The following is a 56,299-nucleotide window of genomic DNA, read 5'->3' as shown; positions in this document are numbered from 1 at the left end:
GAAGATTTCAGACTCGTCCAGACCCAAAGACTCCACAATGTATTGGTAAGCATGGGTATGGATAGCCTCTTCAAAGGCTTGACGCAACAAGAACTGACGGCATTCAGGCGCTGTGATGTGGCGGTAGGTGCCCAGCACGATGTTGTTGGCGGCCAAGGAGTCGGCCGTCACAAAGAAACCCAAGTTGCGCATCACCAAGCGGCGTTCGTCGTCACTCAGACCATTGGGGTCTTTCCACAACGCGATGTCGCGCGTCATGTTCACTTCTTGTGGCATCCAATGGTTGGCACAGGTCGCCAGGTATTTTTCCCAAGCCCACTTGTACTTAAAGGGAACCAGTTGGTTCACATCGGTCTGACCATTGATGATGCGCTTGTCAGCTGCATTGACGCGTCGTTCGCTAGATGCAGCACTCGAAGGCGCAGGCGCCATCGGCGCGGTTGCACCGTCGTTCAAGGTGCGTACTGAAGCGACGGGTGCTGCAGAAAGAGGCGGGAGTTCCATCGAGCGGGCAGAGATGCCGCTGGCGAGTGGTGATGGCGATGAGGGCTTGACTTCTTCGTCCCAGGTCAACATAGAAAATTTTCCAATACGCTAATTATGAATGCAACGAAGAGAAACGCAAAGCGTTCCTTCACTTCGTTGCAGATTTGTGTTGCTCAATTGCAAAAAATCACTGGCACGATTCGCAGGTGGGATCGTCCACGCCACAGAATTTGATGTCGGTGGCAGGGATTGCATTCATCTGTGCTTGTGCCGCAGCCGCAGCTGCTTCGAGTGCACTCATGCCACTGTTGCTCACGCCGCTGGACGACACTGCATTGTGTGAACCCGCTTGCACGGTAGATTTCTCGACTTGTTGAGCACTGGATGTGCGCAGGTAGTAGGTGGTCTTCAAGCCACGCAGCCAGGCAAGTTTGTAGGTCTCGTCCAGCTTCTTGCCCGATGCACCCGCCATGTAGATGTTGAGGGACTGTGCTTGGTCAATCCACTTTTGGCGACGTGCCGCAGCTTCTACCAACCAGGTCGCCTCGACTTCAAATGCGGTGGCATACAAGGCTTTGATTTCTTGTGGCACGCGGTCAATGGGACGCAAGGAGCCGTCGAAGTGTTTCAAGTCCATCACCATCACATCGTCCCACAAGCCTAGGCGCTTCAAGTCGCGCACCAAGTAGCCATTGATCACGGTGAATTCGCCGGACAAGTTGGACTTGACCGAGAGGTTGCCAAAGCAAGGCTCAATCGAGGCGTCCACGCCAATGATGTTGGAGATGGTGGCCGTGGGGGCAATGGCCACGCAGTTGGAGTTGCGCATGCCGTCTTGAGCGATCTTTTTGCGCAGAGCATCCCAGTCCAAGGTCGCTGAGCGGTCGACTTCGACATAACCACCGCGCTCTTTGGCCAGCATGTCCAAAGTGTCCAGAGGCAACAGGCCACGGTCCCACAACGAACCTTTGTAGCTGGAGTACTTGCCACGCTCTTTGGCCAATTCGGTGGACGCCCAGTAGGCGTAGTAGCAAATGGCTTCCATCGATGTGTCGGCGAATTCCACGGCCGCTTGTGATGCATAAGGAATGCGCATCTCGTACAAGCTGTCTTGGAAAGACATCACGCCCAAACCCACAGGGCGGTGGCGCAGGTTGGAGTCACGCGCTTTTTTGACCGCGTAGTAGTTGATGTCGATCACGTTGTCGAGCATGCGCATGGCCACGTTGATGGTGCGCTTGAGTTTGTCGTGGTCGATTTCTTTGCCGTTGGGGCCGTCTTTCAAATGCTGCGAGAGGTTCACTGAACCCAGGTTACACACCGCGGTTTCGGTGTCGCTGGTGTTGAGCGTGATCTCGGTGCACAGGTTGGACGAGTGCACCACACCTGCGTGCTGTTGGGGTGAACGTACATTGCACGCATCTTTGAAGGTGATCCAAGGATGACCGGTTTCAAACAGCATGGAGAGCATCTTGCGCCACATATCGGTGGCTTGCACGGTTTTGCTGGGTTTGATTTCGCCGCGACGAGCCTTTTCTTCGTAAGCCACATAGGCTTTCTCGAACGCTGATCCGAACAGGTCATGCAGATCAGGCACATCGGAAGGGGAGAACAAGGTCCACTCGCCCTTTTCCATCACGCGACGCATGAACAAATCAGGAATCCAATTGGCCGTGTTCATGTCGTGGGTGCGTCGGCGGTCGTCGCCGGTGTTCTTGCGCAACTCCAAGAACTCTTCAATGTCCAAGTGCCATGTTTCCAAATAGGTACACACCGCACCCTTGCGTTTGCCACCTTGGTTCACAGCCACAGCCGTGTCGTTGACCACTTTCAGGAACGGCACCACGCCTTGCGATTCGCCGTTGGTGCCTTTGATGTGACTGCCCAAGGCGCGAACGCGCGTCCAGTCATTGCCCAATCCGCCGGCAAATTTGGACAGCAGGGCGTTTTCTTTGATCGATTCGTAAATGCCGTCCAAATGGTCAGGCACCGTAGTCAGGTAGCAGCTGGAGAGTTGTGAGCGCAAGGTGCCGCTGTTGAACAATGTCGGTGTGCTCGACATGAAGTCGAAAGACGACAGTACTTCATAGAACTCAATCGCGCGGGCTTCACGGTCAATTTCGTCCAGTGACAGGCCCATTGCCACGCGCATGAAGAAGGCTTGTGGCAGTTCGATGCGTTGTTTGCGCACGTGCAAAAAGTAACGGTCGTACAGGGTTTGCAGGCCCAGGTAATCAAACTTCAAATCACGATCGGCTTTGAGTGCTTGGCCCAAGCGCGCCAAGTCGAATTGCAGCAAACGCTCGTCGAGCAAGTCGTTGTCGACCCCTTTTCGGATGAATTGAGGGAAATACTCGGCGTAATGTTGACCCATGTCTGAATGGGCTACTTCTTGACCGAGCACTTCGCGCACGATGGTGTGCATCAGCAAACGGGCGGTGGCGTAGGTGTAGTCAGGGTCTTTTTCAATCAGGGTGCGCGTGGCCAAGATGGCGGCTTTGTACACCTCGTCCATGGGCACGCCGTCATACAGGTTGCGCATGGTCTCTGCCAAGATAGGGTCCGGTTTGACATCGGCGCCCAAGCCCATGCAGGCATCCTGAATCAAGCTTTGCAGATGATCCATGTCAAGGGGGACACGTTGTCCACCTTCCATCACATGAAGCGCTGGCACAGCTGGGCTGTGTTGTTCTTTGATGTGCGCGCGTTCTTGTGTACGGCGCTCACGGTACAGCACGTAAGCGCGGGCAATTTCATGGTGGCCTCCGCGCATCAAGCCCAACTCGACTTGGTCTTGCACGTCTTCAATGTGGAAGGTGCCACCACCTGGGCGTGAACGCATCAGCGCACGCACCACCGCTTGGGTGAGTGCATCCACCACTTCACGAACGCTGGCCGACGCCGCCCCTTGGGTGCCGTGCACAGCCAAAAACGCTTTCATCATCGCCACAGCAATTTTGGCTGGCTCAAACGGCACCACAGCACCATTGCGACGAATGATTTGGTAATGGGCCAGCATGGAGACACTGTCCAAAGCGACGCGATCTTGTGGCGCGGGCATGGGGCTTGTGCTGGCTGTCTGTGGCGCGTTTTCAGCGATTTGCATGACGGTGTTTATCCTTGTGATTGATTGACATTGTGTGGGGCGTGGCATGACGCGTGTCGGTCTGCCGTATTGCCTCTGGTGCGTGATGTGCTCAAACCACGTCACCAACAAGGCACACTATATCTGGTGTTGGGGTGGCCTTCAAGACGCTACGGGTAGTGTTTTCATGGACAAATGCGGCTCAGGGTGATTTTCCAAGCCAGCCCTTGGGTGCTTGATTTTTTGACATGCAATTGAAACCCAAGGCACATGCGGTTGTTCAAATAAAACCCAGAATCCATGCCACTTTTGAGCAAGTTTGGCGTGCCAAAGCCCGTCGTTTCAAGAGATGCAAAAAACCCAATCCAGTGATGCCCCGCTTGGGTGCATGCGAGACGGCCTAAGATTTTTTTTCTTCGATCGAAGAAAGAAAAGTATTTTGGGGAAAACACCGATCAGCCCAGCCCAAACGCTGTTGCAAAAAGCGCCAATCAAAGCCGGGTCCAGGGTCTTGTTTTCGTCCGGGTGCCACATGCTCGTGTCCCGCCAAATGGGCGATGGGGTAATGTTGTGCGATGGCCTGTATCAGTTTTCCCAGTGTTTCATACTGGGCAGGTTCAAAAATTTGACCATCCAGTCCTTCGAGCTCAATGCCAATCGAGTCGTTGTTGCAATCGTCGCGGCCCCGATAGTGGGATCGCCCCGCGTGCCAAGCGCGGTCATCGCAGCTCACGAACTGGATCAATTCACCATGGCGTCGAATGAAAAAATGTGCGGACACCTCCATTCCACGAATTTGCGCAAAGTAGGGGTGAGCCTCCCAATCCAGTGAGTTGGTAAACAGGGCGGGCACTTGGGGCCCCCCGTACTCACCTGGGGGGAGGCTGATGGCATGGATCACCACCAAATCCACCTCGCCGCCCATGGGGCGTGGCCCAAAGTTGGGGGAGTGCATGTGTTGCGCGTCTTGGAACCAGCCTTGGCGCCACAGCGAGACGGCGCTCATTCGCTGGCCCTCATGCTTCTCTCAGCTGGCGATGCGCCTCGCTGCAATACACCGCTTGTTGACCGGCCACCGCATCGTCGCTGGGCACATGGGCCCCACAGTGTGCACAAGTCACCATGGCTTGAGGCCCCGAGGGCTTGCTTTGTTGTGCGCTTTTATGGTCAGGTCGTTGTTTGCGAATCCACCAGATACCGGCCAACACCATCACCAGCAAGATCAGGTACTTCATAGGCTTCTGCCCAACACCACTTCCAGCACAAAGCGAGAACCGGCATAGCCCAGCAACAGCAAGCCTGAGCCGATGTAGAGCACGCGCACCGCGGTGCGGCCTCGCCAACCAAAACGGTTGCGTCCAATCAGCAACGCCGCAAAGGTCAACCAAGACAAGACAGAAAACACCGTTTTGTGGTTCCAGCGCCAAGCAGCTTGTTCGCCATACAGGCTGTCACCAAACAACCAACCTGCGGCCAAGGTGGCCGTTAGCAAGGCAAATCCGCCGGAAACAAAGCGAAACGTCAGGCGTTCCAGCGTCAACAAAGGCAGGCCGATGTGGGTATCGGCGCCAAGGCGCATGTTCTTTTCTGCCCGGGTCATCAACCACGCGTGGAACACAGCGGCGGCAAACAAACCGTAGGAGGCAATGCCCAGCGCCCAATGCATGGGCAACCAAGGCGATGCCGCGACGTGCAATGGAGCGCCCGGAAACAGGGCGGCCAACAGCACCACCACGGCACCCAAGCTGGCCAATGTCCAGCGGATGCGCAACTGTGGGAACCAATGCTGCTCCAACAAATAAAAAGTGAACATCAACCAAGCGGTCACCGACAAAGCGGGCGCAAAACCAAAGCGGGCAAAACCCTCTTGCGCACCAAACAAGGCAAACACCAAGCCTAAGCCGTGCAAGACCCAAGGCATCACCAACAAACGATGTCCCGTGGAAGGCGCAATGCGCGGGCCCATCAGCGCTGTCAAGGCATACGCTGCCGCTGTGGGCACTCCAAGCCACAGGGTGTGTGGGACGTCGCTGGCTAAAATCATGTCGCAAGTTTAGCGTTTTGCTCGACCCACAGACCCAACTCACTTTGGGGTTATCGATGGCTTCCACCCTCACCGACAAACTCTCACGCCTGGTCAAACACATCAGCGGACAGGCCCGCATCACCGAAAGCAACGTCGCCGACATGTTGCGCGAGGTGCGCATGGCCTTGCTCGAGGCCGACGTGGCCTTGCCCGTGGTGCGCGACTTCATTGCCCGCGTGAAAGAAAAGGCTTTGGGCCAAGAAGTCATTGGCTCACTGCAACCAGGCCAGGCCTTGGTGGCCATCGTCAACCAAGAGTTGGCCGCCACCATGGGCGAGGGGGTGAGCGACCTCAATTTGGCGGCACAACCACCCGCCGTCATCCTGATGGCGGGCTTGCAGGGCGCGGGTAAAACCACCACCACCGCCAAGCTGGCGCGCTGGCTGATCAACCAGCGCAAAAAGAAAGTGCTCACCGTCTCTGGTGACGTGTACCGTCCAGCCGCCATTGAGCAGTTGAAAACCGTGACGGCACAAGCTGGGGCCGAATGGTTCCCCAGCAGCCCCGATCAAAAACCCGAAGACATTGCGCGTGCGGCGCTCGACTATGCGCGCAAACATTACTTTGATGTGCTGCTGGTCGACACGGCGGGCCGCTTGGCCATTGACGAAGCGCTGATGCAAGAAATCAAAACCTTGCACAGTGTGCTCAACCCGGTGGAGACCTTGTTCGTGGTCGACGCCATGCAGGGTCAAGACGCCATCAACACGGCCAAAGCCTTCAAAGAAGCCTTGCCGCTCACCGGCATTGTGTTGACCAAACTCGACGGCGACTCACGCGGTGGTGCTGCGTTGTCGGTGCGCCAAATCACCGGCGCGCCCATCAAGTTTGCAGGTACCAGCGAAAAACTCGATGGCCTGGAACTCTTCGATGCCCAACGCCACGCCGGTCGCGTCTTGGGCATGGGTGACATCTTGGCCTTGGTCGAGCAAGTCACGGCCGGTGTCGACATGGAGGCCGCGCAAAAGCTGGCCGACAAAGTCAAACGCGGCGACGCTTTTGACTTGAACGACTTCTTGTCCCAAATTCAGCAGATGCGCTCCATGGGTGGCTTGTCGAGCCTGATGGACAAATTGCCCACTCAGATGGCGGCCAAAGCCAGCGAAGTCGACATGACCCGCGCCGAAAAAGACATCGGTCGCAAGCAGGGCATCATCCACAGCATGACCGCGCTGGAGCGCCGCAAACCCGACCTCATCAAAGCCACCCGCAAACGTCGCATCGCTGCTGGTGCTGGGGTTCAAGTGCAAGACGTCAACCGCCTGCTCAAAGAATTTGAGCAAATGCAAGACATGATGAAAAAAATGCGCGGTGGTGGCCTCATGAAAATGATGAAGCGCATGGGTGGCATGAAAGGCATGCCCGGCATGGGCGGGGGCGGCTTCCCCGGCATGCGCTGAGCACCACACCCCCAAGCGCTGGCCTGGTGACTGCTGATGTGACCAGCAGCACAGGCCCAAGAATCAGTACTGGCTGGCCGGTAAATCCACCTGCATCCCGTCCATCGCCTCGGTCAGCCTGATCTGACACGACAAACGGCTGTTGGCCTGGCGTGTGCAGGCAGCAAAGTCGAGCATGCCGTCTTCGTCGTCGCTCATGGCGGGCAACTGGCTCAGCTAGGGTTCGCGCACCATCACATGGCAGGTGGCGCAGGTCAGGGTGCCGCCGCAGTCGGCGGCCACGCCCTCGATATCGGCTGACACAGCCGCCTTCATCAAGCTGTGCCCGGGTTTGGCCTCGATGGTGGTGCCTTGCGTGTCTTGGGCATGGTTGAAGAGGGTGATGCGAATCATCAAAATGGTCCTTGTGCGTGTTGTCAGATGCGGCTGAAATATTCTCGGCGCTGAAACTCTAGCGTGTCTTCGGCGGCTTCAAAGCGCTGCTGCTCCGACTGTTTGATGCGGCTGTAGTAGCGCACAAACGCATCGCCAAACCCTTGCGCCATGGCCGCATCGGCTTGAAAGGCGTTCAAGGCCTCGCCCAAATGGCTCGGAATGCGTGTGCTGCCTGTGTCGTCGACGGGCAGGGTTTGATACGGCGCTTCGGTGGCCAGCGGCGGCATGCGCTGTTGCGCCATGCCTGCCAAGCCCGCGTGAATTTGCGAGGCCATGTACAGATAGGGGTTGGCAGCGGGTTCGCCCAAACGGTTTTCAATCCGTGTGGCAGGGTCGCCCGCCTGGCCCACCACGCGCAACATGGCGCCACGGTTGTCGCGTCCCCACACAATGGCCTGTGGGGCCAAGGCGTTGGGTTGAAAACGTCCGTAGCCATTGGCCGTGGGCGTGCACAGCAGCGTGCTGCCTTGGGCATGGTCGAGCAAGCCTGCCAAATAATGCGCCCCCAAGTCGGACAGCGTGTGCCGTGCGTCATGGGCCTGGGTGTGGGTTGCCGCCTCGTCGCGCATCAGCACATTACGCCCGTCGCTCAAGCGCACCAGCGACTGATGCAAATGCCAGCCGCTGGACATGATGTGTTGAAACGGGGGGCGGCACATGAAGGTTGCGTGGTAGCCCGCACGTCGCAGCGCTTGGCGCACCCCATTGCGAAACAGCACCATGTTGTCGGCAGCCGTCAGTGCGTCCGTGGCACTGAACACCGCTTCCACTTGGCTGGGCCCGAACTCAATTTCCAACGACAACAAAGGCAGCCCCAAGCCTTGCGCGGTGCGCTGCACGATGCGCAGCGGCTCCTCGCATTGGTCCATGTCGTGCTCGGACAGCAGGCGGTAGCCCGGGTGAATCATGCGCACCGCTGGCGCACGGCCTGGCCAAGCGGCCAAGTCGGGGTCAAGGTCTTTGCCCTGCGTGGCGTCTTGCAAGCGGTAAATGTGAAATTCAATTTCCAGGCCGCACTTGAGCCCTAAACCCTGCTCAGCCAAACGAGCGAGTGCGCTTTGCAATTGGTGGCGGCTGTCCAGCGCCACAGGCTGTGCGTTGGGAAACCAAGGCTGGCATTGCAGCCAAGCGGTGTTGTCCACCCACGGCAAGATGTGCAGGCTGTCCGGGTCGGGCATCAGCAGCAAGTTGCTGGCAAATTCAAAGCCCGGCAACTCATCGCTGATGCTGGCTTCAAACACCTTGAACGCGGTGCGGTCTGAGGTGTCTTTGAGCAGCAAGGTGCTCACCATGCCCACCCCGTGGTGCAGTGCTTCAATGGCGGCTTCGGTCACCAAGGTTTTGCAGCGTGTCACGCCGTGCACATCGCACCAGGCCAAGCGCACCAGCTCGATGTCGCTGGCGCGCAGCAGCTGTGTGGTGCGGGCCACCGCCGCTTGCCATGCTGGCGTGTCTAAGCCACAGCGTGTGGCAAAGCGGCTCATGCATTCACCTGGGGATGGAGGTTTTCGGCGTCGGTGGAGGCTGAGGTCAGTGCCGCAGGCCAAGGCGCGCCGGCACGCTTGGCCTCTACGGCGCGCTGCCACCAGGCTTGCCAGTCGTGCGCGGGGGCAATGCCGTCCACCGTGTCGGGGCCGATGCGTTGGCTCGCCACCTCGGCTTGCGCCAAGCCGGGTGGCAGCTTGCCCGCAGCCACATCGTCAATCGCTTGCAACAGCGTGCGGCGGTTGGCCATGATGGCTTTGTCACTGGTGCCCAGGTGCTCTCGCGTGCGGTCTTGAATTGGCCCCATGCTTTCGCAAGCCCATTGGTCATGCACATTGATGTCGTTCTCGCCCATGCCCAGGAAAGTGCGCGTCATTTGTTCTTGCGGGTCAAACCCCCACTGGTTGTGGCGGCCTGATTTGGGTGTGTAGTCGGGCAAATCAATCGCTTGCAAACGTTGGTTGCGCATGGCCTCTTTGTCCACCGGGCCCTCAAAACTGGTGAACACCGAATACCAATACGTGTGCGTGTCATCCACCGGCACATGCATCTGCGTGATGGTCATGGTCTCGGAGAGCGGAATCACAAAGGTGTGCGGAAAAATCGCATTCGTCACCCGCACATGGGTCAAGGCCTCGGTCATCGGGCGCAGGCTGGTCAAGCGCATGCCAAACGGCATGGCTTCCACACTGATCTGGGGTTGGTCAAACTCGCGCATCACCCGGGTCATGGGCCAGCGCTGTCCCTCAATCTCACCAGCGCTGGCACCGCGAAACTGTTTGCCATAGGTGTCGTCCAGTGATTCGTCGTTGAAAAACCGGTGCAAGAACGAGGCATGCGCGGGGTCCACCCCCACCTCAAAGGCCTGCAACCAGTTGCACTGCCACAAACCTTTGAAGGCAAAGGTGTGGCTGTTGGGGGCGGTGAAACAGTCGAGCGCTGGAAACGGCGGTGGCGTGACGTCTTGCGGTCCGAACCAGCCAAACAAAATCCCGCTGCGCTCCACCAACGGGTAGCTGCGTTGCTTCACATGCGTGCACAGCTTGCTGCCCGTGGGCTCGGCCGGGGTCTCGGTGCATTGGCCGGTCACATCAAATTTCCAGCCGTGAAACGGGCAGCGCAGGCCATCTCCTTCGTTGCGGCCAAACGCCAGGTCGGCACCCCGGTGCGGGCAGTCGCGGTCGAGCAGGCCAAACACGCCTTGCGCGTTTTTGAACAACACCAAGTCTTGTCCCAACACCCGCACCGCTTTGACTGGGCGCACGCCCATGCGTGCATCCAGCGTGGGGTTGAACTCGTCCACCAGCGCCACCGGTTGCCAGTAGTGGCGCATCACATCGCCACACGGTGTGCCCGGGCCAATGCGCGTGACGCGCTCGTTGAGTTCTGCTTTCATGGCTTGCCTCTGTGTCTTGGTATGCGCTCTTTATACAACGCAGGCGCTGATGCTTTTTTGACTTGGCACAGCCCGCGTGCACGTGGGCGACAGCACAATACGCCCATGACGCATCTGTTGTTTGTGTACGGCACCTTGTTGCCTGGCTTGTGTCGCCATGAGGTGATGCAAGGCGCACGCCCTGTGGGCGCTGCGCAGGTGCCAGGCAGTTTGTTTGACTTGGGCGCTTACCCCGCGCTGGTGGGCGGTGCAGGCCAAGTGCAAGGCCAAGTGTTTGAGGTGGACGACGCCATGCTGGTGCGCTTGGACGAGGTGGAGTCCTACCAGCCCGAACGCCCCGAGCGATGCGAATACCTGCGCGAACGCATGGCGGTTGACCTGAGCGATGGCCGCCGCTTGCAAGCGTGGACCTATGTGTACAACCGCAGCCTAGAAGGCTGTGTGCCGATCCCGCACGGCGACTACCTGCGGTATTTGAAAGACACGGGCTACACCCCGACGTGGTGAGCCCCACGTCGGCTGGCTTTCACACCGTTTCTTTGACCAACACCTGCCCACGCAGCGAATGCGGATAGGCTTCGCTGATCGTCACATCGATCATTTGACCGAGCAAGCGTTCCGAGTTGGGGCCGCCCGCAAAGTTGACGATGCGGTTGCACTCGGTGCGGCCCATCAGCTCGGTGGCATCTTTGCGCGACCAGCCTTCCACCATGATGCGTTGGGTCGAGCCCACGCGCTGCACGTTGATGGCGCGCACGTTGTCGTCGATGATTTTTTGCACTTCTTGCAAGCGACGCAGCTTCACGCTGTGCGGTGTGTCATCGTGCAAGTTGGCAGCCGGTGTGCCGGGGCGTGGGCTGAAGATGAAGCTGAACGAGTTGTCGTAATACACATCGTGCATGAGCTTGATGAGCTTTTGATGGTCTTCTTCGGTCTCACCGGGAAAGCCCACAATGAAGTCGCTGCTCATGGCCATGTCGGGGCGAATGGCGCGCAGTTTGCGCACCGTGCTCTTGTATTCCATCGCGGTGTAGCCGCGTTTCATGGCCATCAAAATGCGGTCGCTGCCGTGCTGCACGGGCAAATGCAAATGGCTCACCAGTTGGGGCACCTTGGCGTACACATCGATCAAGCGTTGTGTGAACTCATTGGGGTGGCTGGTCGTGTAGCGGATGCGCTCCACGCCTGGAATTTCAGCCACATACTCAATCAGCAAGGCAAAGTCGGCGATCTCTGCGGTGCCGCCCATCACACCCCGGTAGGCGTTGACGTTTTGTCCCAGCAGCGTGATCTCTTTCACGCCCTGCGCGGCCAGGCCCGCCACTTCCACCAGCACATCGTCAAACGGACGGCTCACTTCTTCGCCACGGGTGTAGGGCACCACGCAGTAGCTGCAATATTTGCTGCACCCTTCCATGATGCTCACATACGCGCTGCCACCTTCCACGCGGGCGGGGGGCAAGTGGTCGAATTTTTCAATCTCGGGAAAGCTGATGTCCACCTGAGGCCGCATCTGCGACTCACGTTGGTTCAGCAACTCGGGCAAGCGGTGCAGGGTTTGCGGGCCAAACACCACATCCACATAAGGCGCGCGCGCAATGATGGCGTCGCCCTCTTGGCTGGCCACACAGCCACCCACCGCAATCTTGACGCCTTTGGCCTTGAGGTGTTGCACCCGGCCCAGGTCAGAAAACACTTTCTCTTGCGCTTTCTCGCGCACCGAACAGGTGTTGAACACAATCAGGTCGGCCAGTTCGGGGTCATCGGTTTTTTCGTAGCCATCGGACTGCCCAAGCACATCGGCCATCTTGTCCGAGTCGTACTCGTTCATTTGGCAACCGAAGGTTTTGATAAAGACTTTGCGGCTCATGCGTGAGCCTCCCCGAGGGGGCAAGTGCAGCGTTTCATGGGGTTCATCCAGAGGCTGTTGAAGAAGACCGCCATTGTAGGTGCGGCCTGCTTGTGTGGGCTTTGCCATGGACCGCAAGCGGCCATGCCCCTTGGCAGGCGTTGCACACGCACTTGCGCACGCACCCACGGATTCACTCACTCAAGCTGGGCATCGCCTGGGGTGCGTGGATGCCCGCCAGTGTTCACGCCCCGCGTGCGCGTGCCACCGCGTGTTCAGCCGCCAAATAGCCAAAGGTCAAGCCCGGGCCGATGGTGATGCCAGGGCCCGGATAGGCCCCGCCCATGATCGAGTGCATGTCGTTGCCACAGGCGTACAAGCCCGCGATGGGCGTGCCTTGGGCGTCCAGCGCACGGGCATGCACATCGGTGCGCAAACCCGTGGCCGCACCAATGTCACCTGGGTACAAACGCAGGGCATAAAAAGGCGCTTGCGTGAGCGGGCCCAAACAGGGGTTGGGGCCGTCCCAGCTGGCGTCGCCGTTGGCGCGTTGGTAATCGGTGGTGCCACGCGCAAACGCGGTGTCTGTGCCTTGGGTTGCCATGGCATTGAATTCGCGCACCGTGGCTTCCAGCGTGCCGGGGTGCATGCCGAGTTTTTGTGCCAACTCGCTCAAGCTGTGGGCTTGCGTCAAGTAGCCATCGGCCAAGAACGGTGCCAGGCCACCACCACCTGGGCGCACCATGCCCATGCCATAGCGCTTCAAGGCTGCGGCGTCGGCCAGCAACCAGGCTGGCACGCTGGGCGCGTGGGGGTGGGCTTGCTGCATCGCCATGCCAAACAGGTGGTACGAGGTCGATTCGTTGACAAACCGTTCGCCCGCTTGGTTCACCGTCACCATGCCGGGCTTGCCGCGGTCCATCACAAAGTGGGGAAACACGGCAGTGCTGCCATCGGCACGCTGGCGGGTCGACACCGGGGCCCAGAAGGCATGGCTCATGCCGCCGGTGCCAAAGCACGCACCTGCCGCCAGCGCCAAGTCTTGCGCCGAGCCGGTGTGGCCCGGCGCACCGGGGCACCAACGCACATCGGCACCGGGCAACATTTCGCCGCGTTTTTGCGGGTGGCGGTTGAAGCCGCCACTGGCCATCACCACGCCGCCCTTCACGCGCACGGTGCGTTGCACATCGTCTTGGCGCAGCACCACCGCTTGTATGGCGTCGCCCTCTTTCACCAGTCGTTCCACCTGGGTGTGTGTGACGATGTTCACCCCGCGTTGCAGCAGCGAATACAACAGCCGTGCGATCAGGGCATTGCCCATCACCAAGCGTGTGCCCCGTCCCCACAACAGTTTGTCCAAAGCGTGGCGCACGATGATGCGGGTTGCATAGGCGAACGAGGTCCAAGACTGCGTGAGCTTGAGCAAGTGACCAATGTCGTCGCGGTCCACCATCATGCCGCCGAGCACGGTGAATTCAGGAATCGGCGGGCGAATCAGCTTCAACGCCGCACCCAACCGGCGGCCATCAAACGGCATGGGTTCAATCGCACGGCCGCGCAACACCGAGCCTTCCAGCTCCGACAGGTAGTCCGGGTGCAAGGTGCGCACTTGGTACTGCACTTCGGTGTGGGCTTCTAAGGTCGCCACGGCTTTCGCGCCATGGTCGACAAACGCGTGGCGCAAGGCAGCGTCTGCCTTGTCGCCCACCGCGTGGTTCAAAAAGGTTTTGGCGCGCTCGGGCGTGTCGCCAGGTTCCACCGCCAAGCCCTTGGCCGTGCCAGGGACCCAACTGGTGCCTGCCGATAAAGCGGTGGTGCCGCCCAGGTAGTCGGTGCTTTCCACCAACAGCACGCGTGCGCCTTGCAGCGCCGCAAACAAGGCCGATGACATGCCCGCCCCGCCAGCGCCGATGACCAGCACATCCACGCTGGCGTCCTCGCTGAATTGGTCGAGTTGGGTGTTCGGTGGGGTGCTGGGAGACCAGGTACTCATGGCGTGGGCGTGCTTTCCAACAAAAATTGCACCATCAAATCGCGCACTTGCGCAAACATGTCAGCACCCGTCAGGGTACGGCAGCCTTGCTGGCGTGCAGCGGCAATCCAAGGCGACACCGCTGGGGCGGTGATCACGCAGCCCGCGAACGCCGTGCTGCTGAGGCCTTGCACCTCCAGGGGCAAGGGGTCGGTGTCTTTCATGCCAATCGGCGTGGCGTTGATGGCGATGTCAAAGCCTGCGGGGTTGGGGCTACCCGCTGTCACATGGGCTGTCCCTAAGCTGGCCAGTCGCGCCACCAAGGTGTCGCGTCGTGTGGTGTCGGGGTCGTGGATGGCCAGCTCGCGCACACCCGCCATCACCAAGCCGTGGGCAATGGCCGATCCCGCGCCTCCTGCGCCCACCAGCAAAGCGGTCTGGCCTTGCGGGTCACAGCCCTTCAAGCGCATGGCTTGCACATAGCCCAGGCCATCGAACATGTCGCCATGCCAGCTGCCGTCGGCATTGCGGCGTAGGGTGTTGACGGTTTTCAAAAACTCGGCGCGCGGCGAGGCCGTGGCGCACAGGCTGTAGCAGTCAAACTTGTGGGGCACGGTCACGATCACGCCGTCCACATTGCGCGATTGGGACACACCGTCCAACCACGCCGCCAAGTTGGCGGTGGGCACATGGGCCGGAACGCAAATGGCGTCGCGACCGGCTTGCTCAAACGCCTGGGTCACGCCAAACGGTGATTTGACTTGGGCGATCGGGTCCCCCACGATGAAATGCACCCGGGTGGCGCCACTGAAGTTGTCGAGCATGTCTGAACTCAGAAATTGGAAACAGGCTGATTATAGTTAAAAGTGGAATATCATTCAACTATTGAATTTAATTCTGAAAATCGCTAGACTGCCCTCCAGCCCCTCACCTCAGAACGGTTGCACAACGATGAACGGTGTCCTTGAACGAACCCTTGGCCTATTGGAGCTGCTCAGCGCCCATGGCGAAGGCATGGAGCTGGCGGCCATGGCCGACCAGCTCCATATCCCGCGCAGCGCGGTGCACCGCTTGTTGGCGGATTTGATCCGCTGTGGCTATGTGCGCCAAACCCGCGACCACGGCGACTACGTGCTCACCACCAAGCTGGTGTCGATGGGCCTGAGCTTTTTGAGCAACACCGGCATCGTCGACGTGGCCCAGCCCCTGCTCGACCGCTTGGCCGAGATTTCGGGTGAGCTGGTGCGTTTGTCGGTGGTCGACGGCGAGCGGCTGACCTGGGTGGCCCGCGCCCAAGGGGCCCGCCAAGGCCTGCGTTACGACCCCGACATGGGCAACGACGCCCGCTTGAGCTGTTCGGCCTCGGGCTTGGCTTGGCTCATGGCCTTGCCTGATGACGCCGCCTTGGCCTTGGTCTCCAAACAAGGCTTGGGCCTGCCCGCCGACTACGGCCCCAACGCCCCCACCAGCTTGCAGGCGGTGTTGGACCAACTGCAGGCAGCCCGCACGCGTGGCTACAGCCTCACGCAAGAAACCTTCACGGCGGGCCTCAACGCCATGGCCGCGCCCGTGCGCCTGAACGGCCAGCCGCCCATGGGCATCTTGACCATCGCCGGGCCCACGGTGCGCTTCACCGAAGCGCGCATGCTGGCCTTGGGTGACGAACTGCAATCGTTCGCGGCGCAACTGGCCGCAGCCAGTGGGGCGTCGCCCTTCTTCAACCAACGCGCTTCGGCGAAAGATCGCCAGCCGATCTACGCGCCTTAAACGCCGATGACGCCTTCACACCCCCCGTCAGACGCGGCCACCACCACCTGCGACCTGTTGGTCGTGGGTTCGGGTGCGGGCGCGCTGTCGGCTGCTGTGACGGCGGCGCACTTGGGGCTCAAAGTCATCGTGGTCGAAAAAGACCCGCAGTACGGCGGCACCACCGCCTGGTCGGGCGGTTGGATGTGGATTCCGCGCAACCCGCTGGCGCTGGCCGCTGGCATCGCCGAGCCTTTGGAAAAACCGCTGTCGTACCTGCGCCATGAACTGGGTGCGCAATTTGACGAGACCCGTGCGCTGGCCTTTTTGACCCACGCCCCGAGCATGGTGCGGTTCTTTCAACAGCACACGGCCTTGCAGTTTGTCGACGGCAACAGCATTCCCGACTTCCATGGCCGCAGCCCCGACGCGGCCACCGGGGGCCGCTCGGTGTGTGCCGCGCCTTTTGATGGGCGTGCGCTGGGTCAGCGCATCGCGCAACTCAAACCGCCGCTGCCCGAGACCACGCTGTGGGGCATGGGCATTGCGTCGGGCGCCGACCTGCGGCATTTCTTCAACAGCCTGCGCAGTTGGGCCTCATTCGCCCACGTCACCCGCCGCGTTGTGCGCCATGTGCGTGACCTGCTCTGGCATGGCCGAGGCATGCAGTTGGTCAACGGCAACGCCTTGGTCGCCGCCTTGGCCAAGTCGGCCTTCGATGCCGGCGTGGACCTGCGCGTCAACAGCCCCGTGGTGCGTTTGCTCACGCAAGGGCAGGGTGATGCGCTGCGCGTGTGCGGTGCCGTGGTGCGCACGCCGCAAGGCGAACAGGGGGTGCATGCGCGACGCGGGGTGGTGCTGGCCACGGGCGGCTTTCCGCACGACCCTGAACGCAAACGCGCCTTGCTGCCACACGATCCGCAAGGCGACGCGCATTTCTCAGCCGCCTCGCGTGGCAACACCGGCGACGGTTTGCGCTTGGGCGAAAGCCTGGGTGCGGTGGTGGCCAACGACCTGCGCCAAGCGGCTGCCTTGGCACCGGTGTCCTTGGTGCCCCAAGCCGATGGCAGCGTCACCCACTTTCCGCATTTGATTGAGCGCGCCAAGCCCGGGCTGATCGCGGTCACGCGCTGGGGCCAACGCTTCACCAACGAGGCCGACGCGTACCACGACGTCATGCAAAGTCTGATTCAGGCTTTGCCAGCGGGCGAGCCCGTGCAAGCGTGGCTGCTGTGCGACCACCGCTTCATCCGCCGCTGGGGCTTGGGTGCGGTCCAACCGGCTCCCATGCCGTTGGCTCAGTGGCTGGCCAATGGCTACTTGCAACGCGGTGCCAGCTTGCAAGAACTGGCCGAGCGGTGCGGCATTCAGGCCGACACCTTGCAAGCCACGGTGGCGCGCTACAACGTGATGGCCCACACCGGCAGCGACGCCGAGTTTGGCAAAGGCGAAACGCCCTACAACCGCATCCAAGGCGACGCCACGCACACTGGCTCCAACCCCTGCATGGCCCCGCTGCAACAGGGGCCGTTTTACGCCGTGCGCGTGGTGGCGGGCAGCTTGGGCACTTTCGCAGGCTTGCGTTGCAACGCACACGCCCAGGTGCTCAATGCCCAAGGCCAAGCCATTGCGGGTTTGTACGCCGGGGGCAATGACATGAACAGCATCATGGGCGGCCACTACCCCAGCGGTGGCATCACCCTCGGCCCCGCCATGACCTTTGGCTACATCGCTGCCCACCACGCGGCGGCACAACCCCTGAGCGACACATTTTTCAAAAGGACGTCCATGTATTACGAACTCGCCACCCTGACCCTGCCGTTTGGCACTGCGGCCCAAGCCGCTAAAAATGTCGAAACCTTTGCCGCCCAAGGCCAGGGCGAATTGCTGGGCTGCTGGTTCACCGACATTGGCACCTTGAACCAAATGGTGGTCTTGCGTGGCTTTCATGACTTGGCCAGCTTGCAAGCCGAACGCCAGCGCACCCAGCTCAACGCCAGCCCGTTTGGCTGTGGCGAGATCTTTCAATCGCTGGAGCAGCACAGCTACCAAGGCTTTCCATGGATGAAGCCGGTGCGCCCCAGCGCCGAGAGCGGCATCCACGGCCCGGTGTATGAAATTCGCACCTATGGCATCCAACCAGGGGGTGTGCAACCCACCCTCGACTTGTGGGAAGAAGCCGTGCCCGCGCGCGACAAAATCTCGCCCTGTGTGGTGGCCATGGTGGCTTTGGACGGCCCGCTGCGCTTCACCAACATCTGGGCCTACCCCTCGCTGGATGCGCGCGCCAAAGCCCGCGCCGACTCGGTGGCCCAAGGCATTTGGCCGCCCAAAGGCGGGCCTGCATGGCTCACCACTGCCATGACGTCCACCATCGCCCTGCCCACGGCGGTGTCGCCTTTGAAATAAACCTGAGGGCTTGCCATGTCACGCATCTACTCGCAGGCCTACCTCACGGCCGAGGCTTCCTCTGCGCCTGACGCCATGGCGCACGCCGTGCAGTTGGGCTACAGCTTTGTGGGCTTGCGCTTGCTGCCCAACGCACCGGGCGGCCCCTGTCAGCGTTTGCTGGGCGACAAAGCCGTGCTGCGCGAATGCCAGGCGCGCTTGGCCGACAGCGCTGTGGGTGTGTTTGATTTAGAGATCATCCGCATCGGCCCTGGGTTTGACCCCAACCATTACCTGCCCTTGCTTGAGGTGGGAGCCGCGCTCCAAGCGCGCGCGGTGTTGGTGGCCGGTGACGACCCCGACTTGAACCGCTTGAGCGACCACTACGCCCAGTTGTGCGCGCTCATGCAGCCCTATGGCATGACGGCCGATTTGGAATTCATGCCTTGGACGGCGGTGCGTCACGCCCGCGACGCCTTGCAGGTGGTCACCACCGCAGGGCGTCCGTCCAACGCGGGCATCTTGGTCGACGCCCTGCATGTGGCCCGCTCCGACACCTCCTTGGCTGACATCGCCGCACTGCCGCGCGAGCTGCTGCACTACGCCCAAATTTGCGATGCCCCCACCACCAACGCCCGGGGCAGCACCGACTTGAGCGTGGACGACATGATCCACACCGCCCGCTGCGAGCGTTTGTTGCCTGGTGAAGGGGCGATTGATTTGCGCGCCCTGTTTCAGGCCTTGCCGCCCGACCTGCCCATCAGCGTGGAAGTGCCCCACCACGTGCGTGCCCGCGCCGTGGGCGACTTGGCCTGGTCAGGCCAAGCCTTGGCGGCAAGCCGTGCTGTGCTTGAGCGGTGACACTCACCTTTGTTGCCTGCGCAGTCCTCCAAGCAAGTCCTCACCGAAGCCTGTTTCAAGAGCGGCAATAATTCGCCGCTTCAAGCAGCGATTAAAGCTTGTGGCGCACCGTGCCGATACCAGCTGACCTGCCCAAAGAGGATGCGCGCTGCGTGTTGGCTTCGGGCGTCTCATCTGATGCACCCACTCAAAAGTGAATGGCTATGAAAAAATATTTACGCTTAATCATCGAGGTTGTTCTGGGTCTGCTGTTGGCAGGCGCGCTGGCTTTGGCCTATTGGAGCTACAACGGTAAAACCCATGCCATGCACGAGCTGACCGACGTCAGCGACGAAGTCACCGAAGCGCAAGAAGAGCTGGAAAAACTCACCAAAGAGTTGGCTGAGGCCAAAGAAAAAGTTGAAGAACTTGAACCCGCTGCCAAAGAGCTGGCGGCTGTCAAAGACTCGTTCGCCAACGGCGTGGTGCTGCAAGACTACGAAGCCTTCATCAAAGCACAAAAAGGCCAAATCATCAGCGAGCGTCAATTGGGTTTGGGTGCTTTGCGCTTGTTGACCAAGGGTGCCCAAGACCCTGAGACGGTGAGCGCCTTCCAGAAAGCGCTGGAGATGGCCGAATGGTCGTCACGCCTGAAGTCGATTTGTGCGGCGCAAAACGCCTTGGCAGCAGCGGGTCAAAAAGTCAAAGTGCTGGCCGACTGTGCGGCAGACAAAGAAGAAGGCCATGCCAAAAAAGGCCATGCGGTGCATTGGGACTATGCCGGTGACATGGGACCTGAAAACTGGGGTGACGAATTCCCCACCTGCGGCAAAGGCATGAAGCAGTCGCCCCTGAACATTGCGGGACCTTTCGAAAAATCGAAAGACACGCTGGTGGTGAACTACAAAGAAGGTCCGCTGAAGATCTTGAACAACGGCCACACCATTCAAGTGAATGTGGAGCCTGGCAGCACGCTCAAGATCAACAAAGAGGTCTACAACCTGTTGCAATTCCACTTCCATCGCCCCAGCGAAGAACAGATTGATGGCAAACCCATGGCCATGGTGGCGCACTTTGTCCACAAAAATGCCGACGGCAAGTTGGCCGTGTTGGGCGTGTTGCTCAACGAAGGCAAAGACAACGACGCCATCAAAGTCTTGTGGGACAACGCGCCCAAGAGCGAAGGCCCTGAAGTGATGCCTGAGAAAGTCAAGTTCAACCCCGGCAACCTGGTGCCTGCGGCCCTCACGCACTACAGCTACGAAGGCTCACTCACCACACCACCTTGTACCGAAGGCGTGAACTTCTACATCCTCAAAACCACCGTGGACATCGCCAAGAAACAAGTGGCCGACTTCCCCTTCAAGCGCAACGCGCGTCCGGTGCAACCGCTCAACGGCCGCAAGATCAACGCCAACTGATCGGCCGCCCGTCTCCAAGTTCAACGCCTGCTGATGCAGGCGTTTTTTTTGAGCCATGAAAAAACCCCGCCGAGGCGGGGTTGTGCGTTCTAAGCCGGGGCTTTAAATCAGCTTCAAACGCTCAGACGACGGCACCACACGGGTCAGGCGCACGCCATAGCGGTCGTTCACCAACACGATTTCGCCCTGGGCCACCACCGAGTTGTTGACCAGCAAGTCCAGGGGCTCGCCTGCAATGCGGTCGAGTTCGACCACGCTGCCTTGGGTCAAACGCATCAGGTCTTTGATCTTGATTTGAGCCCGTCCCACTTCGATGGACAAAGTCACCGAAATGTTTTGCAACACCTCGGGGTTGATGTTGCCCGGTGACATCGGTTTGAAGTCTTCCAGAGAAGGATCTTCGTCGTCATCGTGCGTGGGTAACTTCAAATCATGCGCATCAGCAATGTCCGCATGTTCGTCTTCTGCATGCGCTGGATCTTCAGTTTCAGCGCTAGGGTTTTCAGTTTTTTCAGTCATGGTGTGTCCTGTCTCTCAAAGTTTGCCGTGAACGTGTTCGTGGTCAATTTGTACTGCCACTTGCGAGCCGCGTGTTCCCACGTTGACGTGGAAGGTCGGCACGCCGTTGGCGGTCATCAACGCGGTGTCTTCTTTCTTGAAGAACAACAACTCGCCTTCTTGCAAGTTGTTGAGGTGGTGCAAGGTGGTCTTGATTTCACCCATCGAGACTTGCAGTTCCAGCCGTGCGTCTCCCACAGCGGCAGCCAAGTCTTTGCGCCATTTGCGGTCCGACTCTTCGTTGCCTTCACCGCTTTGGACGCGGCTGCTGAGCAATTCACGTATGGGTTTCAACGTGGCATAGGGGTAGACCAAGTCGATGAAGCCTTTGCCGCCGCTGACGGTGGCATCGGCTTCAAAGCGGCTGAGCACCACCAAGTCGTTTTCGTCGGCGATTTGGGCAAACTGCGGGTTGATCTCAGAGCTCACATGCTCGCACTCGATGGGCATCAAAGGCCCCCAAGCTTCGGTCAGTGAGCGAAAGAACACTTCCAGAATGATTTTGATGATGCGGGTTTCAGTCGGTGTGAACAACCGACCTGAGGGGAGGTCGCCGACACCTTTGCCAAAACCGCCAAAGAAACTGTCGAGTGAGCTGAACACCACATTGGGGTCGATGATGATCACCGAGTTGCCCCGCAGCGGGTTCATGCGCACGATGTTGACAGACAGCGGGGCTTTGAGTCCCTTGAGGTAGTCACCAAACTTCAAGATCTGAACCCGTGTGGGGTTCACCCTTGGGCTGGTACGCAACACTTCGAGCAAACCCAGACGGAACAGTCGGATGAAGCGCTCGTTGATCATGTCGACCGACGAAACGTTCACACCCAGGCTGCTGTCCTCGCTGGCCAGGTCGTGTTTGCGCACCCGTGCGCGGGTGTTGAAGCCCGTGTCGGTCTCGATCGAACCGTCGCGCACCCCGTCAGACAGGGCGGCCAGTTCTTCTTGCGAGAGCAGGTTGGATTTCATGGATAGGGCTTACTGCATCACAAACGAAGTGAAAAACACATCTTCAATGCCACCGAAGTCTTCGTACTTCATCAGCATTTCGTTCATCACGTCTTTGATCTTGGCCGCCAGTTCGGTGCGGAAGTTGCCCTTGGCTGTATCGGCTTCGGTGGACTGGCGCATCACATCCAAGATCGCCGAGCGGATGGCGAACTCATGTTTTTTCACGTTGTCAAAGACACGTGCGTCGTAATGTGTCATCACGGCGATCTGCACCACCATCACTTTTTTGCTGTTGGTGATGTTGGTCATGAACTCCTTGTCGATCTGAAGGTAGGTGTTTTCAAAGCGGGTGGCTTCGGCTTCCTTCTTCACCTTCGATGGGCCTTCGGGCATGGCGCGTGCCTCTTCGGCGGCTTTGTCGAGTTCGTCCACTTTCTCATGCGCGGCGGCTTCGCTCTTGTGGGCGAAATAACCCGACATGAACAGGGTGCCAAACACCACTGAGACGATCAAAAGAATGACCGACAAAGCAATCACGGCGATGAGAAGAATCGGTTTCTTCTTTTTCGGTTCGCCTTCTACTTCTTCGGTTGCGGGTGCTGCTGCTTCTGCCATTTTCGTACTCCTGTTGTTCCAGATTGTCGTGCGTCATTTATGCATAAAGGTCAAGCAAGGACGCATTGGCCTTGGCGGACACAGCGTCAGCATTGGGGGTGCTGGAACTGTTCTTGACTTGCGAGATTGAATTTTCGCCAACTTCAGGCTGTTTGGACGAGCCCCCAGATGGGTTTTGTTGCGCGCCACGGCTGTCATGCCCGATGCTGAATTGGCCCGTATGAATGCCAAAGTTTTCAAGTGCTTCGCGCAAACGTTGGGTGCTGTTTTGCAGCAAGTCACGTGTGAGCGGGTTGTCGGCTTGGATCATGGCATGGAGCTTGCCATCTTTCATTTCAAGCTGAATTTCAACGCCTCCCAAATTGGCAGGCCGCAAACCAAACTTCATCTTCCATTCGCCATCGCTGAGTTGTTTGTGCATGCGCGCTGCCATTTCGGTGGCCATCTTGTCGCTGAGTTGGTCGTAGACCTCGCTCATGTGCACGTCAGACGTGGCGTGTGTGCCCGCTGTGGCCGTGTTGGCCGGCAGCACTTGGCGTGGCAAGGCTTGGCCAAATGCGCTGCCCGAGGTGTCACCCCCTGAGGCTTGTTGTTGTGCGGTGTCGCCACCTGCGGCGCCTTGCTCAAAACTGGCGGCCAGTGCGCTGATGTCTGGTTCGCTCAAGCCGGGACCCATCAAAGACAACACCGATGCGGTGCTGGGGGTGTTGCTGGCCACCACGATCGGTGCGACAGCGGGTGGCAAGACCGTGATTTGAATCTCTTGAATGCTGGCCAAGTCGTTAGGCGTCAAACCTTGCAAGGCAGCACCCAAGATCGGAGCTGCTGTTGCGGCAGCCGTCGCGGCTGTGTTTGCCGCAGCGGCTGCCATCAGTCCCGCGTTGGGCAGTTGTGACGCCAGGGGGGTGACGGTGACCGTGGGCGAGGAGGCCGCCAGTTTGTCCGCCAGTTGGGCAGCGGGTGTGTTCAAGGCCACGGTCAGACCGTTGGCCGTGTCTGAGGCCCCAGGCGTTGCCGCCATGGCTTGAACTTGTGCGGTGTCCGTGGGCCCCATCAGCTTTTGGATGGCCGCTTCATCCAAGCCCATCGACTTGGCGAAGGCGGTCAAGCTCTCTGGACTGGGCGCTTGGCGGGGGTCGGTGATGATGCGCACATGGGGGCTGAGCTCTACCGTGCGCAAAGGGGTGGTGGCATCGCTGCTGGGCAAAGCCACGTCTTTCAAATAAGGGTTGCCTTGCAAGGCTTGAGGCCGGACTTCAGCGGCGCTAGGTGTAGCCAAGGGCGTTGCAGCCACTGCGGTGACCATTGCTGCCGCGTTGATCCCATCTGGAACGGTCACCCTGGTGGGGTCTGGGAGCGTGGGCGAGGGCGTTGGCGTGTGTGCCGCGGCTTTGTTCGCTGCGCGTTTGCTCACATGGCTTGGCGCGGATGCCTCTGCGGTGTCCACTGGGGTCTGGGCCGTTTGATCTGTGTGTATGCGAGCGCGCGCTGCTTGATCTCTGTCCATGCCGTCTTGTGCCTGCCGATCGGCCGCTTGCATGTATTTGTCATCGGCTTGGGCTTGGGCATTGGCCCGGGTGATGCTGTCCGCAGGGGCCGGAGCGGCAAAAGCTTGCCGCTGACTCTGAGGCATGCGCTCAAACTGCCGCGCCATGATTTTGGCGAAGTCCAACCCCAGGCTGTTGCCCGGCACAGGGCTCACCCCCGCTGGCGCCCCTGTAGGCGCCGTGGTGGTGGACGTTTGTGACGCTGGCGGAGCCGGCGGCATTTGGAGGTAACTGGACAGGTTCATGTTGGTTCAAATCGAGTTGGCCCAGGAGTAAAGCAAAAACCGTGACAGGACAGTTCTTGCCGTTTCTCGTGCGGGCGGCTCACCCTGTCAGTTTAGGTTGGCACATCGATTGCTTGAGGTACTTGCCGAGGAAATCATTTCTCGACAAAAAGAAACCTAAACGTTCAACTTTCAACTGGATGCCACTGATGAGCACGCTCACTCTGTCAACGATTCGACAGAACTTGTCAAAGTTTGACCTCAACGGACTGAGTATTCCGGTGGTGGTGCTCGTCATCATGGCGATGTTGGTGTTGCCGTTGCCGCCTCTGTTGTTGGACTTTTTGTTTACTTTCAACATCATGTGCAGCTTGGTGGTCATCATGATCGCCATTGGCACCCGCAAACCGCTTGAGTTTTCTTCTTTCCCGACCGTGTTGTTGTTTGCCACCATGTTGCGCTTGGCGCTCAACGTGGCATCGACCCGCGTGATCTTGGTTCATGGCCATGAAGGCGCCCATGCCGCTGGCAAGGTGGTGGCCGCGTTCGGTGAGTTTGTGATCGCCGGTAACTATGTGGTGGGTTTCATCATCTTTGCAATTCTGATGATCATCAACTTTGTGGTGGTGACCAAAGGCGCAGGCCGCGTGTCTGAAGTGAACGCGCGTTTCACCTTGGACGCCATGCCTGGCAAACAAATGTCCATCGACGCCGATTTGAACGCTGGCGTGATCGACCAAGAAACAGCCAAAAAGCGCCGCGCTGAGTTGGCCCAAGAGTCGGATTTCTTTGGCTCCATGGACGGTGCCTCTAAATTTGTCAGTGGCGATGCCATGGCCGGTTTGTTGATTCTGTTGATCAACTTGGTTGGTGGCTTGATCATCGGTGTGGCACAACACGACCTGCCAGTGGGCGAAGCCGGCAAGCTCTACACCTTGTTGACCATTGGTGACGGCTTGGTGGCGCAAATCCCGTCGCTGCTGTTGTCCTTGGCCACTGCCATTGTGGTGACCCGCGTGACCACATCCGAATCGATTTCAGAGCAGGCCTCTAGCCAGTTGGCCAACCCGACGGCACTGTTCATTTCTGCCGCTATTTTGGTGGTGCTGGGCATGGTGCCTGGCATGCCGCATCTGATGTTCATCACCTTGGCCGTGGCCTCTGCAGGTTTGGCACTGATGATCGTCACCCGCGAAGTTCAAGACGAACAAGCTGAACAAGCCGTCAAAGATGCAGAACCGGTCGATGCCCCCAAAGAATTGGACTGGGACGATGTGGACCAAGTCGATCTGATTGGTTTGGAAATTGGCTACGGCCTGATTCCCTTGGTCAATGCCGAGACCGGTGGCGAATTGATGAACCGCGTCAAAGGTGTGCGCAAAAAGCTGTCCGCTGAATTGGGCTTCTTGGTCCAGCCGGTGCGCATTCGCGACGACCTCAACATCGATCCCGACGCCTACAACATCGTGCTCAAAGGCGTGGTGCGCGGCAAGGGCGAAGTCAAGGTGGGACGTGAACTGGCCATCAACCCTGGTCATGTCTACGGTCAACTCGAAGGCATTGCCACCCGCGAACCCGCCTTCGGTTTGGAAGCCGTGTGGATCGAACCGTCACAGCGCGACCAAGCTCGTACCTTGGGCTACACCGTGGTGGATGCGGCGACTGCCATTTCGACCCACCTCAACAAAGTGCTGCGTGAAAACGCCTCTGAAATGTTGAGCCACGACGAAACCCAACAACTGCTCGACAAACTGGCCGCCAAGTCACCCAAGATCGTGGAAGACCTGGTGCCCGGCAAGTTGTCTTTGGGCATCTTGACCCGCACCTTGCAAAACCTGTTGTCCGAGTCGGTGTCGATCCGTGACATGCGCACCATCGCCGAAGCCTTGACCGAGGCCAGCACCCGCACCCAAGACCCGGAGCAACTCACCGCCATGGTTCGTCCCAAGTTGGGCCGCATGATCATGCAAAGCTTGGTCGACAGCGACAGTGGTTTGCAAGTCATGACGCTGGAGCCCTCGCTGGAGCAGCTGCTGCACAACGTGTTGCAGCAAAGCCAACCGGGTCAACCCGTGGTGATGGAGCCAGGCTTGGCCGAGAACTTATTTGCCGGTTTGCGCGAAGGCGCGCGGACCGTGGAAGACATGGGACACCCTGCTGTGCTGGTGGTCTCTCCCGTGATTCGTGGCTGGCTGTCCAAAGCGGCCCGTTTCCGCGTGAACGATTTGACGGTGCTGTCTTACAGCGAAATCCCAGATGACCAGGCTGTCAAAGTGATCCACACCGTGGACGCCAAAGCCCGTTGACCCCTTGAACCCGATAACAACTTTAAAAACTGAGTGAGCTGACACATGGAACTGAAACGAATCCTTGCCCGCGATGCACGTTCCGCCAATGAAAAGGCGGTGGCCCAGTACGGCCCAGACGTGATGGTCATCTCCACCAGTCAAGTCAATGGTCTGACCGAATTGATCGTGGCGGTCGACTTGGCCCCGCTCACGCCAGAGGAAGCTGAACCCTTTTTGAAGACGGATTTCGTGCGTCCTCACAGCTTGAAGCCCACGCCCAAGTTCGACGTGTTGTTGGGCCAAACCTTGGAGCACAACAAACGCTCCTCACGCGAGCGCCAAGCCACGCAAGTGGCCAAGCCCTTGGTTGAAATGTCGGCAACGCCCGCCCCGCGCATGGCCACCCAAGCCAAATCGTTGCCCCACACAAGCACCAAGCCGGGGGTTGAAGCGTCGGAAGTGGCCAAGGCACAAGAGCACGACAGCCTGCGTGGCAAAGAAATTGTGGCGCTGGTGCGTGAAGAGCTGGCGTCTTTGCGTCGCGAATTCAAGCTGGGCCAACAAATGGCGGCATGGCAAGGCAATATGCCATTGCCTCCTGCACTCAACCCTTTGCGCGACGCCCTCAACGACGCACCCATCCCCGTGGCCTTGCGTGCCTTGCTGATTGACAGCATCAAAGACCACGACAACCTGGCCGATGCCATGGGTGCCTTGCACCGTCAGCTCAGCCACGCTGTGGAACAAGAGCAAGCCGAGACTCCTTTGACCGGCATGCACGTCTTGGCCGGTCCTTCGGGCGCCGGCAAATCGCTGATGGTGGCCCGCTTGGCCCAAAGTGCCGCGGTACAACACGGCTGCGAACAAGTCATGGTCATCAGCTTCCAAGACCAGCGCGCTGGCGCTTGGAACCAAACCCAATTGCTCAGTGCGCAGTCGGGTGTGGATTGCTTCCGGGCCACCAGCGCTGCAACGCTCAAATTGTTGCTGGAAGAGCACGCGGGTCGCCGCTTGGTCTTGATCGACATTCCGGGCGTTCAAATGAATGAGCGCTTGGCGGACATCCGAGCCATCCAAGCGGGTGTCCAGTGCCACGCGGTGGTGCCCGCAGACGCCTCCGCTGCGACCTTGCGTCGCGTGTTTGAAAACACCGACAACCCCTGGGCCAGTTTGATGTTGAGCAAGCTCGACGAAGCCAGCCAACCCTGGGCCTTGCTCCAGTTTTTGACAGAAAAAACATTGGGTGTGTCCGTGGCCAGTCGTGGCGAGCGCACCGCCGACTTGGTGCAAGACGTGGTGTTGAGTGACCTGGTGCAGCGTGCACTCGAGCATTTGCCATTGACTTCACCCGAGGTCATGCCCACTGCCGCACGCGATGCCGCGCTGAACAACTTGGCGGCTTCCAAGCTGTCGCAAATTGCCGCCCGATTCCAACCCGAAACCACAGGTCTGAGCCATGAGTAACTCTCGCAAAACAGAAGTCATCGGCATTGCCAGTGGCAAAGGAGGCGTGGGTAAGACCACCACCTCGATCAACTTGGCCGTCGCCCTGAGTCAAATGGGGCACAAGGTCATGCTCTTCGACGCCGACCTCGGTTTGGCCAATGCACAAATTGCCTTGGGCGCGCGCGCAGAGTTCAACCTCGGGCACTTTTTGGCCGGGCAAAAAAGTCTCAACGACATCATGGTCACCACGCGCCAAGGCATCCGCTTGATTCCGGGCGCTTCGGGCATGCAAGAGTTGGCGGCATTGAGTCAAATGCAAGCGGCCAGCATCGTGCAGTCGTTCGGTGTGTTGGCAGACGATGTGGACTACCTGATCGTGGACGTCGCTGCCGGTATCTCACCTTCGGTGCTGTCATTCTTGGCGGCCTGCCAGCGTCGTTTCATTGTGGTCAAAGACGATCCATCGTCGATTGCCGACGCCTACGGCACCATCAAGATCTTGACCAAAGAAATGGGTTTGAACGAAATCTACCTGGTGCCCAACATGGTCCACAGCCAATCTGAAGGTTGGAAGCTGTACAAAAAGCTCAACGACGTGTGCGTGCGCTTTTTGGGTGAGCCTGTGCATTACCTGACGTCGATTGAAGACGATGAAATGGTGTTGCGCGCGCTTAAAAAATACCAATCGGTGCTCGAACTCGCACCCGGCAGTGGCGCGTCGCGTGATTACCGTCGCTTGGCAGAGGCGTGTACCCAACTGCGCCCCCTGGGCCACCTCAGTGGTGGAATGCAATTTTTCATGGAGCGGCTGATTCAAAACAGTCCGGCAGACGCATGAAGTCCATGTCCCCCGTTCAAATGTACGAATCCTGCAAGCCCAAGGGCGAGGATTTGGTGCTGGCCCATTTGGGGCTGGTCAAGCGCGTGGCGCTGCACCTCAAAGCGCGTATCCCTGCGTTCATGGAACTCGACGAGTTGATCCAAGTAGGCATGATCGGTTTGCTGGAAGCGTCGCGTGCCTTTGACCCCGTCAAGGGCGTGGAGTTTGAAAACTTTGCCCACAGCCGGGTGCGCGGCGCCATGCTCGATGAGGTTCGGCGCTTGTCGTTCCTGCCCCGCTCGGCGGTAGCGTTCAACAAATCACACAACGAAAGCATCCACACCTTGGCGGCTGAGTTGGGCCGGACACCGACCCAGTCTGAGATTGCCGACTACATGGGCAAAGACTTGGAAGATTTTCACAAAGAGCGGGGCAAAGCCAAGCGCTTTGAAACCTACTCGATGGAGGTGGTGACCGAAGAGGTCATGAGCATCGCCGACGATTCTTCGCAGCAGCCAGACGTGATTGTGGAAGAGGCCCAGTTCATGGACGCGGTCACGGATGCGATTGCCGAGTTGCCTGAGCGTGAACAACTGGTGATGCAGCTCTACTATGTGGAAGAGTTCAACCTGAAAGAGATTGGCGAAACCTTGGGCGTGAGCGAGTCACGCGTGAGCCAAATCCTCTCTTCGGTGGTCAAAAAGCTCAGAGGCACTTTGAAAGTGGATGGAGGGGAGTCGGATAAACCCGCCATGAGGAGACAAGCATGAGCAACTTCATGATGAACATGATCTCCTGGGTCTTGTTGTTGTTGGTTATTTTGACCCTGTACTTGATTGACAAGGTGAACCACTTGGCTGCGATGTATGAGCCGCCCAAGCCTGAGCCGCTTCCCGAACCTGAAGCGCCTCCTGCAGGTGATTTGTTGTTTGCCGGTTTAGAAGGTAAAAAACTCTGGGACGCCATGAACGGCAAAGCGGTGCAAGGCTTTGACACCAGCTTGTTGGATTCACTGCGGCCCCACTACGAGCCGATTTTGCGTGAGCACATCAGTGCCACGTTCAAAGATGGGGTGGACGAGGCCAGCGAGGCGGAGGCCAAGACACCCAGCTCGCAACGGCAAATCGACACCGTGCGCGGCCATGTGCAGTCATGGTTGCCGCCTCAACATTTGGGCAGCATCTACCGCACGGGGGTGGAGTTTGGCGGAGCCTATGCCAAAGACCCCAACCCCGATGTGCTGGCGCGCTTGAAAGAAACCTTGGACAGTGTCACCACCATGCTCTATCAGCGAGTTGGCGTGCCTCTGGATGTGCCGTACTCTGAATTGTTGCTGTCGCCAGCTGCCGAGCCCGAACCCACGGCGGATGACATGCTGGCCTTGACCGACCAGAGCGACCAAGCCGAAGTCTTAGAGGGGATGCCAGACTTGGCCGCTCAAGAGTTGGCGCAAGGTTTGGAACATGCACAAGAATATGAAGAGCAGCAGCGGCAAGACCTTGCCGCCGCCCACGATGCTGAAGTGATCGAAGTCAATGCTGCGCAAGCCGAGCTCAAGCCTGTCTAAGGAAAACTGACTGTGGCTGTCTTTCACCTCAAGTTTGTGCCCTCGCTACCGATACTGCCTGTGTCAAGTAGAAAACACAGGAGTTAGATCACATGCGAGCCAACCAACGAGCCATCCAAAGTTACGGCGATGTCAAAGTCAACAGTGGCGTGTCATCGGCCAACAATGTGCAATTGATTCAAATGCTGTTTGATGGACTGCTGGAAAGTCTGGTGGCTGCTCGCGGTCACATCCAGCATAAAAACCTCACTGAAAAATCCAAATCCATTGCGCGTGCCAGCCGCATCGTGATTGGCTTGCAAGGCGCTTTGGATTTTGAAAAAGGTGGTGATCTGGCCAACAACCTCAATGAGTTGTACAGCTATGTGACCCGTCGTTTGTTCCATGTCAACGCTCAAAATGACGTGGTCGTTTTGGACGAGATCCATGGTTTGATGCGCGAGATTCGCGATGCTTGGGAGGGTGTGCCAGCCCTGATTCCCGCGACCGATCGATCTGCGAGCTTGATGAATTGAGAGCGCATTTCCGCGACAACGCGGAATACTCCTCTTTTTCAGTTAATCTCACAGGTTGATGAGAAATTTACGGCGCATCTCAGAGGCCACTCTGAATGCGCCATCCTGCTTAGGGAGAGTGTGAGATGTCAGCAATTATTGGTTTGGTCGTCCTGTTCATTTGCGTGTTCGGCGGTTTCGTGATCGCCGGCGGCAGCTTGGCGCCCATTATCAAAGCCACCCCATTCGAGATGTTCATCATTGGGGGTGCTGGCGTTGGGGGCATGATCACCGGTAACTCGGGTGCTATTTTCAAAGGCGCTTGGGGCGGCATGGGGCGCGTGATCAAAGGTCCCATGTATAAGAAGGAAGACTACATCGGCATCATCGCCGTGATCTCCAAGCTCATGAAAACCCTCAAGGCAGAGGGTGCGGTGGCCATGGAATCTCACGTCGAAAACCCGGAGGCCAGCGCTATTTTTGGCGAATGTCCCAAGATGCTGCATGACCATGGTTTGGTCGCTTTGGTGTGCGACACCATCCGTTTGATGGTGGTGTCCTCGGGCACGTTGAGCCCCTATGCCGTGGAAGACGTGATGACCGCGTCGATCAAATTGCACCACCACAACGAAATGAAAAACGCCGAAGCCATTGCGACCTTGGCAGGTGCCTTGCCTGCGTTGGGCATTGTGGCTTGCGTGTTGGGTGTGGTGAAGACCATGGGCGCGATTGACCAACCTCCGCCTGTCCTGGGTGGCTTGATCGGTGGTGCGCTGGTGGGTACCTTCTTGGGGGTGTTTTTGGCCTACGGTATTTTTGAGCCCTTTGGCAGCCGACTCAAACAAATCATCGACGAAGACGGTGAAGCACTCAACGTGGCCAAACAAATCATCATTGGCAATATGCACGGCTACCCCGTGCCCTTGATCATCGAAGCGGGCCGCGTGTGCATCAGCCATGGCTGTCAGCCGTCTTTCGGCGAAGTCTTTGATGCGTTGAGGAAATAATGGCTGACGACAAAGACGAAGCAGAGAAAGCTGCCGCCGCTGCTGCCGCTGTCGCCGCTGCAGAGGCCGAAAAAGCGGCGGCCGAAGCCGCTGCTGCTGCGGCACCCGCGCCGGTCATCATCATCAAGAAGATCATTGATGATGGACACGGGGGGGCCCACGGGGGTGCTTGGAAAATCGCCTTGGCCGACATGATGACCGCCATGATGGCCTTCTTCTTGTTGATGTGGCTGTTGGGTGCATCCAACGAAGACCAGCGCAAAAGCATTGCAGACTATTTCAAACCCACCTCCCAAAGTTTGGTTGCCATTGGGCAATTGGCCGGCTCCAACGGTGTGTTGGGCGGTCGCTCGATCATCGATCCTGATGGTTTTCCATTCGCTGCCAAACAAACCGCCTTGCTGGAGCGCTTGACGCCGCGCTCTGAAGGTGGGCCCAACCCCAGCACCGATCCCGGTCAAGAAAACAACAACCCCTATTCAGATCCAGACAAGCTGACGCCTGAGCAGAAGAAGGAAATTGCCGCTGCGCAAGAAAAGGCCGACTTTGACAAGCTCGAAAAAGAGATTGAACAAAAACTCTCTGAAAATAAAAAACTCGGTGGTTTGAAAGACCAGGTCTCGGTGACACGCGACAAGCAGGGCTTGCGCATTGAGATCATCGACAAAGCCGACTTTGCGATGTTCCCCAGCGGTGGCATGAGCATGCAAGGCAAAGCCTCGAGTTTGATCAGCGAAATTGCAGCTTCATTGGCGGACATGCCCAACAAGATTGCGATCCGTGGCCATACCGACAGCGTGCCTTTCCAAAACAAAGAGGGCCGCAACAACTGGTCGCTCTCGGCGGAACGGGCTGAGGTGACGCGTGCATTGTTGGAAAAGAGTGGCATCAAAGAAAGTCGCTTTGCGCGCATTGAAGGGGTGGCCGATACCGACCCGTTCAATCCCAAAGACCCGCGCGATCCACGCAACCGGCGCATGAGCATCACGGTGCTCTACAACGACCAAGACTAAAAAGCAGCCCTCGGGCTGCTTTTTAGTGGGCGCTGACCACAGGACTCAAACGGTGCGCAATTCGTACTTGTTGATCTTTTCAATCAGAGTGGTGCGTTGCAGGTTCAGCAACTTGGCGGTGCGTGACACATTGCCGGAATTGCGCTCCAGGGCTTGTTCGATGATGCTGCGCTCAATTTGAGCCATGCGCTCTTTGAGCGACAAGCCCTCAGGCGGCAGCTGAGGCATGCCTTGGGCCAGCATGATGATGCTCTCCACATCGTTTTCTTCTTCTGGTTGTGCGTCTTGCATTTCTGCCAGCACCTCAGGGGGCGGTGTCATTTCCAAGGTGGCCAGCAGCGGTTCTTGGGCCTGCAACTCGGCCTGTGCGCTGACCAATCCTCTGGGCAGCAAGGTGGGGGGGATGGCGCGCAAATCCAGTTCTTGGCCTGCGTACAAGGTGCTGAAACGGTCGACCAAATTCGACAATTCACGCACGTTGCCAGGCCATGGGTAGTTTTGCAGGGCTGTCAAAAATTCGGGCTTGAAACGGATGGGCTTTTGGTCAAAGTTGACAAACTTCTTGGCATAAAAAGCCAACAACTCAGCCACATCGGCAGGGCGCTCACGCAAAGGCGGCGTCACAACAGGTAAAACATTCAAACGATAGTACAAATCTTCGCGAAAACGTCCGGCAGAAATTTCGTGCTCTAAATCACGATGTGTTGCGGCAACGACACGCACGTCGACATGGACCTGTCGGGTTCCACCGATCGGGTCGATGGTGCGCTCTTGCAACACGCGCAACAATTTGACCTGCATGTCCAGTGACATGTCGCCAATTTCGTCCAAGAAAATGGTGCCGCCGTGGGCCAATTCGAAGCGCCCAACCCGGTCCGCCACCGCGCCCGTGAAGGCGCCTTTGCGGTGCCCGAAAAGTTCACTTTCGAGTAAATCTTTGGGTATAGCTGCGCAATTGATAGGCACAAAGTTCGCGCCGCAACGGTGCGATTGATCGTGCAACAAGCGTGCGAGCAGCTCTTTGCCCGTCCCACTTTCACCGGTGATCATGACGGTGGCATTCGAGTTCGCCATGGTGCTCACGAGGTCGCGCAAGGCTTGTGCTGACTCGCTGGAGCCAATGAAGTGGGTGATGGGTTTCATGTCAAAAATTCCTACACCCCATTGTCTGAACCTCGTCAAATTGCACAAGACAGAAAAAGTATTCATCCGCGCCAGCGTTAAAGATGCCCCGCTTGGTGTCGAATCGTGGGGGAGACCTATTCAAGGACAACGACATGAAACGCTTTACCCCTTTTGCGCTGGTTGCAGCGGCCCTGCTTTTGAGCGGCTGCTCTTTGTTCAAGTTCAACCATGTGCATGAATGGAAAGAAGATCCTGCTCAGGCCGCCGCCGAACGCAAACCTGCGGAACCTGCGGCCACCATGATCTCGCCCATGATGGACAAGCGCGACACGCTCACGGCCACCGGTTATGCCGTCATCAGCATTCAGAACCACCGCAATCCGGCGCAGCAGCGTTTGTTGGCCATTCGCGCCTCTAAGCTCGATGCCTACCGCTCCCTGACCGAACAGGTGTACGGACAGCAGCTGGATGCCAACACCACGGTGGCCGACATGACGGTCATGAGCGACACCTTCCGCGCACGCGTCGAAGGCGTGGTGTATGGGGCGGTGCTGGTGAGCATCACCCCTGTGGGTGACGACACCTATGAAACCACCTTGTCGCTCGAGCGCGGCTTGGTGAATGATTTGCGCACCTTGTACATCGCGCACCTCACCAGCAAGCGGCGTTGAACCTGAACAGACGAGAACAACACCATGTCGACTCCTTGTGTGCCCCGCTTTGTCATGCATCGCCTGTTGTGTGGCTTGGTGCTGGCCGTAGGCGCTTTGCACACAGCCGCGCAAGCTGCCGAGCTCAACCCGGAGCAGCGTTTGCAAGCCATTCGCCAGGCCTTGGTGGAAGCGGCCATGAAAAGCAACACCCGCGTCAGCGCAACCAGTTGGATGGACTCCAGCGGTGCCTTGCGTGAGCTCAACCGTTTCTCCTCTGAAATCAAAGTGCGTGATTTGCAAGTCACCCGCTATGGTCGCGACGAAGCCCAAGAACCTGAGGCGGAGGTGGTGGCTGTGGCCACGGAGCCCGTCGAGCCGGTGCGTTGCAATGCCCCCCAAGCCAAGACGGCGGTGATGCACGTCATGTCGGTGGGCATGGACTTGTCCCCCAGCTTGTCGGCCAGTCAGCGTTACACCGCGCAGCAAGTCGGGTTGGCTGCGCGTCAACGTGTGTTGCAGGCGGCCAGCCAAGCCCAACACTGGCGACTGATGACAGAGCCGGTCTACACCCGTACCTATGACCGCCTCATTCACGGCCACGGCGAAGAACGCGTGCAATGGCACTTGCAACTCACCGTGGTGCCTGCTGCGCTGGGACTGACCACCGACGATGCCTCCGCCTACCTGCTCAAGTGGCAAGTGCGTGCCCCAGGTCAATCGCACAATATGTACAGATCGCAAGACCTGTTGCTGACCGCGCCCCGTCCTGCGTCTTGGGGCACCCCCAAGCTCGACACGGACATGCATGAGGCCATTGACCGCGCGGTGTCGCGCATGGCCCAGTCCTTGGACATACATCTCTCCTGCGAGCCCACCAGCATCGAGGTGACCCAAAACGAAAACGGCCGCTTGAGCGTCAATGCCGGCCAGCGTGCAGGACTGCGAGTGGGTGACAAGCTCATGTTGTCAGACGCCCGTGTGTTGCCCAAGCATGCGCTCGAAGCTGGTGCGCTTGACGCGGCGGTGTTGGCCGAAGTCAAATCGGTCACCCCCTACCAAGCCGAGCTCAAGCAAGTGGCTGGGCGCGCTCAAAAATTCCAAGGTGCTTGGGTGGCATGGCCCTACACCTACTGATAATCCCAATGAACCTTGATTGGAAACCGAGATGAACTTGCTCAATGTTGTGCCCCGTATCGCTTGTGCTCTGGCTTGCTGTGTGGGCGCATCGATGGCCTTGGCACAACCCAAAACCTACGAGGTCAAACCCGGTGACACCGTGGACCAAGTGATCCGTCAAACCATGGGCGACAGTCCCTTGAAAAGCACGGTGTTGCGCCAAGCCCTGATGGCACACAACCCACAGGCCTTCACCAAGTCCAATCCCCGTGTGCTGATTGCGGGCGCAGTGCTCACGCTGCCCACGACCGACGAGTTGTTGCCTCGCCCCTCCCACAGCAAAGCTGGCAGCCCCACACCTGGGGCGCCATTGGCCGGTTACACCACCGCGGACATCAACATGAACGAGCGCAAAAACTGGGTGCGCTTCCCCTGACATGGCCATCCTCGGGCCCGAGGGCGTCCATCAGATCACACGCATCGCGCCAGTGCATCTTGAGATGCGACAGGTCTATGTCGAGGCTGTTGTCGCGCGCCACCTCGGCTTGCATGATGGACAAGTGGTTCAAGCCACGGCGGCCGTTCGGCAGGACCAACTCAAGTTGGTGTTGAACGAGCATGTCTTTGACATGCCCCTGTTCCCCTACATCAAAGAAGGCGACGTGGCACAACTGCGTGCGCACTTGTTGCCCAGTGGGCAGTGGAGTTTGCAGCTGTTGCACACGGGGGGCTTTGCCGGGCACGACCCCCTCACCGCGACGGCCACGCCGTCTCGGTTGAACACCTTGTTGTTGCAGCCGGGCGGCTTTGCCAACTGGCTCAGCTTGCTGCGCCCTGGGGTGCTCGATGCCTTGCTGCCCTCGCCCAATGCCCAAAGCCTGCTCGACAGCTTCAACGCGCAGCGTCTGAGCATGGCCAGCTTGCAGCCTCAAGCCCTCAAGCGTTGGGTGCTCAAGCACACCAAAACAGCAGAAGCCAGCTTGGCCGAGGGCCAACCTGTCGAGGACGACCCCAAGGCCTTGTTGCGTCTGCTCATGAACGCGCGTGCCAACGAGGAGGCGCAAGAGAGCATGGCCAGCCATGACACCTTGCAGCATGCACTGGATGAACTTGAAGGCGCACAAGTTCAAGCCGCCCAAGACCTGCAAAAAGGCCATCTCAATGTCAGCTTGGTGATTCCATTCAGGGATGCCGACCCGGTTGAAATGCAATTTGAGCGCCAGGGCAACAAGCCCGGCCAGCCGCCAAACCCCATGGTCGTCAACATCCACACCCACAGCCGCCACTTGGGCGAGGTCTGGCTCAAAACCATCATCCGAGGCGACGCCCAGGTGGACTTGACCATGTGGGCCGTCAAAGAAGAAGTGGCCTCCTTGGCGCGCTTCAATGCCAGCGAGTTGACCTACGAATTGGAAAGCGCTGGATTGGTGATGGGCAGTTTTCAGGTCTTCCATGCACGCCGACCTGACAGCCAGCCTGTGCGTGAGAACGTCAACCACGGCGCCTTGGTCGATACACGGGCCTGACATCGCAGCATACGATGCACCACACGCCATGAACCCTAAACCTTATACCGAAGCCGTGGCCCTGGAATACGGCCGCAACAAAACACCGGTGGTCAGTGCCAAGGGGGATGGCGAATTGGCTGCACGCATCGTGCAAGAGGCTCAGCGCCAGGGGGTGTATGTGACCCAAGACCCCAGATTGCTGGCGATGCTCAGCCGACTCGACGTGGGGCAAGAAATTCCTGCCGACATTTTCAATGCCGTGGCGGTGATTTTGTCGTGGGTGTACTGGCTCAAGGGCATGCAGCCCGGGGACGAAAAATAAATCAGGCGTCGCTGTACCCACGTCCACGACGGGTGCGCGAAAGTTGGCCTAGGCGGTCATAGACCTCGACTGAGCTGGCGGGGTCTTGCACTTGCAAGCTTTGCAAGGCGCCACGGATGGCGTCGATTTTTCGGTGGATCAGCACCTCGTTGCGGCGGTGCAAATCGCGGCAATGCACCATCTGCGTTTTGAAGCCGTCCCACTCCGGACCCAACGCGTCGGCAGACTCAGGGCCTTGGATGTCTGCGAGCTGCGTGAGTTCCTGCAACAGCGTGTTTTTACGCGATTGCGTGGCCTCGAACGCATCCAATGCTTGAGCTTTCAGGTGCTCAAACTCGGTTTCCAGCAACGCCTCCAATTCCTCAGCCACAGCCAAAGCGCTCAACAACTTGTCGCTTTGATCTGCAGCTGTTCTGGCGGTACGGGTCATGTCAGAGAAATGCCGATCAATTGGTGATCATTTTTTCCAACGCCACAAAGCTTTCTGCAATGCGGCGCGGGTTGATGGGGTAGTTGCCATCTTTGATCGCTTGCTTGATTGACTCGACCTTGGCGCGGTCAAAGTCTGGCTGGGCCATGACTTTTTGGGCAACATTGCTCAGGCTCACTTGGTCTGCTCCAGCTGCTGCCTTTTCAGGCGCTTGGGGTGCGGCTTCTGGTTTGCCTTGTGCGGCAGAAGCGCTCTTTTTGTCGACCTTCTCGATGTTGCTGCGCATGGCAGCGTTCGATTGGGCCATCCGTCCATAGTTCGAAATAGCGTCACTCATGATGTTCTCTCTTTCTTGAACCTGTCAAAGCAGGTCAAACTTTTCCACAACACTTCAATCGACCCCAAATTCTAGAACTTGAGGGTTTTTTTTCACTTCTTTTTATCGTTAACACTTTTTATCTCACTCTTGCGGTGTTGGGCCCAGTGATCACTGCTGTCAAAGATCGACCCGACTCGCTGTTTTTCAAGCGAATTTGTTCACCCAAGCCACCATCTTGCAAAGATTCTGCCCGCATGGTGATGGAAAAGCCTTGTCCTTCACCCGCTGTCACCTGCACCTCTTGTCCACGCTTGACCAGAACCGCCGTTTTGACGTCAAAAGTTCTCAAGGGCGTGCTCGGTGTCAGGTCGCGCACCAGCTCCATGTTGGCAATGAGTTTGGGGTCCGAGATCAACTGACTCTCCATGCCGGCCGCGGGCATCTCCGCCACGTTGAACATGGCGGCATTGAGGTAGGTGCCTCGCTTGAGCAATTCTTTGGGCACCAACACTTTGTGCAGGGTCGGTGCCACCGTGCCGTTGCGTGACACCACCGCAGGCTCGGAGCCTTGGTTCAAGGTCACAAACAATTGCCACTGCGGTTGGGCGCAACGCACACGCACCGAGGGTTGGCCGGGAAACGGTTGCTCAAATTGCAGGTTTTGTTGACAGCTTTGGACCGTGATGCGGCCATCCAATGGCGCCACGTGCAAGGTCTTGCCTTGAAAGGCAGGGGCACTGGCGGCCCATTGCAAGGCTTGTTTTTGCAGCACGTCAAATGTGCTGGGTGGTGTCTGTTCAGTTTGTGCAAAGGCTGAATTGACGGGGCTTGCCACGGTGAACAGGGCAACCACCAGGCACAGCACTGTCCCCCAGCGCCGGGCCATCAGGGCAGGGCGACTGTCGGAATTTATTAGGCACAGCACTTGCATATTCATTCGGGTCAGGTGTTGGTTTTTTGACTTTTTGTTGCAGACCCACACCTCTTTGCAAGAACGAGACCAGCTTTTAAACCCGGACTTTCCACAAGGCCTGCCCATGCGATTCGATCCGCCCATGAACCCCACGGTGACCAGCACCGATGCCTCTGGCTTTCCCCAGCTGGCTCGAAGTCCCTTGGCGTTTGCTCGCTCAGCGCCCGCATTCACGCGCGCCTTGGCCGCGGCCCAGCAGCAACCGGGTGGCGAGTTGGCGGTTCCTGCCAACCTCTCGGCCACATTGGCTGGCACGGCAAGCCCTGCAGCCGCCGCTGCGCCCTGGAGCGTGTCGGTGCAATCGGGCCAAACCTTGACCGGCATCGTGCGCGACCAAATGGCCGCCCGCGGTGTGACCATCAGCAACAGTGAGGCCATGCGCTTGGCGCAAAACGTGGCCCGCTCCAACAACATCAACAACGCCAATTTGATCCATCCAGGCCAACGCTTGAGCTTGGACAGCTTGAGCCCCCTGGTCAATCAAGCGCAAGCGGCCTACAACGCGTCCAGCACGTCGGCTGTCAACAACAGCCCTGCCAACACCGCGGCCAACACCGCCTTGGCAGGCACGGCTCAAGTGCAACTGTTGTTGCGTGCGGATCGCACCCACAACCCGGTGCTGGAAAAAACCATCGACCGTGCCGTTGACAAAGGCTTCATCCCCGCACAAGACAAACAAGCGGTGATGAACAAGATTGTTCAGTTGTCAGAGCAACACCGTTTTGCGCCCGATGACTTTGCCCGTCTCACGCTGATGGAGAGCGACGGCATGAACCCCAAAGCCAGCAACAGCCGTTGCCACGGCATCATCCAGTTTTGCGATGGCCCTGACCGAGGCGCTGCCAGTGCAGGCTTTGGCGCCAACCCCAAAGCCATTCTGGGTCACAGCGTGCTCAAGCAACTCGACATGGTCGACAAATACTTTGAGGACACGGGTTTGAAAAACTTCGGTCCTGTGGGATTGGACGATTTGTATTTGACCGTGCTCACCCCGGCGGCCCGCAACGAAACGCGACCCAATGTGGCGCTCAACATTCCAGGCCAGCAAGCGGCTTACTTGCACGTCAACCGCGACACGCGCGCGCCCATCACCCGCAATTCCATCTTGGCGGGTTTGCACCAAAACGCCAACGAGCGTTTGGGAACCGACGTGGCGCAACGCAACGCCGTTCAAACCGCGCGCATGAGCGCCTATGCCGCCCAAGCTGCCGTCACCGAGGTGCACTGAGCCAACCCGGCACGGCACCTGCATCAGCGCCTGAGCGCGGTGTGTTGATGCAAAGCGGCAAGCCAGCGGCAAAGCTTTGCCGCAAACAGCGTCAAAAACACTTGGCACATCTCTTGCACTAATCGACACGAGGCCTCACAACTTGAGGCCGGGTGTCAATGAATTGGAGTCAATCCAGATTGGAGTTGTGCGATGGATGTTTTTTCTAACGCATTTGGAATACATGAAAAAGCGCTGGGTGTGCGAAGCCAGCGCATGGAAGTGCTCGCGCGCAACATTGCCAACGCCGACACGCCCAACTACAAAGCACAAGACGTCGACTTCAAGGCCATGCTCAAAGAAGTCAAGACCGAGTACTTGACGGCCACCAACGAAAAACACTTCGCTGGCATTCAAGAAGCACCTGACAACGGCATGCGCTTTCGCACCCCTTTCAACAGCTCATTCGACGGCAACACCGTCGAGATGAACGTCGAGCAAGCCCAATACGGTAAGGCGGCCACGGACTACCAGGCCACCTTGCAATTTTTACAAAACCGCATCGGCGGTCTGCGCAAAGCCATGCGCGGGGAGTGATGACACATGCAACTCGATAACGTCTTTGGCATTGCCGGCACGGCGCTCAACGCGCAGTCCATCCGCATGAACACCACCGCTTCCAACTTGGCCAACGCCAACTCGGTGGCTGGGACCGAAGCCGAGGCTTACCGTGGCAAACGCCCGCTGTTCAAGGCCTTGATGAAAGAAGAAATGACCCACGCGGGCGCGCAATTCGTCGGCGGCGTCAAAGTCGACCGCATCGTGGACGACACCGCACCGGTGCGCAAAACCTGGGAGCCGGGCAACCCCTTGGCCGACAAAGAAGGCTATGTCTTCCATTCGAACGTGAACGAAATGTCCGAGATGGTCGACATGATGGCCGCCTCGCGCTCCTACCAAAACAACGTCGAGGTGGTCAACACCGCCCGACAACTGATGTCGCGCACCCTCGACATCATCAAAAGCTAACGGCTAAAGCGACGGAGAACTACCCATGGCACTCGACACCACATCCAGCATGAGCGCGTTGCCCAGCAACATCATGAGCACCGCGCAATACAAAGCGCAGCAAGATGCCGCCAAGTCCGCAGCGGCCACCAAAGGCATGGGACAAGACGCGTTTCTCAAACTGTTCACCACGCAGCTGACCAACCAAGACCCCACCGACCCCGTCAAGAACGAAGCCTTTGTGGCCCAGTTGGCGCAGTTCTCGCAGCTCGAAGCCACGACTGCGATGAAGACCAGCATGGAAAACATGGCATCCGCCATGAGCGGCGACCGCATGTTGGGCGCTGCTTCATTGATTGGCAAAACAGTGTCTGTGCCCGATGGCCCTGTGGCTGTGACCGACACCACCGTGGCGCAAGGCGTCATCAACCTGCCCAGCGGTGCAGACGGTATCAAGTTGCAGGTCTTCAACGACAAAGGTGCTTTGGTGCGTTCGCAAATCATCGGTGCGCAACCGGTGGGCGACTTCACCCTGGCGTGGGATGGCATGACCGACGGCGGCGCTGCCGCACCCAATGGCACTTACCGCTATGTTGCCAGCGTCAACAGCGGCGGCAAGATGAGCACACCTACTGTCAACACTTTTGCCACCGTGCGCAGCGTGTCCAGCTCGTCCACAGGCGACGGCACCTTGTTGCTCGAAGTCGATGGCGGCAAGACCCTCAATTTGGCAGACGTCAAGCGCGTCGGTTCTTGATCCAGCATTTAGAAATTTCTCATCGGAGTTAACGCACCATGTCTTTTTACACCTCCCTCACCGGTTTGAATGCCGCCACCGCCCAATTGGGTGTGACCGCCAACAACATCGCCAACGTGAGTACCGTGGGCTTCAAGCGCAGCCGGGCCGACTTTGGCGACATCTTTGCCACCTCACCGCTGCAAAAAGCCTCGTCCACCATCGGTCAAGGTGTGTCACTCAAACGGGTGACCCAAGAGTTTGGTCAGGGCAACATGACTTTCTCGTCCAACACCTTGGACTTGGCCATCAGTGGCGACGGTTTCTTCCCGCTCAAATCACAAGACGGTTTCCAAGACATCTTCACGCGCAACGGCTCGTTCATGATGAACGACCAGTACAACGTGGTGAACTCAGCAGGCCAACGGTTGATGGCGGCGTCAGTCGACTCGTCCGGCAAAGCCAATATGAATGACATGAATGTGTTGAGCATTCCGCAAAAAACCACTGGCATGGCCAATCAAACCAGCAAGGTGCAGTTGGGTCTGAACTTCCCGGCCGACGCCCCAGTGATTGCGACAGACTTCAACCGCAACGACCCTTCGACCTACAACAAGAGCACCGCTTTGACGGTGTATGACGGCGGTGGCAACGGCTACTTGGCCACGGTGTATTACGTCAAAACACAAAACGCCAGCCAGGCGACACCCAACAACAAATGGCAAACCTATGTGTATGTGGGTGACCAGTTGGTCAGTGCATCGTTGCAGCAAGCCACTAACAAATTGGGCGATGTGATGTACGTCAATAAATACGGCGAGCTCAAAGCGAAGAATGATTTCAAAACACCCGAAGAAATTGCTGCCCTGAACAGCAGCTTTTCCAAGAAGACCTACAAGTTCTCCTTAGATCAATTGACCGATGTGCGAACCTCAGAGCCAGCGGCCGTGACTGGCGGTAACGCCATCAATCTGGGCACGGGCTCCAACGATGGCGTTGATTTTTCAACCTATAAAAACTTGAACAAATCTGACTTGCTTTGGCAGCAAGGCAGCAGTGCGGTGAACTATCAAATGCCAGACACACTGGCCTCGACCGATTCGTTGAGCTTGACGTTTGGCAGTGTCACACCCAAAACCATCACCGTCCCGCCTGCCGCGACAACCCAGTTGACCACGTTGGCCTTGGCCAAAGCCTTGAATGCCGACCCTGACTTCGGTGCCAAGTATGTGGCGCAAGTTCCGACTTCTGCCACCTTGAGTGGCGTGAGCATCGCCTCTGCGAGCGATTTCTCAACCCTGTCGATGACTTTGGGTGGCAAAGTCATCACGGTCGATTTGGCGCCAGTAGCGGGAACCATGGCGGCTTTGGCGGCTGAAGTGCAAACACGTTTGCGCCGCGAAGATGCTGGCAACACCGATCTCAGTGTCTTGGTTGACGGGACCAACCTGAGCATTGTGGATGCGTCGGGTCGACCCATCACCAGCGCAACTTTGACACCCACAGCCGTTGGTGATCCAGCCATTGAAAGTAACTTGTTCAGCGTGGACCAACTCAAGATCACTGCGATTGACCCCAATGTGTCGGCAGACGACATCACCCAAGACGTCACCGTTGCCATCGGTGGCACGACGATCGTGGATACAAACATCGCGCCATTGCCGACGCCTTTCACCCGAAGCCAAGCCGGTTATGCCTTGGACCCCACCAACACCTTCAAGGCCACGTTTGGCCCTACAGCTGCACCGATCACCGTGACTGGGCCGAGTGTGGTGGCTTTTGCCAAAGCCTTGAATGACGAAGCCACTTTCTCCAAGTCTTACAAGGCCAGCGTCAACCCGGCACCCGATGATTCAACCTTGGTCATCACAGCGCTTGACCCCACCACACCCAACGCCGTGTCCATCACCAATGCGCTCACAATTTCCCAAGCCCCAGAGGGCAGCGGTTTTGCCGTTGTGGCCAGCCAGTTGCTGACAGACGCTGGAACATCCACCATCAACGGACATCAGGCTCCCATCGACTTTGCTGGCAAGAAAAGCATCGATGATTTGAAAGACCTGTTTTCAATCAATGTCGACAACTCGATCACACCGGTGACTGTCGGGTTGGAACGCTTGGTCGGCTCGAATCTGCGCTTGTCGGGGGCCCAAATTGCCTCAGAGTTGACCAACGCCATCAACCGCGCCTATGGTGATGAGAAACCCTTTAATTTCTCTTCCATGGTGGGGCCGACCTTGTCGATCCAACTCACCCCAGCCAATGGCGTCACACCCCCAGCCAAACTGGACATTGACTTGTCGCAAGCCGGTGACGCCGACCACAACATGCGTTTTGAAGACTTGGTGAAGTCGGTGCAGGCCATGGTGGACGACAACGCTTCTTACAAAGGCAAGATCACGGTCTCTTACGACACCGTGTCTCGAAAGCTGATGTTCACGCCTGCGGGCAATGACAAGGTCACCATCAGCAGCACGCAAAGCTCCATTGGCTTGAGCGATCCTCTGGTCCAAGGCATCAACGACGATGCGATCGGTGTCAATCTGGCTCCTTCAGCCTCTGTTGGCGCTTACCGTGCCCTCAACGACCAGCGTTACGGCGCCAAGGTGGAGTACGACGCCGTCAAGGGCCAGTTTGTTTTCAAGTCTGGCACCACGGGAGACGCATCCAGCGTGACCCTCACCAACATCAAACCCAACAGTTTGGCCACTCAGACGTCCAAAGGTTTGGGTATGACCGGTGACCCGGCCAGCTATGTCGTGAAACCCTCCAAAATTGAAGCCTTGCGCGGTGTCAGTTCTTTGCCAGCGGTGCTCAACGGCAACCCCATGGCGGTGAACGTGGACAACAACTTCCCAGTCGACGACACCAACAACAAATTTGTGGTCTCGGTCAACGGCGTCACAGGTACCGTGGTGGTGCCACCCAAAGACACCTACACCTTGGGCACCTTCATGGAGGCTCTGCAATCGGGGATCAACAGTCTGCAAGGCCCCTCAGTCGATGGCGGCTCCCCCCAAACCGTGGACGGTGTCAAAGTGTCCTACGACGCCAAGAAAAACTCCTTGGTCTTCACCACAGGAACGGCATCAACCAACTCGTTCATCAAAGTCACAGGTGATGGTCGTTGGGGCCTGGTGGGATTGGATGCTCAGTTTGGCAAAACCACCACCTGGACCAAACCTACGCCTTTCAAGGACGACAAGAACGCCACGGTCTATATCGACGGATTCGGCAAAGAGTCCGCCACAGCGGCAGGCTTTGATGTCTTGCCCGAATGGTCTCCGGTTTACTTTGACAAAGGCGAGCTGACCTTTGACACCACTGGTAACTTGGTCTCCCCCAAACAAGGCGCGCAACTCGACACCGTTTACCTGCCCAACGGTAAAGGTTCTTTGACCATCAACATCGATTACTCCAAATCAACTCAATTTGCTTCACCTTTCTCTGTGCTGTCACAGTCGCAGGACGGTGCGCCTGAAGGTGACTTGGTGGGTTTGGCCATCAAGGACGACGGTTTGGTCAACGCCAGTTATTCCAACGGATCGCAAAAGGCCTTGGGCAAGGTGGTGTTGGTGAACTTCTCCAACCCTACGGGCCTGCGCCAGATTGGTGACACCAGCTACTACAAAACCTCTGATTCAGGCGTGCCGAAGTACGGCGAGGCAGGCTCAGCTGGTTACGGCACGGTGCGCTCTGGCGCGACCGAGCGTGCCAACGTGGACTTGACGCAAGAACTGGTGGACTTGATCACCGAGCAGCGTAACTTCCAGGCCAACGCCAAAGCGATTGAGACCAGCACCTCGCTGACCTCGACCATCATTCAAATCCGCAACTAAGCGGATTGACTGAGTCACCGACTGAAAGACAGCCATGGACCGCTTAGCCTTTAACGCGATGGCCGCGATCAACGAAGAGCGCATTGGGCGCCACCAGTTGTCCAACGACATCGCCAACGTGTCCACCGTGGGTTTCAAACGAACCTTCGAAGTCACGTTGCAGCCCCACCAAGCGGTGGGCGAGGGCTTTGACTCACGCCTGCAACCGCGCATGTATGCCAATGACCAAATCATTTTGGACCCCGGTCCCTTGATGGTCACTGGCCGTGATTTGGACGTGGCCATGAACCACAAAACTGTGTTGGGCGTGACCTCTAGCACGGGTGAGCTCGCGTTCACCCGTCGGGGGGACCTGAAAGTCAACTCCAACGGTGTGTTGGAGACGGGCTCGGGCCACATCGTGCGCAGCCAAGACGGCGGGCCCATCACCGTGCCCCAAGGTTTCAAGCTGTCGTTTGGCTCGGATGGCAATTTGTACGCCATCGACCCAGCGCAACAAGGTGTGCCGCAACAACAAGTGATAGCTCAGCTCTTGCTCAAAGACGCCAGCGCCACGGCTTTGAGCAAACGCGAAGACGGTTTGTACAAAGTTGACGGAAAACCCGCTGGCACAGACTTTGCAAGTGGTACTGGGCCAGTTTCTTTGACACCGCAGGCCCTGGAGGGCAGCAGCGTCAATCCAATGGCATCGATGGTCAAGCTGATTGAACAGAGCCGCTCGTTTGAGCACCAGGTTCGCATCATCAAAGAAAGCAAGTCCAACGACGAGTCCGGCGCTTCCATGATGAAGGTCGGCTGAATTTGACAGATTAATAGGGAGCGAACAGCCATGGACGCATCATTGTGGGTAGCCAAGACAGGTTTAGACGCGCAGCAAACGCGCATGAACGTGATCTCCAACAACTTGGCCAACGTGAACACGACCGGGTTCAAACGCGACCGTGCGGTGTTTGAAGACTTGCTCTATCAAAACATCAAGCAACCCGGTGGTCAAACCACCGCCAACACCCAGTCACCGACCGGCTTGATGCTGGGTACCGGTGTCAAGATCAACGCCACCGAAAAGCTGCACATGCAAGGCAACTTGGTCAACAGCCAAGCGCCCATGGATGTGGCCATCACGGGCGACGGTTATTTCCAAATTCAAATGCCTGACGGCACCACCACGTATTCACGTGATGGCAACTTCAAGCTCTCCAACACCGGACAAATGGTCACCGCCTTGGGCTTTCCCTTGGTCCCGGCCATCACCATTCCCAACAACGCTGCGGCCTTGACCGTGGGCCGCGATGGCGCGGTCAGCGTTGAGCTGGTGGCGGGGGCCGGCGCACAAAACATCGGCCAAATTCAATTGGCCCGCTTCGTCAACCCAAGCGGCTTGAAGCCAATTGGCAACAACTTGTACGAAGCCTCGCAAGCCAGCGGTGCGGCGCAAATTTTGCAACCTGGCGTCAACGGCGCGGGCACCTTGAATCAGGGCTCTTTGGAGGCCTCCAACGTCAACGTGGTGGAGGAAATGGTCAACATGATCGAAACCCAACGCGCCTATGAGATCAACTCCAAAGCCATCTCGGCGGTGGACGGCATGCTCAAGTTCTTGAACCAGAACGTTTGATCAAGGCACCTCATGAACACCTTGCGCTCCCTCTCTGCTTTGGCCCTGGTGGCCTTGCTGCAAGCCTGTGCGACCGACAACACCGAGCTGGTGTTGAAGCCCTCGCCCGAATTTGCCCCGGTCTATCCGCTGGCCTCCGAGCGGCCAAAAGTTGCCACCGGCGGCATTTACAGCAACCGCCAGAGCGACGCTTGGTTTGGCCGTGGCCGCAATTACCAAGTGGGCGACATCATCACCGTGTTGTTGAACGAGTCCACCCAAGCTGCGCGCACGCAAAACAGCGAAATCAACCGCGACTCTAAAAACACCTTGCCCACGGGCTTCAGCACCCAGATCGGCAAGATGAGCCCGTTCTTGAACGGCATCGACCTCAACAACAACGCCATCGACAGCAAGAGCAAAGGCCAGGCAGACCAACAAGCCTCTTTGGTCGGCTCCGTGGCGGTCACGGTGGTGGAAATTTTGGCCAATGGCAACTTGGTCATTCGCGGTGAAAAGAAACTCGGTTTGGCCGAGGGCACCGAAGTGATTCAAGTCACTGGCGTCATTCGCCCCGAAGACGTGGGCCCCAACAGCACGGTGCAGTCGCGCCGTTTGGCCAACGCACAAATTGCTTACCGCGGCACTGGCGACTTGGCCAACGCGTCGCGTGTCGGCTGGGGAACTGGCTTGATGCACAAGCTCTGGCCTTTCTGATGGAACGAGACCTTTATGACGCGCATTTCTGAACTGATCAAAACTTGCTTGGCCACCGTGTGCTTGGTGGCTGCAGGTTCAGCCTGCGCTGACCGCGTCAAGGATTTGGCCTCGTTGGCGGCTCAGCGTCCCAACCAATTGATTGGCTATGGCTTGGTGGTGGGCTTGCAAGGCACGGGCGACGATGCCTCAGTGCCTTTCACCACCCAAAGCATGAAAGCTATGCTGGCCCAAATGGGCGTGCGCATTGACGGTCCATTGACCGACTTTGAACAGGCCACCACCGCAGCCCGCGTGGACATCAAAAACACCGCCGCCGTGTTGGTCACCGCCGACTTGCCTGGCTTTGCCAAGCCCGGTCAGCGCATCGACATCAACGTCTCAGCCATTGGCAAAGCCACCAACTTGCGCGGTGGCAGCTTGGTCATGACCGCCATGCGCGGTGTGGACGGCGAGATATATGCCTTGGCCCAAGGTGCACTCACGGCCACTGGCATCGACGCAGGTGCAGCGGGTTCGAAAGTACAAATTGGCGTGCCCACCTCGGCACGCATTCCTGGCGGCGCCATTGTGGAGCGCGTGGTGGACACACCGTTTGAGAGCTCTGAGAACGTGGTGTTCAACATCCGTGAAAACGATTTCTCCACCACCACGGCCATCGTCAACGCGATCAATAAAAAATTTGGCGGCGAAATCGCACAAGCCTTGGATGGTGTATCGGTATCGGTACGAGCTCCCCAAAACTTGAATCAACGCGTGGCTTTCATGAGCATGGTCGAGTCGCTGGAGGTCACCCCCGGTGAGCCGCCTGCTCGCGTGGTCATCAACTCACGCACGGGCACGGTGGTCATCAACCGCTCGGTGCGCGTCACTGCGGCTGCGGTGTCACACGGCACCATCTCGGTGGCCATCACCGCCACCAACGAAATTTCTCAACCCAATATGTTGGCTGGGGGCCAAACCGCTGCGGTGCAAAACGCCGACATCAAAGTGGCCGAGCCCAACAACCCCATGTTCTTGTTCCAACCTGGTGTGGAGCTGCGTCAAATTGTGGATGCGGTCAACCAAGTGGGGGCCACGCCTTCTGCTTTGATTGCCATTCTCGAAGCCTTGAAAAGCTCCGGCAGCTTGCGCGCTGAGCTGATCATCATCTAACGCCACTGACCCCCTAACGAGCACGCCATGAGCAGCCCCGTCGACACCACCACCGCCCGGTCCTATTTGGACTTTTCGGGCCTGGGTGAGTTGCGCGGGCAAGCGCAGCAAAACCAAGACAAGGCGCTCAAAGAGTCGGCTCAGCAATTTGAGGGCTTGTTCATCCAAATGATGATGAAGTCCATGCGCGAAGCCTCCACGCCGATGAAGGACGAAGACAACGAGTCCAGCGCACGCGAAACCTTTGAAAACATGTTTGACAAGGAAGTCTCCTTGCAAATGTCCAAGCGCGGCGCCATGGGCGTGGCCGACTTCATGGCCAAGGCCGTCAAGCAACAAATCCAACCCAGCACTGCCGACATGCTCAAAGCCCGCACGGGCATGGCCTTGCATCCCAAAGAACCTGCCCTGCCGATGGGCGTGCCAGCCGCGGACAGCATGAGCCTGCCCAAACTGCGCATCAAGACGCTGGATGAGCTCAAACTCATGAACAGGAGCGGTTCATGAGCGACATGTTGGGCATCAGCAGCAACGCACTGGGTGCTTACCAGCGTGCCTTGAGCACGGTGAGCAACAACATTGCCAACGTCAACACCGAAGGCTATTCGCGCCAAGACGTGGTGCTCAAAGACACGGCGCCTTCCAAGGCGGCCAATAACTTCTTTGGTACGGGCGTATCACTTCAGGCTGTCAAACGCCAGTTCGATGCGTTTGCTGAATCCAACCTGCGCAACAGCACCAGTGACTTGGCCACCCAAAAGCCCATGGTCGAATACACCAAGCGTGTCATGGACATCATGGGTGACAAAAGCGTGGGCTTGAGCTCGGCACTGGACGACTTTTTTGCCGCTGCCAACAGCCTGTCGGCCGATCCTGCCTCATCGGTTTTACGCAGCACGTTTTTGCGCAGCTCGGAGGGGTTGACTTCTCGTTTTGCCGAATTGTCAGGACAACTTGACTTGGTGGGGACTGAAACCCGTCAAGCCTTGGAGAGCACCACCAACCAGGTCAACACCTTGACCTCTCAGTTGGCTTTGGTGAACCAAAGCATGGCCAAGTCGGCGACCTTAGAGGGGCAGTCGGCAGAAATTCTGGACCGCCGAGATTTGTTGTTGCGCCAGTTGTCCGACTTGGTTCGCATCAAAACCAGTTTCACCACCAATGGCACGGTCAATGTGGGCTTGGGTAACACGGTCACTCAAAGTGTGGTGGTCGATGGTCAAAAGTCACGCCCTATTGGCGTAGACGCGACGGTCAAGGGCAAGACGGAGCTGTTGCTCGACCCGTATGGCAACACCGAATCTCTGGCCTCTGCCAGTGGTGGCCAGTTGGGCGGCTTGCAAACCTTCATCAGCCAAGTGTTGGAGCCCGCGCAAAAAAACCTCAATTTCTTAGCCAAAACTGTGGTCACCGAGGCCAACAAGATTCAGACCAATGGCATCGACGGTTATGGTCAAACTGGGCAAAACTTGTTTGCCCTAGACCCCAGCGTCAGCAACGAAGCCGCAGGCATTCGGGTTGCGCTCAACGATGCGATGCGGGTGGCCACGGCGGCCCAATTTCGCGTGAGCGAAGCCAGTGGCAATACCAGCTCGACCCGCGCGAGCGTGCAGTTCTCGCCTGCGGCTCAACCGCCAGCCAATGGCATCAGCAACACGCGTTTGGACAACAACCCCAACGCCGCCGCAGGCCTCACCGTCAAAGTCGAAGGTGCGCAAGTATTCAGCCCCGTGACCACGGTCTCAGCCGGGGTTCGTGCCACTTTTTATCTGGACGATGCAAAACCGGGACAGCAATTGCAGGTCCTGACGCGCGACGGTCGGCAGTTGTTGGGTCAATCTTTGAGCGAAACAGAAAAGTTTCAAATGCTCTCACCCGAGAATGGTTTTGTGCCGAACTCGGTGTACAGCGACGCCTATCTCAACCAATCCGGCGATAAAGGCTATCGCAACATGGACGTCTTCTACGGCGCCATGGCCAAGGTGCGGTACGCGCAGATCTTCGACAAAAATGGTGTCGCTGCGCCACCTCTTGCGCAAGCTGCGGTGCTCGAGACCGGGCGCATCCCTGACAACTCAGCGGGCACTCAAATCCAAGCCGGAGCCATTGTGCTCAATGGTGTGCCCATGCCCGATCTCACCACCCAGCCGGATATGGCTCTGTCTCCCAATGATGTGGCGGCCTGGGTCAATGGTCAATCCCAAGTCACGGTAGCGGTTCCTACTTTCAGCGGATTTCAAGCGTCGTTCGGTGGTGTCAAACTCAATGTGCAGGCACTCAACCCTGTACCCAACGACTTAACCACATTGGCCAGTACGTTGCAGACGCGCTTACGCGCCTTAGATGGGAGCGATAACATCAGTGTGGCGTTGATCAACAACAGCCAAGACGTTCAAATCACTGACGCTCTGGGTCGCGCCATCAGCAATGTGGCGTTGACACCCAGTGCAGGCTCTACATCGGGTGGGGTGCTCCAAGTCAGCAGCAGTTTGACTTCCCAAACAGGTGTGCGTGCAGAGGTATTCAGTGAAATTCGTGTACCGACACAGCAGCTCGACTTCACCAAGCACCTGAAAATCAATGACCAACTGGTACCTGGAGACATCAAAGATGTGAAAGGCTTGGTGGATGCGGTCAATGCATTGCAGCCCGCTATCGGGGTGAACGCGAGCATCAAAGACGGAGAGTTGGTGATTGCCTCACTCACCACAGGTGCTCCGATTGTGTTGAATACCGACGCTGTGGCGGGTGAGGGCAGCAACAACGTGCTGAGCATGTCGCCGATGACCTACAACGGCCAGGTGCGGCTGGTGCAAGTGGCGCGTGATTTGCACATTCCAAGCACCAATGTTGATTTGAACCGAAAAATACAAATCAACAATGTCGACATCAACACGACGGGTCTCATGGCGTTGCCCTTGACAGAGCGTTTGCAAGCCTTGGCAGACCGTATCAACGATCCAAGCCAAGATCCAAGCCCAGGCATCAAAGCATCGATTGGCTTCTATGGCGACTTGGTGCTCACCACCACCGATGCCACGGGCACTGCCAATATTTCCATCGGTCCAGGCAAAAACAGCGATGGAACCTATACGCAAAACGGTTTGGGATTAGAGCCACTGGATTACTCTGTCGCAGATCGACTCAAGCAATTGCCGGACAATGATCCGGGCAAGGTTGATATCCGTCTGTCATTTGGCAGTTACGGCAATCCTGCCCATATGGGCTCTCCAGTTGACTTGGCCAGAGCTGGCTTGCGAACGGGTGCTTACATCGAAAGTGCTTCGCAAGACGACCTGCTTGTCTTTGTGAGTGGCCAAGGCAAAGCCAGTGTTGCCGCAACCTTCAGTGGCACACCCCTGAACATGCGCGACAACTTGCGCAGCCAGTCTTTGGTGGTCAAGTTCACGGCGGCGGACCGCTACACCATCACCGACGCCAAAACAGGCACCCAACTCGCCGACAGGCACTACGACCCGAGCGTGTTAGAGCCCTTGATTGACTTTGAAGGTTTGCAGCTCAAACTGTCGCACAACCCCAGTGTGGGTGATAGCTTCCAAGTGGATGGGAATCAAGACGGCTTGGGCAACAACGTCAACATGCTCGACATGGTGGACTTGGCCAAGAAGCCTGTCATTGGCGACAAAACCATTGCCAACAGTTACATCGACCAAATCAACAACGTGGGTAACTTGGCGCAACAAGCCAACATCACCCAACAAGCCTTGACCGTGGTGAACGACCAGGCCGTGTCCGCACGCGACAAAGTATCCGGCGTGAACTTGGACGAAGAAGCTGCCGCGTTGATCCGTTACCAGCAGGCTTACCAAGCCTGTGCGAAGGCCTTGCAAATTTCGGGGCAGTTGTTTGATTCGATCGTACAAATTCGGTGATAGAGAGCCTTCATGAAAATATCCTCCACCCTCTACTTTGACCGTGCCACTCAGCAACTTGGCAATGTGCAAGGCGAATTGGCCAAAACGCAAGAGCAGTTGTCGACAGGTAAGCAAATTGTCAAACCCAGCGATTCACCCGACAAGGCCTCTTCCGTCACACGACTGGAGTCAGAACTGGCGCGTCAGGCCAGCTACCAAAACACCTTGAAGTCCGTCAACACGCGCTTGCAGTCGGAAGAGGCAGCACTCAAAAACACCAGTGACGTGTTGCTGCGCATCAAAGAACTCTCCATACAAGCCGCCAGCGATAGCTTGGCTCCCGCAGATCGTCAGTCCTTGGCCTTGGAGGTGACGTCCTTGAAAGATCAAATATTGAGCTTTGCCAATACCCAAGACACCAACGGAAATTATTTGTTTTCGGGCAGTCGAGTGGGGCAGCCTGCATTTGGTCAAGATCCCAGCGGTCAAGTGGTCTACCAAGGCGATCAAGCACGTATGAAAGTTGCGGTAGGTGACAACCGCCGCATGAACATGAACATGCCCGGGTCAGATGCTTTTGTCAAAGTGGTGCGCACCGACAGCAAAGGTCAACACACTGCGGTTGGTTTTTTCCAAGCCTTGGACGACTTGGCCAATGCCATCAAAACCTCTGACCACAGCAAGATGCAAAACGGCATTGCTGAGATGGATGCCTTGCAACAAGGAACCAGCGATGCCTTGGCGCAGGTCGGCACCGACATGAACGTGGTCGACATGCAAAACAACGTGCTTGACGAAGTCACCCTACGTTTGAAAACCACCAAGTCTGATACCGAGGACTTGGACTACACCGCAGCCATCACAAAAATGAACAAAGACCAACTCGCGTTAGAGGCCGCACAAAGCAGCTTTGCCAAGATTTCTCAGTTGAGTTTGTTCAAGTACATGAATTGATGCACTCAAGCTTTTAGAAATTCAACCGATACCCCATCATGACCACCACTGCCTCCGCCACGTCTACCAGTGCGTCAGCCTCTGCAGGCCTGATTGCGGCCTTAGGGGCGGGGTCGGGCATGAACACCCAATCTTTGGCGCAAAGCTTGGTCGATGCAGAAAAAACGCCGCAATCCAAAATCATCAACGACAAGATTGACGCCACCAAGAAAGAAATCACCGGCTACAGCGGCTTGATGTATGTGGTGACCGAGGTCAAAAAAGCGTTTGACGTGCTGGCAGACCCCACGCAGTTCGCCGGCCTTGTCACAAAAAACTCGCAACCTGCAGCGTTTGAAGTCATCACCAATCCGAGCGCACAGCCTGGCATGCATGACATCAGCGTCACCAATGTGGCCAAGCCACAGCGTTCGCTCACCAATGCAGGCTTTGCAGACAGCGCAAGCTCGGTGGTATCGGGTTCTGATTTCACGCTGACCTTGACATCGGCAAACTCGTCCTCTCCCACACCCGTTGCCATAACCGTGCCTGCCAACAGCACATTGATTGGTGTGAAAGACGCCATCAACTCTGCCAACGCCGGTGTGACGGCGCAAATCATTGATTCGGGCGTTCAAGGCGCAGCGGACCGCTACAAAATCATGGTGACGGGACAACCCGGGGCCAGCAATTCGTTCACCCTGAGTTCTTCCATCGCTGGCATTGGCTTCAACACCAATTCAACGCCAGGTCAGGCGGACAGCACCTTGCAATCGGCTGTCAACGCCAACATTGTGGTGGACGGCATCAGTTATTCGCGTTCTTCCAATACCATTCCCGATGTGGTGCCTGGCGTCACGTTTGATTTGTTGTCTGAAACGGTGGGTTCGTCGGCTTCCATTCAGTTGAGCCGTGACACCAGTGATCTCAAAACAAAGATTGACAAGGTGGTTTCCACCTTCAACGATTTTCAAAATTTCATCAAGATCGCGAACGATCCAAAATCAAGCGATCCAGATTTCGGCGGCACTTTATCTAAAGTGTCCATTGGCAAAACGGTGCAAGCCAAATTGCGCCAATTGGTATTTGGAACAGCAGGGTCAACGACCAACAACAGCGTGCGCGGTTTGCGCGACTTGGGCGTGACCTTGCAGCAAGACGGCACCTTGACTGTGGACGCTACGGTGTTTCAAAAGGTCAGTACAGCCAAGTACGATCAAGTCGTCTCGATGTTTTCTGGCAAGAGCCTGCAAAACGAAAAAGGGGCTCCTACAAATGGTGTCGCTGTCTCACTCACTGGTTGGGTCAAGACCCTGGTGTCGGCGCAGGGCCCTTTGTTGCAAGGCAGTCAAGCCGACTCGACCAAAGTCACCAAATACCAGGACGACTTGACCAAGCTGCAAACCCGCATGGACAGTTTGCTGGCGCGTTATACCAAGCAGTTTGCGGCCATGGACTCGATCGTTGGCAAGAGCAACAGCCTCAAGACCAGTTTGACATCCACCTTTGATGGGATGATGAACGCATATAAAAAGTAAATGGTAGAAATTTCTAAAAGCGGCAACTGTTTGCCGCTTTTTTTATTTTCTTAACTCATTGAATTATTTTTTGCAAATTTTCTTAAGTTCCATTTGTAGCAGTCGATCTATAGGGTACGGAGCACAAGACTC

52 protein-coding genes (1 of these 52 cut by a window edge) are annotated in these 56,299 nt (G+C 57.8%); 32 read left to right on the top strand and 20 right to left on the bottom strand.

What is annotated here, in order from left to right; all coding sequences use genetic code 11:
• From ACKWJN_RS16855 to ACKWJN_RS16835, 5 genes are all read right to left on the bottom strand, one after another.
• On the bottom strand, window positions 1-576 hold the 5' portion of the coding sequence (locus ACKWJN_RS16855) for a ribonucleotide-diphosphate reductase subunit beta (protein ID WP_408598839.1). The gene continues 621 nt to the left of window position 1, outside the view; only the first 576 of its 1,197 coding nucleotides appear in the window; it begins with the start codon at window positions 574-576; the stop codon falls past the left edge of the window.
• Between the two features lie 97 nt (window positions 577-673).
• Complete coding sequence (locus tag ACKWJN_RS16850) at window positions 674-3,592, bottom strand: ribonucleoside-diphosphate reductase subunit alpha (protein ID WP_408598838.1); 2,919 nt, start codon at window positions 3,590-3,592, stop codon at window positions 674-676.
• Window positions 3,593-3,971: 379 nt separating this feature from the next.
• The gene (gene ampD / locus ACKWJN_RS16845; protein WP_408598836.1) at window positions 3,972-4,577 is read right to left on the bottom strand and encodes a 1,6-anhydro-N-acetylmuramyl-L-alanine amidase AmpD; all 606 of its coding nucleotides are present in this window, start codon (window positions 4,575-4,577) and stop codon (window positions 3,972-3,974) included.
• A gap of 10 nt (window positions 4,578-4,587) precedes the next feature.
• Complete coding sequence (locus ACKWJN_RS16840) at window positions 4,588-4,806, bottom strand: PP0621 family protein (protein ID WP_408598835.1); 219 nt, start codon at window positions 4,804-4,806, stop codon at window positions 4,588-4,590.
• Complete coding sequence (locus ACKWJN_RS16835) at window positions 4,803-5,615, bottom strand: inner membrane protein YpjD (RefSeq protein ID WP_408598833.1); 813 nt, start codon at window positions 5,613-5,615, stop codon at window positions 4,803-4,805. The genes ACKWJN_RS16840 and ACKWJN_RS16835 overlap by 4 nt, the downstream gene beginning before the upstream one ends.
• A gap of 56 nt (window positions 5,616-5,671) precedes the next feature.
• On the opposite strand from ACKWJN_RS16835, the gene ffh reads away from it, so the two are divergent.
• On the top strand, window positions 5,672-7,057 hold the full coding sequence (gene ffh / locus ACKWJN_RS16830; protein ID WP_408598831.1) for a signal recognition particle protein: 1,386 nt from the start codon (window positions 5,672-5,674) through the stop codon (window positions 7,055-7,057).
• 63 nt (window positions 7,058-7,120) lie between these two features.
• Here the strand turns inward: ffh and ACKWJN_RS16825 are convergent, their stop codons facing one another.
• Genes ACKWJN_RS16825 through ACKWJN_RS16810 form a run of 4 tightly spaced genes read right to left on the bottom strand, consistent with a single transcriptional unit; the run spans window position 7,121 to window position 10,373 of the window.
• Entirely contained in the window at window positions 7,121-7,255 is a 135-nt protein-coding gene (locus ACKWJN_RS16825) for a hypothetical protein (protein ID WP_408598829.1), read from the bottom strand.
• 18 nt (window positions 7,256-7,273) lie between these two features.
• The gene (locus tag ACKWJN_RS16820) at window positions 7,274-7,450 is read right to left on the bottom strand and encodes a 2Fe-2S iron-sulfur cluster-binding protein (protein WP_408598828.1); all 177 of its coding nucleotides are present in this window, start codon (window positions 7,448-7,450) and stop codon (window positions 7,274-7,276) included.
• Window positions 7,451-7,473: 23 nt separating this feature from the next.
• Entirely contained in the window at window positions 7,474-8,976 is a 1,503-nt protein-coding gene (locus ACKWJN_RS16815; protein ID WP_408598826.1) for a glutamine synthetase family protein, read from the bottom strand.
• Window positions 8,973-10,373: a Rieske 2Fe-2S domain-containing protein gene (locus tag ACKWJN_RS16810; RefSeq protein ID WP_408598825.1), complete on the bottom strand. Its 1,401-nt coding sequence runs from the start codon at window positions 10,371-10,373 to the stop codon at window positions 8,973-8,975. Before ACKWJN_RS16810 ends, ACKWJN_RS16815 begins: the two co-directional genes overlap by 4 nt.
• A gap of 105 nt (window positions 10,374-10,478) precedes the next feature.
• Between ACKWJN_RS16810 and ACKWJN_RS16805 the strand changes: the two genes are divergently transcribed.
• Window positions 10,479-10,880: a gamma-glutamylcyclotransferase gene (locus tag ACKWJN_RS16805; protein WP_408598823.1), complete on the top strand. Its 402-nt coding sequence runs from the start codon at window positions 10,479-10,481 to the stop codon at window positions 10,878-10,880.
• A gap of 19 nt (window positions 10,881-10,899) precedes the next feature.
• Here ACKWJN_RS16805 and miaB read toward each other — a convergent pair whose 3' ends face one another.
• From miaB to ACKWJN_RS16790, 3 genes are all read right to left on the bottom strand, one after another.
• The gene (gene miaB / locus ACKWJN_RS16800) at window positions 10,900-12,243 is read right to left on the bottom strand and encodes a tRNA (N6-isopentenyl adenosine(37)-C2)-methylthiotransferase MiaB (RefSeq protein WP_408598822.1); all 1,344 of its coding nucleotides are present in this window, start codon (window positions 12,241-12,243) and stop codon (window positions 10,900-10,902) included.
• A 223-nt stretch (window positions 12,244-12,466) separates the two neighbouring features.
• A complete protein-coding gene (locus ACKWJN_RS16795) occupies window positions 12,467-14,215 on the bottom strand; it encodes an FAD-dependent oxidoreductase (protein WP_408598821.1) in 1,749 nt (582 codons plus the stop codon).
• Window positions 14,212-15,018 carry a shikimate dehydrogenase family protein gene (locus ACKWJN_RS16790; protein WP_408598820.1) on the bottom strand — a complete coding sequence of 269 codons (807 nt, stop codon included), beginning with the start codon at window positions 15,016-15,018 and terminating at the stop codon, window positions 14,212-14,214. Before ACKWJN_RS16790 ends, ACKWJN_RS16795 begins: the two co-directional genes overlap by 4 nt.
• A 127-nt stretch (window positions 15,019-15,145) precedes the next feature.
• On the opposite strand from ACKWJN_RS16790, the gene ACKWJN_RS16785 reads away from it, so the two are divergent.
• The 4 genes from ACKWJN_RS16785 to ACKWJN_RS16770 all read left to right on the top strand — a co-directional run bounded on the left by ACKWJN_RS16785 (window position 15,146) and on the right by ACKWJN_RS16770 (window position 20,589).
• Window positions 15,146-15,961, top strand: coding sequence for an IclR family transcriptional regulator (locus ACKWJN_RS16785; protein ID WP_408598818.1), 816 nt, complete (start codon window positions 15,146-15,148; stop codon window positions 15,959-15,961).
• A gap of 6 nt (window positions 15,962-15,967) precedes the next feature.
• The gene (locus tag ACKWJN_RS16780; RefSeq protein WP_408598817.1) at window positions 15,968-18,349 is read left to right on the top strand and encodes an FAD-dependent oxidoreductase; all 2,382 of its coding nucleotides are present in this window, start codon (window positions 15,968-15,970) and stop codon (window positions 18,347-18,349) included.
• Between the two features lie 15 nt (window positions 18,350-18,364).
• Window positions 18,365-19,189, top strand: a complete 825-nt coding sequence (locus ACKWJN_RS16775; RefSeq protein WP_408598815.1) for a sugar phosphate isomerase/epimerase family protein — start codon at window positions 18,365-18,367, stop codon at window positions 19,187-19,189.
• A gap of 203 nt (window positions 19,190-19,392) precedes the next feature.
• Complete coding sequence (locus ACKWJN_RS16770; RefSeq protein WP_408598814.1) at window positions 19,393-20,589, top strand: carbonic anhydrase family protein; 1,197 nt, start codon at window positions 19,393-19,395, stop codon at window positions 20,587-20,589.
• Window positions 20,590-20,691: 102 nt separating this feature from the next.
• Here the strand turns inward: ACKWJN_RS16770 and fliN are convergent, their stop codons facing one another.
• The 4 genes from fliN to ACKWJN_RS16750 are packed head-to-tail and all read right to left on the bottom strand — an operon-like array spanning window position 20,692 to window position 24,505.
• The gene (gene fliN / locus ACKWJN_RS16765; protein ID WP_408598813.1) at window positions 20,692-21,108 is read right to left on the bottom strand and encodes a flagellar motor switch protein FliN; all 417 of its coding nucleotides are present in this window, start codon (window positions 21,106-21,108) and stop codon (window positions 20,692-20,694) included.
• Between the two features lie 15 nt (window positions 21,109-21,123).
• Window positions 21,124-22,116: a flagellar motor switch protein FliM gene (gene fliM / locus ACKWJN_RS16760; RefSeq protein ID WP_408598811.1), complete on the bottom strand. Its 993-nt coding sequence runs from the start codon at window positions 22,114-22,116 to the stop codon at window positions 21,124-21,126.
• 9 nt (window positions 22,117-22,125) lie between these two features.
• Window positions 22,126-22,713, bottom strand: coding sequence for a flagellar basal body-associated protein FliL (gene fliL / locus ACKWJN_RS16755; protein ID WP_408598810.1), 588 nt, complete (start codon window positions 22,711-22,713; stop codon window positions 22,126-22,128).
• A 37-nt stretch (window positions 22,714-22,750) separates the two neighbouring features.
• Window positions 22,751-24,505 (bottom strand): flagellar hook-length control protein FliK, encoded by a 1,755-nt coding sequence (locus tag ACKWJN_RS16750; RefSeq protein ID WP_408598809.1) that lies wholly within the window; start codon window positions 24,503-24,505, stop codon window positions 22,751-22,753.
• Between the two features lie 188 nt (window positions 24,506-24,693).
• Between ACKWJN_RS16750 and flhA the strand changes: the two genes are divergently transcribed.
• The 8 genes from flhA to ACKWJN_RS16710 all read left to right on the top strand — a co-directional run bounded on the left by flhA (window position 24,694) and on the right by ACKWJN_RS16710 (window position 33,119).
• The gene (gene flhA / locus ACKWJN_RS16745) at window positions 24,694-26,790 is read left to right on the top strand and encodes a flagellar biosynthesis protein FlhA (protein WP_408598807.1); all 2,097 of its coding nucleotides are present in this window, start codon (window positions 24,694-24,696) and stop codon (window positions 26,788-26,790) included.
• Window positions 26,791-26,835: 45 nt separating this feature from the next.
• Window positions 26,836-28,236 carry a hypothetical protein gene (locus ACKWJN_RS16740; protein WP_408598806.1) on the top strand — a complete coding sequence of 467 codons (1,401 nt, stop codon included), beginning with the start codon at window positions 26,836-26,838 and terminating at the stop codon, window positions 28,234-28,236.
• A complete protein-coding gene (locus tag ACKWJN_RS16735; RefSeq protein WP_408598805.1) occupies window positions 28,229-29,056 on the top strand; it encodes a MinD/ParA family protein in 828 nt (275 codons plus the stop codon). The genes ACKWJN_RS16740 and ACKWJN_RS16735 overlap by 8 nt, the downstream gene beginning before the upstream one ends.
• 5 nt (window positions 29,057-29,061) lie before the next feature.
• The gene (gene fliA / locus ACKWJN_RS16730; protein ID WP_408598803.1) at window positions 29,062-29,808 is read left to right on the top strand and encodes an RNA polymerase sigma factor FliA; all 747 of its coding nucleotides are present in this window, start codon (window positions 29,062-29,064) and stop codon (window positions 29,806-29,808) included.
• Entirely contained in the window at window positions 29,805-30,605 is an 801-nt protein-coding gene (locus ACKWJN_RS16725) for a hypothetical protein (RefSeq protein ID WP_408598802.1), read from the top strand. The genes fliA and ACKWJN_RS16725 overlap by 4 nt, the downstream gene beginning before the upstream one ends.
• 92 nt (window positions 30,606-30,697) lie before the next feature.
• On the top strand, window positions 30,698-31,120 hold the full coding sequence (gene fliS / locus ACKWJN_RS16720; RefSeq protein WP_408598800.1) for a flagellar export chaperone FliS: 423 nt from the start codon (window positions 30,698-30,700) through the stop codon (window positions 31,118-31,120).
• 125 nt (window positions 31,121-31,245) lie between these two features.
• The gene (gene motA / locus ACKWJN_RS16715) at window positions 31,246-32,106 is read left to right on the top strand and encodes a flagellar motor stator protein MotA (RefSeq protein WP_408598798.1); all 861 of its coding nucleotides are present in this window, start codon (window positions 31,246-31,248) and stop codon (window positions 32,104-32,106) included.
• Window positions 32,106-33,119: a flagellar motor protein MotB gene (locus tag ACKWJN_RS16710; RefSeq protein WP_408598797.1), complete on the top strand. Its 1,014-nt coding sequence runs from the start codon at window positions 32,106-32,108 to the stop codon at window positions 33,117-33,119. Before motA ends, ACKWJN_RS16710 begins: the two co-directional genes overlap by 1 nt.
• 45 nt (window positions 33,120-33,164) lie before the next feature.
• On the opposite strand, the gene ACKWJN_RS16705 is transcribed toward ACKWJN_RS16710, so the two are convergent.
• A complete protein-coding gene (locus ACKWJN_RS16705; RefSeq protein ID WP_408598796.1) occupies window positions 33,165-34,262 on the bottom strand; it encodes a sigma-54 interaction domain-containing protein in 1,098 nt (365 codons plus the stop codon).
• 134 nt (window positions 34,263-34,396) lie between these two features.
• Between ACKWJN_RS16705 and ACKWJN_RS16700 the strand changes: the two genes are divergently transcribed.
• From ACKWJN_RS16700 to ACKWJN_RS16680, 5 genes are read left to right on the top strand one after another with little or no spacing between them, the layout of a single operon-like run.
• Window positions 34,397-34,915 carry an LPP20 family lipoprotein gene (locus ACKWJN_RS16700; protein ID WP_408598795.1) on the top strand — a complete coding sequence of 173 codons (519 nt, stop codon included), beginning with the start codon at window positions 34,397-34,399 and terminating at the stop codon, window positions 34,913-34,915.
• Window positions 34,916-34,939: 24 nt separating this feature from the next.
• Window positions 34,940-36,031 carry a hypothetical protein gene (locus ACKWJN_RS16695; RefSeq protein WP_408598793.1) on the top strand — a complete coding sequence of 364 codons (1,092 nt, stop codon included), beginning with the start codon at window positions 34,940-34,942 and terminating at the stop codon, window positions 36,029-36,031.
• A gap of 31 nt (window positions 36,032-36,062) precedes the next feature.
• Window positions 36,063-36,449, top strand: a complete 387-nt coding sequence (locus ACKWJN_RS16690) for a FimV family protein (RefSeq protein ID WP_408598791.1) — start codon at window positions 36,063-36,065, stop codon at window positions 36,447-36,449.
• A gap of 1 nt (window position 36,450) precedes the next feature.
• Window positions 36,451-37,539, top strand: coding sequence for a hypothetical protein (locus ACKWJN_RS16685; protein ID WP_408598790.1), 1,089 nt, complete (start codon window positions 36,451-36,453; stop codon window positions 37,537-37,539).
• Between the two features lie 28 nt (window positions 37,540-37,567).
• Entirely contained in the window at window positions 37,568-37,843 is a 276-nt protein-coding gene (locus tag ACKWJN_RS16680) for an EscU/YscU/HrcU family type III secretion system export apparatus switch protein (RefSeq protein WP_408598788.1), read from the top strand.
• Between the two features lies 1 nt (window position 37,844).
• On the opposite strand, the gene ACKWJN_RS16675 is transcribed toward ACKWJN_RS16680, so the two are convergent.
• From ACKWJN_RS16675 to flgA, 3 genes are all read right to left on the bottom strand, one after another.
• Window positions 37,845-38,273 (bottom strand): hypothetical protein, encoded by a 429-nt coding sequence (locus ACKWJN_RS16675; protein WP_408598786.1) that lies wholly within the window; start codon window positions 38,271-38,273, stop codon window positions 37,845-37,847.
• A gap of 16 nt (window positions 38,274-38,289) precedes the next feature.
• On the bottom strand, window positions 38,290-38,610 hold the full coding sequence (flgM, locus tag ACKWJN_RS16670) for a flagellar biosynthesis anti-sigma factor FlgM (protein WP_408598784.1): 321 nt from the start codon (window positions 38,608-38,610) through the stop codon (window positions 38,290-38,292).
• A gap of 118 nt (window positions 38,611-38,728) precedes the next feature.
• A complete protein-coding gene (gene flgA / locus ACKWJN_RS16665) occupies window positions 38,729-39,478 on the bottom strand; it encodes a flagellar basal body P-ring formation chaperone FlgA (protein ID WP_408598783.1) in 750 nt (249 codons plus the stop codon).
• Between the two features lie 151 nt (window positions 39,479-39,629).
• On the opposite strand from flgA, the gene ACKWJN_RS16660 reads away from it, so the two are divergent.
• The 13 genes from ACKWJN_RS16660 (at window position 39,630) to fliD (ending at window position 56,167) form a co-directional block, all read left to right on the top strand.
• Complete coding sequence (locus ACKWJN_RS16660) at window positions 39,630-40,793, top strand: LysM peptidoglycan-binding domain-containing protein (protein ID WP_408598781.1); 1,164 nt, start codon at window positions 39,630-39,632, stop codon at window positions 40,791-40,793.
• A 192-nt stretch (window positions 40,794-40,985) separates the two neighbouring features.
• Window positions 40,986-41,369, top strand: coding sequence for a flagellar basal body rod protein FlgB (gene flgB, locus ACKWJN_RS16655; RefSeq protein ID WP_408598780.1), 384 nt, complete (start codon window positions 40,986-40,988; stop codon window positions 41,367-41,369).
• Window positions 41,370-41,375: 6 nt separating this feature from the next.
• Window positions 41,376-41,801, top strand: coding sequence for a flagellar basal body rod protein FlgC (flgC, locus tag ACKWJN_RS16650; protein ID WP_408598778.1), 426 nt, complete (start codon window positions 41,376-41,378; stop codon window positions 41,799-41,801).
• Window positions 41,802-41,826: 25 nt separating this feature from the next.
• Window positions 41,827-42,537 carry a flagellar hook assembly protein FlgD gene (locus tag ACKWJN_RS16645; protein WP_408598777.1) on the top strand — a complete coding sequence of 237 codons (711 nt, stop codon included), beginning with the start codon at window positions 41,827-41,829 and terminating at the stop codon, window positions 42,535-42,537.
• A gap of 38 nt (window positions 42,538-42,575) precedes the next feature.
• Entirely contained in the window at window positions 42,576-46,355 is a 3,780-nt protein-coding gene (locus tag ACKWJN_RS16640; RefSeq protein ID WP_408598776.1) for a flagellar hook-basal body complex protein, read from the top strand.
• Window positions 46,356-46,389: 34 nt separating this feature from the next.
• Window positions 46,390-47,154, top strand: coding sequence for a flagellar basal body rod C-terminal domain-containing protein (locus ACKWJN_RS16635; RefSeq protein ID WP_408598774.1), 765 nt, complete (start codon window positions 46,390-46,392; stop codon window positions 47,152-47,154).
• 30 nt (window positions 47,155-47,184) lie between these two features.
• A complete protein-coding gene (gene flgG, locus ACKWJN_RS16630; protein WP_408598772.1) occupies window positions 47,185-47,970 on the top strand; it encodes a flagellar basal-body rod protein FlgG in 786 nt (261 codons plus the stop codon).
• A 12-nt stretch (window positions 47,971-47,982) separates the two neighbouring features.
• A complete protein-coding gene (locus tag ACKWJN_RS16625; RefSeq protein WP_408598770.1) occupies window positions 47,983-48,666 on the top strand; it encodes a flagellar basal body L-ring protein FlgH in 684 nt (227 codons plus the stop codon).
• 15 nt (window positions 48,667-48,681) lie between these two features.
• On the top strand, window positions 48,682-49,821 hold the full coding sequence (locus ACKWJN_RS16620) for a flagellar basal body P-ring protein FlgI (protein WP_408598768.1): 1,140 nt from the start codon (window positions 48,682-48,684) through the stop codon (window positions 49,819-49,821).
• A gap of 27 nt (window positions 49,822-49,848) precedes the next feature.
• Window positions 49,849-50,328: a rod-binding protein gene (locus ACKWJN_RS16615; RefSeq protein WP_408598766.1), complete on the top strand. Its 480-nt coding sequence runs from the start codon at window positions 49,849-49,851 to the stop codon at window positions 50,326-50,328.
• Window positions 50,325-53,714: a flagellar hook-associated protein FlgK gene (flgK, locus tag ACKWJN_RS16610; protein WP_408598764.1), complete on the top strand. Its 3,390-nt coding sequence runs from the start codon at window positions 50,325-50,327 to the stop codon at window positions 53,712-53,714. The genes ACKWJN_RS16615 and flgK overlap by 4 nt, the downstream gene beginning before the upstream one ends.
• Window positions 53,715-53,726: 12 nt before the next feature.
• Complete coding sequence (flgL, locus tag ACKWJN_RS16605) at window positions 53,727-54,650, top strand: flagellar hook-associated protein FlgL (RefSeq protein ID WP_408598762.1); 924 nt, start codon at window positions 53,727-53,729, stop codon at window positions 54,648-54,650.
• Window positions 54,651-54,688: 38 nt separating this feature from the next.
• Entirely contained in the window at window positions 54,689-56,167 is a 1,479-nt protein-coding gene (fliD, locus tag ACKWJN_RS16600) for a flagellar filament capping protein FliD (RefSeq protein ID WP_408598761.1), read from the top strand.
• The last annotated feature ends 132 nt before the right edge of the window (window positions 56,168-56,299 follow it).

Source organism: Limnohabitans sp., assembly GCF_046052825.1.
Classification (GTDB): domain Bacteria; phylum Pseudomonadota; class Gammaproteobacteria; order Burkholderiales; family Burkholderiaceae_C; genus Limnohabitans.
The sequence above is the reverse complement of the archived record's forward strand: the minus strand, read 5'-3'. Positions and strand labels throughout refer to the sequence as shown.

Excerpts from the sequence above, each read along its gene's own strand:
- ACKWJN_RS16850 (WP_408598838.1), bottom strand. The coding sequence starts at position 3,592 with ATGCAAATCGCTGAAAACGCGCCACAGACAGCCAGCACAAGCCCCATG.
- ampD (WP_408598836.1), bottom strand. The coding sequence starts at position 4,577 with ATGAGCGCCGTCTCGCTGTGGCGCCAAGGCTGGTTCCAAGACGCGCAA.
- ACKWJN_RS16840 (WP_408598835.1), bottom strand. The coding sequence starts at position 4,806 with ATGAAGTACCTGATCTTGCTGGTGATGGTGTTGGCCGGTATCTGGTGG.
- ACKWJN_RS16835 (WP_408598833.1), bottom strand. The coding sequence starts at position 5,615 with ATGATTTTAGCCAGCGACGTCCCACACACCCTGTGGCTTGGAGTGCCC.
- ffh (WP_408598831.1), top strand. The coding sequence starts at position 5,672 with ATGGCTTCCACCCTCACCGACAAACTCTCACGCCTGGTCAAACACATC.
- ACKWJN_RS16825 (WP_408598829.1), bottom strand. The coding sequence starts at position 7,255 with ATGAGCGACGACGAAGACGGCATGCTCGACTTTGCTGCCTGCACACGC.
- ACKWJN_RS16820 (WP_408598828.1), bottom strand. The coding sequence starts at position 7,450 with ATGATTCGCATCACCCTCTTCAACCATGCCCAAGACACGCAAGGCACC.
- ACKWJN_RS16815 (WP_408598826.1), bottom strand. The coding sequence starts at position 8,976 with ATGAGCCGCTTTGCCACACGCTGTGGCTTAGACACGCCAGCATGGCAA.
- ACKWJN_RS16810 (WP_408598825.1), bottom strand. The coding sequence starts at position 10,373 with ATGAAAGCAGAACTCAACGAGCGCGTCACGCGCATTGGCCCGGGCACA.
- ACKWJN_RS16805 (WP_408598823.1), top strand. The coding sequence starts at position 10,479 with ATGACGCATCTGTTGTTTGTGTACGGCACCTTGTTGCCTGGCTTGTGT.
- miaB (WP_408598822.1), bottom strand. The coding sequence starts at position 12,243 with ATGAGCCGCAAAGTCTTTATCAAAACCTTCGGTTGCCAAATGAACGAG.
- ACKWJN_RS16795 (WP_408598821.1), bottom strand. The coding sequence starts at position 14,215 with ATGAGTACCTGGTCTCCCAGCACCCCACCGAACACCCAACTCGACCAA.
- ACKWJN_RS16790 (WP_408598820.1), bottom strand. The coding sequence starts at position 15,018 with ATGCTCGACAACTTCAGTGGCGCCACCCGGGTGCATTTCATCGTGGGG.
- ACKWJN_RS16785 (WP_408598818.1), top strand. The coding sequence starts at position 15,146 with ATGAACGGTGTCCTTGAACGAACCCTTGGCCTATTGGAGCTGCTCAGC.
- ACKWJN_RS16780 (WP_408598817.1), top strand. The coding sequence starts at position 15,968 with ATGACGCCTTCACACCCCCCGTCAGACGCGGCCACCACCACCTGCGAC.
- ACKWJN_RS16775 (WP_408598815.1), top strand. The coding sequence starts at position 18,365 with ATGTCACGCATCTACTCGCAGGCCTACCTCACGGCCGAGGCTTCCTCT.
- ACKWJN_RS16770 (WP_408598814.1), top strand. The coding sequence starts at position 19,393 with ATGAAAAAATATTTACGCTTAATCATCGAGGTTGTTCTGGGTCTGCTG.
- fliN (WP_408598813.1), bottom strand. The coding sequence starts at position 21,108 with ATGACTGAAAAAACTGAAAACCCTAGCGCTGAAACTGAAGATCCAGCG.
- fliM (WP_408598811.1), bottom strand. The coding sequence starts at position 22,116 with ATGAAATCCAACCTGCTCTCGCAAGAAGAACTGGCCGCCCTGTCTGAC.
- fliL (WP_408598810.1), bottom strand. The coding sequence starts at position 22,713 with ATGGCAGAAGCAGCAGCACCCGCAACCGAAGAAGTAGAAGGCGAACCG.
- ACKWJN_RS16750 (WP_408598809.1), bottom strand. The coding sequence starts at position 24,505 with ATGAACCTGTCCAGTTACCTCCAAATGCCGCCGGCTCCGCCAGCGTCA.
- flhA (WP_408598807.1), top strand. The coding sequence starts at position 24,694 with ATGAGCACGCTCACTCTGTCAACGATTCGACAGAACTTGTCAAAGTTT.
- ACKWJN_RS16740 (WP_408598806.1), top strand. The coding sequence starts at position 26,836 with ATGGAACTGAAACGAATCCTTGCCCGCGATGCACGTTCCGCCAATGAA.
- ACKWJN_RS16735 (WP_408598805.1), top strand. The coding sequence starts at position 28,229 with ATGAGTAACTCTCGCAAAACAGAAGTCATCGGCATTGCCAGTGGCAAA.
- fliA (WP_408598803.1), top strand. The coding sequence starts at position 29,062 with ATGTCCCCCGTTCAAATGTACGAATCCTGCAAGCCCAAGGGCGAGGAT.
- ACKWJN_RS16725 (WP_408598802.1), top strand. The coding sequence starts at position 29,805 with ATGAGCAACTTCATGATGAACATGATCTCCTGGGTCTTGTTGTTGTTG.
- fliS (WP_408598800.1), top strand. The coding sequence starts at position 30,698 with ATGCGAGCCAACCAACGAGCCATCCAAAGTTACGGCGATGTCAAAGTC.
- motA (WP_408598798.1), top strand. The coding sequence starts at position 31,246 with ATGTCAGCAATTATTGGTTTGGTCGTCCTGTTCATTTGCGTGTTCGGC.
- ACKWJN_RS16710 (WP_408598797.1), top strand. The coding sequence starts at position 32,106 with ATGGCTGACGACAAAGACGAAGCAGAGAAAGCTGCCGCCGCTGCTGCC.
- ACKWJN_RS16705 (WP_408598796.1), bottom strand. The coding sequence starts at position 34,262 with ATGAAACCCATCACCCACTTCATTGGCTCCAGCGAGTCAGCACAAGCC.
- ACKWJN_RS16700 (WP_408598795.1), top strand. The coding sequence starts at position 34,397 with ATGAAACGCTTTACCCCTTTTGCGCTGGTTGCAGCGGCCCTGCTTTTG.
- ACKWJN_RS16695 (WP_408598793.1), top strand. The coding sequence starts at position 34,940 with ATGTCGACTCCTTGTGTGCCCCGCTTTGTCATGCATCGCCTGTTGTGT.
- ACKWJN_RS16690 (WP_408598791.1), top strand. The coding sequence starts at position 36,063 with ATGAACTTGCTCAATGTTGTGCCCCGTATCGCTTGTGCTCTGGCTTGC.
- ACKWJN_RS16685 (WP_408598790.1), top strand. The coding sequence starts at position 36,451 with ATGGCCATCCTCGGGCCCGAGGGCGTCCATCAGATCACACGCATCGCG.
- ACKWJN_RS16680 (WP_408598788.1), top strand. The coding sequence starts at position 37,568 with ATGAACCCTAAACCTTATACCGAAGCCGTGGCCCTGGAATACGGCCGC.
- ACKWJN_RS16675 (WP_408598786.1), bottom strand. The coding sequence starts at position 38,273 with ATGACCCGTACCGCCAGAACAGCTGCAGATCAAAGCGACAAGTTGTTG.
- flgM (WP_408598784.1), bottom strand. The coding sequence starts at position 38,610 with ATGAGTGACGCTATTTCGAACTATGGACGGATGGCCCAATCGAACGCT.
- flgA (WP_408598783.1), bottom strand. The coding sequence starts at position 39,478 with ATGGCCCGGCGCTGGGGGACAGTGCTGTGCCTGGTGGTTGCCCTGTTC.
- ACKWJN_RS16660 (WP_408598781.1), top strand. The coding sequence starts at position 39,630 with ATGCGATTCGATCCGCCCATGAACCCCACGGTGACCAGCACCGATGCC.
- flgB (WP_408598780.1), top strand. The coding sequence starts at position 40,986 with ATGGATGTTTTTTCTAACGCATTTGGAATACATGAAAAAGCGCTGGGT.
- flgC (WP_408598778.1), top strand. The coding sequence starts at position 41,376 with ATGCAACTCGATAACGTCTTTGGCATTGCCGGCACGGCGCTCAACGCG.
- ACKWJN_RS16645 (WP_408598777.1), top strand. The coding sequence starts at position 41,827 with ATGGCACTCGACACCACATCCAGCATGAGCGCGTTGCCCAGCAACATC.
- ACKWJN_RS16640 (WP_408598776.1), top strand. The coding sequence starts at position 42,576 with ATGTCTTTTTACACCTCCCTCACCGGTTTGAATGCCGCCACCGCCCAA.
- ACKWJN_RS16635 (WP_408598774.1), top strand. The coding sequence starts at position 46,390 with ATGGACCGCTTAGCCTTTAACGCGATGGCCGCGATCAACGAAGAGCGC.
- flgG (WP_408598772.1), top strand. The coding sequence starts at position 47,185 with ATGGACGCATCATTGTGGGTAGCCAAGACAGGTTTAGACGCGCAGCAA.
- ACKWJN_RS16625 (WP_408598770.1), top strand. The coding sequence starts at position 47,983 with ATGAACACCTTGCGCTCCCTCTCTGCTTTGGCCCTGGTGGCCTTGCTG.
- ACKWJN_RS16620 (WP_408598768.1), top strand. The coding sequence starts at position 48,682 with ATGACGCGCATTTCTGAACTGATCAAAACTTGCTTGGCCACCGTGTGC.
- ACKWJN_RS16615 (WP_408598766.1), top strand. The coding sequence starts at position 49,849 with ATGAGCAGCCCCGTCGACACCACCACCGCCCGGTCCTATTTGGACTTT.
- flgK (WP_408598764.1), top strand. The coding sequence starts at position 50,325 with ATGAGCGACATGTTGGGCATCAGCAGCAACGCACTGGGTGCTTACCAG.
- flgL (WP_408598762.1), top strand. The coding sequence starts at position 53,727 with ATGAAAATATCCTCCACCCTCTACTTTGACCGTGCCACTCAGCAACTT.
- fliD (WP_408598761.1), top strand. The coding sequence starts at position 54,689 with ATGACCACCACTGCCTCCGCCACGTCTACCAGTGCGTCAGCCTCTGCA.